The 57,671-nt window shown below is 59.4% G+C and carries 54 protein-coding genes and 4 pseudogenes (2 of these 58 cut by a window edge); 48 read left to right on the top strand and 10 right to left on the bottom strand.

Annotation, left to right across the window (positions count from 1 at the left end; translation table 11 throughout):
• From EV281_RS23520 to EV281_RS23500, 5 genes are all read left to right on the top strand, one after another.
• A protein-coding gene (locus tag EV281_RS23520; RefSeq protein ID WP_132656667.1) for a cache domain-containing protein crosses the window boundary here: on the top strand, window positions 1–650 show its 3' portion. Its footprint begins 736 nt before the window's first position; only the last 650 of its 1,386 coding nucleotides appear in the window; its start codon lies beyond the left edge, outside the window; it ends in the stop codon at window positions 648–650.
• Window positions 647–1,294: a response regulator transcription factor gene (locus tag EV281_RS23515; protein WP_132656666.1), complete on the top strand. Its 648-nt coding sequence runs from the start codon at window positions 647–649 to the stop codon at window positions 1,292–1,294. The genes EV281_RS23520 and EV281_RS23515 overlap by 4 nt, the downstream gene beginning before the upstream one ends.
• Before the next feature lie 121 nt (window positions 1,295–1,415).
• Entirely contained in the window at window positions 1,416–1,964 is a 549-nt protein-coding gene (locus tag EV281_RS23510) for a TRAP transporter small permease subunit (protein WP_132656665.1), read from the top strand.
• Between the two features lie 16 nt (window positions 1,965–1,980).
• The gene (locus EV281_RS23505; protein ID WP_132656664.1) at window positions 1,981–3,561 is read left to right on the top strand and encodes a TRAP transporter large permease subunit; all 1,581 of its coding nucleotides are present in this window, start codon (window positions 1,981–1,983) and stop codon (window positions 3,559–3,561) included.
• A 72-nt stretch (window positions 3,562–3,633) separates the two neighbouring features.
• The gene (locus EV281_RS23500) at window positions 3,634–4,749 is read left to right on the top strand and encodes a TRAP transporter substrate-binding protein (RefSeq protein WP_132656663.1); all 1,116 of its coding nucleotides are present in this window, start codon (window positions 3,634–3,636) and stop codon (window positions 4,747–4,749) included.
• Between the two features lie 51 nt (window positions 4,750–4,800).
• Here the strand turns inward: EV281_RS23500 and EV281_RS23495 are convergent, their stop codons facing one another.
• Window positions 4,801–5,028, bottom strand: coding sequence for a hypothetical protein (locus tag EV281_RS23495; RefSeq protein ID WP_348631033.1), 228 nt, complete (start codon window positions 5,026–5,028; stop codon window positions 4,801–4,803).
• 52 nt (window positions 5,029–5,080) lie between these two features.
• Here EV281_RS23495 and EV281_RS23490 point away from each other — a divergent pair, with 52 nt between their 5' ends.
• Entirely contained in the window at window positions 5,081–5,608 is a 528-nt protein-coding gene (locus EV281_RS23490) for a cupin domain-containing protein (protein WP_132656847.1), read from the top strand.
• Between the two features lie 47 nt (window positions 5,609–5,655).
• Here the strand turns inward: EV281_RS23490 and EV281_RS31790 are convergent.
• Window positions 5,656–5,987: pseudogene (locus tag EV281_RS31790) on the bottom strand (hypothetical protein); the annotation flags it as partial.
• A gap of 31 nt (window positions 5,988–6,018) precedes the next feature.
• Window positions 6,019–6,342 (bottom strand): annotated as a pseudogene (locus EV281_RS32070) (DUF2231 domain-containing protein); the annotation flags it as partial.
• 611 nt (window positions 6,343–6,953) lie between these two features.
• Here EV281_RS32070 and EV281_RS31780 point away from each other — a divergent pair.
• Window positions 6,954–7,160, top strand: coding sequence for a hypothetical protein (locus EV281_RS31780; RefSeq protein ID WP_132656662.1), 207 nt, complete (start codon window positions 6,954–6,956; stop codon window positions 7,158–7,160).
• A 281-nt stretch (window positions 7,161–7,441) separates the two neighbouring features.
• On the opposite strand, the gene ugpC is transcribed toward EV281_RS31780, so the two are convergent.
• A complete protein-coding gene (ugpC, locus tag EV281_RS23475) occupies window positions 7,442–8,515 on the bottom strand; it encodes a sn-glycerol-3-phosphate ABC transporter ATP-binding protein UgpC (RefSeq protein WP_132656661.1) in 1,074 nt (357 codons plus the stop codon).
• Window positions 8,516–8,616: 101 nt separating this feature from the next.
• Between ugpC and EV281_RS23470 the strand changes: the two genes are divergently transcribed.
• The 9 genes from EV281_RS23470 (at window position 8,617) to EV281_RS23425 (ending at window position 16,968) form a co-directional block, all read left to right on the top strand.
• Window positions 8,617–9,306 carry a GntR family transcriptional regulator gene (locus tag EV281_RS23470; RefSeq protein ID WP_132656660.1) on the top strand — a complete coding sequence of 230 codons (690 nt, stop codon included), beginning with the start codon at window positions 8,617–8,619 and terminating at the stop codon, window positions 9,304–9,306.
• Complete coding sequence (locus EV281_RS23465; protein WP_132656659.1) at window positions 9,303–10,289, top strand: alpha/beta hydrolase; 987 nt, start codon at window positions 9,303–9,305, stop codon at window positions 10,287–10,289. The genes EV281_RS23470 and EV281_RS23465 overlap by 4 nt, the downstream gene beginning before the upstream one ends.
• Before the next feature lie 19 nt (window positions 10,290–10,308).
• Window positions 10,309–11,511 carry a sugar ABC transporter substrate-binding protein gene (locus tag EV281_RS23460; RefSeq protein ID WP_165911945.1) on the top strand — a complete coding sequence of 401 codons (1,203 nt, stop codon included), beginning with the start codon at window positions 10,309–10,311 and terminating at the stop codon, window positions 11,509–11,511.
• Window positions 11,512–11,613: 102 nt separating this feature from the next.
• Complete coding sequence (locus EV281_RS23455; protein WP_132656658.1) at window positions 11,614–12,537, top strand: sugar ABC transporter permease; 924 nt, start codon at window positions 11,614–11,616, stop codon at window positions 12,535–12,537.
• Window positions 12,534–13,367, top strand: a complete 834-nt coding sequence (locus tag EV281_RS23450; RefSeq protein WP_132656657.1) for a carbohydrate ABC transporter permease — start codon at window positions 12,534–12,536, stop codon at window positions 13,365–13,367. The genes EV281_RS23455 and EV281_RS23450 overlap by 4 nt, the downstream gene beginning before the upstream one ends.
• A gap of 22 nt (window positions 13,368–13,389) precedes the next feature.
• Window positions 13,390–14,271, top strand: a complete 882-nt coding sequence (locus EV281_RS23445) for a sugar phosphate isomerase/epimerase family protein (protein WP_132656845.1) — start codon at window positions 13,390–13,392, stop codon at window positions 14,269–14,271.
• Window positions 14,268–15,263 (top strand): Gfo/Idh/MocA family oxidoreductase, encoded by a 996-nt coding sequence (locus EV281_RS23440; protein WP_132656656.1) that lies wholly within the window; start codon window positions 14,268–14,270, stop codon window positions 15,261–15,263. Before EV281_RS23445 ends, EV281_RS23440 begins: the two co-directional genes overlap by 4 nt.
• Before the next feature lie 218 nt (window positions 15,264–15,481).
• Entirely contained in the window at window positions 15,482–15,973 is a 492-nt protein-coding gene (locus EV281_RS23435; protein ID WP_132656655.1) for a hypothetical protein, read from the top strand.
• Between the two features lie 698 nt (window positions 15,974–16,671).
• Window positions 16,672–16,968: a hypothetical protein gene (locus EV281_RS23425; RefSeq protein ID WP_132656654.1), complete on the top strand. Its 297-nt coding sequence runs from the start codon at window positions 16,672–16,674 to the stop codon at window positions 16,966–16,968.
• 474 nt (window positions 16,969–17,442) lie between these two features.
• Here EV281_RS23425 and EV281_RS23415 read toward each other — a convergent pair whose 3' ends face one another.
• From EV281_RS23415 to EV281_RS23395, 5 genes and pseudogenes are all read right to left on the bottom strand, one after another.
• Window positions 17,443–18,216, bottom strand: coding sequence for a slipin family protein (locus EV281_RS23415; protein WP_132656652.1), 774 nt, complete (start codon window positions 18,214–18,216; stop codon window positions 17,443–17,445).
• Between the two features lie 31 nt (window positions 18,217–18,247).
• A pseudogene (locus EV281_RS23410) lies at window positions 18,248–19,596 on the bottom strand (nodulation protein NfeD).
• Window positions 19,597–19,741: 145 nt separating this feature from the next.
• Window positions 19,742–20,164: pseudogene (locus tag EV281_RS23405) on the bottom strand (type II toxin-antitoxin system VapC family toxin).
• Window positions 20,161–20,415 carry a type II toxin-antitoxin system Phd/YefM family antitoxin gene (locus EV281_RS23400; protein ID WP_132656651.1) on the bottom strand — a complete coding sequence of 85 codons (255 nt, stop codon included), beginning with the start codon at window positions 20,413–20,415 and terminating at the stop codon, window positions 20,161–20,163. Before EV281_RS23400 ends, EV281_RS23405 begins: the two are co-directional and overlap by 4 nt.
• Window positions 20,416–20,569: 154 nt before the next feature.
• Window positions 20,570–21,037: an Lrp/AsnC family transcriptional regulator gene (locus EV281_RS23395; RefSeq protein ID WP_132656650.1), complete on the bottom strand. Its 468-nt coding sequence runs from the start codon at window positions 21,035–21,037 to the stop codon at window positions 20,570–20,572.
• Window positions 21,038–21,158: 121 nt separating this feature from the next.
• Between EV281_RS23395 and EV281_RS23390 the strand changes: the two genes are divergently transcribed.
• The 13 genes from EV281_RS23390 (at window position 21,159) to EV281_RS23330 (ending at window position 35,081) form a co-directional block, all read left to right on the top strand.
• Window positions 21,159–22,637, top strand: a complete 1,479-nt coding sequence (locus EV281_RS23390; protein ID WP_132656649.1) for an NAD-dependent succinate-semialdehyde dehydrogenase — start codon at window positions 21,159–21,161, stop codon at window positions 22,635–22,637.
• A 13-nt stretch (window positions 22,638–22,650) separates the two neighbouring features.
• Window positions 22,651–24,054, top strand: coding sequence for an aspartate aminotransferase family protein (locus tag EV281_RS23385; protein ID WP_132656648.1), 1,404 nt, complete (start codon window positions 22,651–22,653; stop codon window positions 24,052–24,054).
• A 179-nt stretch (window positions 24,055–24,233) separates the two neighbouring features.
• Window positions 24,234–25,682 (top strand): PLP-dependent aminotransferase family protein, encoded by a 1,449-nt coding sequence (locus tag EV281_RS23380; RefSeq protein WP_132656647.1) that lies wholly within the window; start codon window positions 24,234–24,236, stop codon window positions 25,680–25,682.
• Window positions 25,683–25,749: 67 nt separating this feature from the next.
• Window positions 25,750–26,769, top strand: coding sequence for a hydroxyectoine utilization dehydratase EutB (gene eutB / locus EV281_RS23375; protein ID WP_132656646.1), 1,020 nt, complete (start codon window positions 25,750–25,752; stop codon window positions 26,767–26,769).
• Entirely contained in the window at window positions 26,766–27,779 is a 1,014-nt protein-coding gene (eutC, locus tag EV281_RS23370) for an ectoine utilization protein EutC (protein WP_132656645.1), read from the top strand. Before eutB ends, eutC begins: the two co-directional genes overlap by 4 nt.
• A complete protein-coding gene (doeA, locus tag EV281_RS23365) occupies window positions 27,776–28,954 on the top strand; it encodes an ectoine hydrolase DoeA (RefSeq protein WP_132656644.1) in 1,179 nt (392 codons plus the stop codon). Before eutC ends, doeA begins: the two co-directional genes overlap by 4 nt.
• Window positions 28,955–28,959: 5 nt before the next feature.
• Entirely contained in the window at window positions 28,960–29,973 is a 1,014-nt protein-coding gene (gene doeB / locus EV281_RS23360) for a N(2)-acetyl-L-2,4-diaminobutanoate deacetylase DoeB (protein ID WP_132656643.1), read from the top strand.
• A 59-nt stretch (window positions 29,974–30,032) separates the two neighbouring features.
• Window positions 30,033–30,884 carry an ectoine/hydroxyectoine ABC transporter substrate-binding protein EhuB gene (ehuB, locus tag EV281_RS23355; RefSeq protein ID WP_132656642.1) on the top strand — a complete coding sequence of 284 codons (852 nt, stop codon included), beginning with the start codon at window positions 30,033–30,035 and terminating at the stop codon, window positions 30,882–30,884.
• Window positions 30,885–30,944: 60 nt separating this feature from the next.
• A complete protein-coding gene (gene ehuC, locus EV281_RS23350; RefSeq protein WP_132656641.1) occupies window positions 30,945–31,610 on the top strand; it encodes an ectoine/hydroxyectoine ABC transporter permease subunit EhuC in 666 nt (221 codons plus the stop codon).
• A gap of 10 nt (window positions 31,611–31,620) precedes the next feature.
• Entirely contained in the window at window positions 31,621–32,310 is a 690-nt protein-coding gene (ehuD, locus tag EV281_RS23345) for an ectoine/hydroxyectoine ABC transporter permease subunit EhuD (protein WP_132656640.1), read from the top strand.
• Window positions 32,307–33,086 (top strand): ectoine/hydroxyectoine ABC transporter ATP-binding protein EhuA, encoded by a 780-nt coding sequence (gene ehuA, locus EV281_RS23340; RefSeq protein WP_132656639.1) that lies wholly within the window; start codon window positions 32,307–32,309, stop codon window positions 33,084–33,086. Before ehuD ends, ehuA begins: the two co-directional genes overlap by 4 nt.
• 596 nt (window positions 33,087–33,682) lie before the next feature.
• A complete protein-coding gene (locus EV281_RS23335) occupies window positions 33,683–34,393 on the top strand; it encodes a GntR family transcriptional regulator (protein WP_132656844.1) in 711 nt (236 codons plus the stop codon).
• Between the two features lie 13 nt (window positions 34,394–34,406).
• Window positions 34,407–35,081, top strand: coding sequence for a GntR family transcriptional regulator (locus tag EV281_RS23330; protein ID WP_132656638.1), 675 nt, complete (start codon window positions 34,407–34,409; stop codon window positions 35,079–35,081).
• A gap of 49 nt (window positions 35,082–35,130) precedes the next feature.
• Here the strand turns inward: EV281_RS23330 and EV281_RS23325 are convergent, their stop codons facing one another.
• A complete protein-coding gene (locus EV281_RS23325; RefSeq protein WP_132656637.1) occupies window positions 35,131–37,020 on the bottom strand; it encodes a sugar phosphate isomerase/epimerase and 4-hydroxyphenylpyruvate domain-containing protein in 1,890 nt (629 codons plus the stop codon).
• Window positions 37,021–37,288: 268 nt separating this feature from the next.
• Between EV281_RS23325 and EV281_RS23320 the strand changes: the two genes are divergently transcribed.
• The 19 genes from EV281_RS23320 to EV281_RS23230 all read left to right on the top strand — a co-directional run.
• Complete coding sequence (locus tag EV281_RS23320; protein WP_132656636.1) at window positions 37,289–38,119, top strand: transporter substrate-binding domain-containing protein; 831 nt, start codon at window positions 37,289–37,291, stop codon at window positions 38,117–38,119.
• Window positions 38,120–38,338: 219 nt separating this feature from the next.
• Complete coding sequence (gene aroQ, locus EV281_RS23315; protein ID WP_132656635.1) at window positions 38,339–38,806, top strand: type II 3-dehydroquinate dehydratase; 468 nt, start codon at window positions 38,339–38,341, stop codon at window positions 38,804–38,806.
• Window positions 38,803–39,471, top strand: a complete 669-nt coding sequence (locus EV281_RS23310; protein ID WP_132656634.1) for an amino acid ABC transporter permease — start codon at window positions 38,803–38,805, stop codon at window positions 39,469–39,471. The genes aroQ and EV281_RS23310 overlap by 4 nt, the downstream gene beginning before the upstream one ends.
• 7 nt (window positions 39,472–39,478) lie before the next feature.
• Complete coding sequence (locus EV281_RS23305) at window positions 39,479–40,123, top strand: amino acid ABC transporter permease (protein ID WP_132656633.1); 645 nt, start codon at window positions 39,479–39,481, stop codon at window positions 40,121–40,123.
• 81 nt (window positions 40,124–40,204) lie between these two features.
• Complete coding sequence (locus EV281_RS23300) at window positions 40,205–40,933, top strand: amino acid ABC transporter ATP-binding protein (RefSeq protein WP_132656843.1); 729 nt, start codon at window positions 40,205–40,207, stop codon at window positions 40,931–40,933.
• A gap of 10 nt (window positions 40,934–40,943) precedes the next feature.
• Window positions 40,944–42,020, top strand: coding sequence for a Gfo/Idh/MocA family oxidoreductase (locus tag EV281_RS23295; RefSeq protein ID WP_132656632.1), 1,077 nt, complete (start codon window positions 40,944–40,946; stop codon window positions 42,018–42,020).
• Window positions 42,013–42,840, top strand: a complete 828-nt coding sequence (locus EV281_RS23290; RefSeq protein WP_132656631.1) for a shikimate dehydrogenase — start codon at window positions 42,013–42,015, stop codon at window positions 42,838–42,840. The genes EV281_RS23295 and EV281_RS23290 overlap by 8 nt, the downstream gene beginning before the upstream one ends.
• A gap of 564 nt (window positions 42,841–43,404) precedes the next feature.
• Complete coding sequence (locus tag EV281_RS23285) at window positions 43,405–44,328, top strand: ArsR family transcriptional regulator (protein WP_132656630.1); 924 nt, start codon at window positions 43,405–43,407, stop codon at window positions 44,326–44,328.
• A gap of 206 nt (window positions 44,329–44,534) precedes the next feature.
• A complete protein-coding gene (locus tag EV281_RS23280; RefSeq protein ID WP_132656629.1) occupies window positions 44,535–46,043 on the top strand; it encodes an alpha-N-arabinofuranosidase in 1,509 nt (502 codons plus the stop codon).
• A gap of 196 nt (window positions 46,044–46,239) precedes the next feature.
• A complete protein-coding gene (locus tag EV281_RS23275) occupies window positions 46,240–48,144 on the top strand; it encodes an ABC transporter substrate-binding protein (RefSeq protein WP_132656628.1) in 1,905 nt (634 codons plus the stop codon).
• A gap of 108 nt (window positions 48,145–48,252) precedes the next feature.
• A complete protein-coding gene (locus EV281_RS23270) occupies window positions 48,253–49,257 on the top strand; it encodes an ABC transporter permease (protein WP_132656627.1) in 1,005 nt (334 codons plus the stop codon).
• A 3-nt stretch (window positions 49,258–49,260) separates the two neighbouring features.
• Entirely contained in the window at window positions 49,261–50,118 is an 858-nt protein-coding gene (locus EV281_RS23265) for an ABC transporter permease (protein WP_132656626.1), read from the top strand.
• 1 nt (window position 50,119) lies between these two features.
• Entirely contained in the window at window positions 50,120–51,109 is a 990-nt protein-coding gene (locus EV281_RS23260) for an ABC transporter ATP-binding protein (protein ID WP_132656625.1), read from the top strand.
• Entirely contained in the window at window positions 51,106–51,918 is an 813-nt protein-coding gene (locus tag EV281_RS23255; protein ID WP_132656624.1) for an ABC transporter ATP-binding protein, read from the top strand. Before EV281_RS23260 ends, EV281_RS23255 begins: the two co-directional genes overlap by 4 nt.
• Window positions 51,919–52,086: 168 nt before the next feature.
• Entirely contained in the window at window positions 52,087–53,394 is a 1,308-nt protein-coding gene (locus EV281_RS23250) for an extracellular solute-binding protein (RefSeq protein ID WP_132656623.1), read from the top strand.
• Window positions 53,394–54,353: a sugar ABC transporter permease gene (locus tag EV281_RS23245; protein ID WP_132656622.1), complete on the top strand. Its 960-nt coding sequence runs from the start codon at window positions 53,394–53,396 to the stop codon at window positions 54,351–54,353. The genes EV281_RS23250 and EV281_RS23245 overlap by 1 nt, the downstream gene beginning before the upstream one ends.
• The gene (locus EV281_RS23240) at window positions 54,350–55,171 is read left to right on the top strand and encodes a carbohydrate ABC transporter permease (protein ID WP_132656621.1); all 822 of its coding nucleotides are present in this window, start codon (window positions 54,350–54,352) and stop codon (window positions 55,169–55,171) included. Before EV281_RS23245 ends, EV281_RS23240 begins: the two co-directional genes overlap by 4 nt.
• Before the next feature lie 4 nt (window positions 55,172–55,175).
• Window positions 55,176–57,227, top strand: a complete 2,052-nt coding sequence (locus tag EV281_RS23235; protein ID WP_132656620.1) for an alpha-L-fucosidase — start codon at window positions 55,176–55,178, stop codon at window positions 57,225–57,227.
• A gap of 140 nt (window positions 57,228–57,367) precedes the next feature.
• Window positions 57,368–57,671 carry the 5' portion of a LacI family DNA-binding transcriptional regulator gene (locus EV281_RS23230; protein WP_132656619.1) on the top strand. 731 nt of this gene lie beyond the right edge of the window, so the window shows 304 of its 1,035 coding nt (coding positions 1–304); its start codon is at window positions 57,368–57,370; the stop codon falls past the right edge of the window.

The following is a 57,671-nucleotide window of genomic DNA, read 5'->3' as shown; positions in this document are numbered from 1 at the left end:
CACAAGAGGAAGAGCGGGCAAGGCTTGCCCGAGAACTGCACGATAGCGTCTCACAAAACCTGGTCGGGGTCCGCTATGTGTTTGATCTCGCCTCTCGAAAGGTGAGGGCAAACACCGCCGACGCTGGCGCCGCGATCGACCGGGGAATCGACGCATTAAATGGAGCGATCAAGGAGGTCAGGGATCTGTCGCATGAATTGAGACCTCGTGTTCTCGATGATCTCGGGCTGAGCGCCGCTTTGACGTCTCTTGGAAATCACTTCGAAGAGCGGACAGGGATTGCGGTATCTGTCGAATCCTCGACACTCGACACGCTCAAACCCGAAGCCAACACTGCACTCTATCGGATCGCACAGGAGGCACTTTCAAATGTTGAACGACATGCCGGTGCCTCTCAGGTGGCAATCAGGATCTGGAGTACCAAGGGCCGCGTGCGCATGTCGATCGCGGATAACGGGGTTGGCTTCAGCAAAAAAGCGGCCGATGGAGGCCAGACCTATTCTGGTGGACTGGGGCTAAGAAACATGCAGGAACGGATGGCGCATTTCCGGGGGATTTTGATCGTCCAGACCAACGAACAAGGCACCGCGCTGACTGCGATGTTCCCGAGATCTGCGAACGTGAGGCCGCCGGCGTCGAAGGCAGCATGAACATAAAACGAGAAATCTCCGTCGTCCTTGTCGACAACCATCCGCTGGTCCTCGAAGGCCTGCGCGCGATCCTCGAAACCTATGAACATATCAAAGTCGTCGGCACCGCAAGCGCTGTTCGATCGGGACTGGACATTGTGGCAGGGCTGGCCCCCGACATCGTTCTCCTTGACATCAACATGCCGCAGATCAGCGGCATAGACGCCATTGAACTCTTCAAAAGGGAAGCTCCATCCACAAGGGTCTTGATGCTGTCGATGCATGACAGCCGCGAATATATTTCCGCATCGGTCCTGAGGGGAGCGTCCGGCTACATCCTAAAGGATGTTCCTAACGAAGAGATCGTGAGAGCGATCGAAACTGTCGCGGCAAGTGGAACCTATTTTTCCACCGGCGTGTCTGAGGTTCTCCTTCAACAAAAGCGAAAGGCGGAGAGTAGTGCCTTCCCGCTCACGGTGCGCGAGCGCGAGGTCCTCGCGCATCTTGCCATGGGGCGCAGCAATAAGGAGATTGCGGCATTGCTCGACCTGTCCGTCGCGACGGTCGAAACGCACCGCAAAACGATCAAGCGCAAGCTTGGCGTTTCCACCACAGCCGATCTGACACGCATTGCGATCGAGCATGGCCTGATCTCGGCGCTCTGACCGCCCTACCCACTACTGGGTAGCGACCATCAGATTACGGTTTGCGAATGTTGCGCCCGTGTATCGCAGTCCGTAGGTGTCCTTTGGGGGGCCGCCGCGCGCGCCGCCTCGGGAGGATTTCATGGCTGGACTTTTGACGCTGTCGCGCACGATAGACGCGATCAACACTTTCTTAGGCAAAGCAGTTTCCTGGCTCCTGCTGCTTGCCATTCTGATCAGCGCCATCAATGCGACGACGCGCAAACTGTTCAATCTCAGCTCAAATGCCTGGCTGGAGGCGCAATGGTATCTCTTCTCTGCCGCATTTCTGGTTGCGGCGGCCTGGACGCTGATGAGCAGCGAGCATGTTAAAGTCGATCTTGTCTATGGTCACCTGTCGCGCCGGGTCCAGCTTTGGATCGAGGTTCTCGGCACGATCTTCTTCCTCTTTCCGTTCTGCCTCATCACCATCTACCTTTCCTGGACGACCGTCGTCGAAAAGTTCTCGACCGGTGAAATCTCGAACAATACCGGCGGTCTTATCCTCTGGCCGGTCTGGGCGATGATCCCGCTCGGCTTCGGGCTGCTCGCGCTTCAAGGCGTCTCCGAACTCATCAAGCGGATCGCGATCCTTCGTGGCGATTTGCCCGATGCGATCGCTCTTGCCGACGCCGAAGCACAGACCCTCTAAGGCCGGGAACATCATCATGTTTGCATTCTTTGCGGAAAATCTTGCGCCGATCATGTTCCTGTCGCTGATCGTCGTGCTCCTGCTTGGGTATCCGGTCGCTTTCGCGCTCGCCTTCGTCGGCTTTATCTTCGGCTTCATCGGCATCGAAATGGGACTGCTGCCCGTCAATCTTTTCGGCGCAATTCCGGATCGCATCTTTGGGCAAATGTCGAACGAGACGCTGCTTGCGATCCCGTTTTTCACCTTCATGGGCCTGATCCTCGAACGAAGCGGCATGGCCGAGGACCTGCTCGACACGATCGGGCAGCTATTCGGACCAGTTCGCGGCGGTCTTGCCTTCGCAGTGATCTTCGTGGGCGCAATTCTCGCCGCTACGACGGGGGTCGTTGCCGCATCGGTCATCTCGATGGGCTTGATTTCGCTCCCGATCATGCTGCGCTACGGCTATGACAGGCGCGTCGCCGCAGGCACGATCGCAGCCTCAGGCACCCTGGCACAGATCATTCCTCCAAGCCTCGTCCTGATCATCCTTGCCGACCAGCTCGGCCGGTCGGTCGGCGACATGTACAAAGGGGCGCTTGTCCCCGGCCTGCTGCTCGTTGCCGCCTACGCCCTCTACATCATCACGATGTCGATCATTCGCCCGCCAAGCGTTCCGGCATTGCCGGCGGCGGCGCGCTCGCTCAAGGGTTGGAAGCTGGTGCAGCGCGTAATCATCTCGCTCGTCCCGCCGCTGGTTCTGATCTTCCTCGTCCTCGGCACGATCTTCATCGGTCTTGCGACGCCAACGGAAGGCGGCGCCATGGGCGCTGTCGGCGCACTGGCACTCGCTGCCATCAATCGCCGTCTCGATCTGGCGATGATCAAGTCGGCTCTCTATGCGACCGCGAAACTATCATCCTTCGTCATCTTCATTCTGCTCGGCGCGCGCGTGTTCTCGCTGACCTTCTACGGCGTCAACGGCCATGTCTGGGTGGAACATCTGATGACATCCATCCCAGGTGGCGAAGTCGGCTTCCTGATCGTCGCAAACCTGCTCGTGTTTTTCCTGGCTTTCTTCCTCGATTATTTCGAGCTCGCCTTCATCATCATTCCGCTGCTTGCTCCCGTGGCCGACAGCCTTGGCATCGATCTCATCTGGTTCGGCGTCATGCTGGCGATCAACATGCAGACATCGTTCATGCATCCGCCCTTCGGTTTCTCGCTCTTTTATCTGCGATCGGTCGCACCTACACGAGCCTATAAGGACAGGGTCACCGGCACAACGATCCAGCCGGTCACTTCTGGGCAGATCTACATGGGTGCCCTGCCCTATCTCGGCATCCAGCTCGCCACAGTGATCGTTGTCATCGCCTTCCCGCAACTCGTGACGCACTACAAGTCGGGCCGTGTGGCCGTCGATCCGTCGACGATCGAGCTCAACGTACCGATGCCGGGCGAAGATGGCGCAAACCCATTCGGTACGCCGGCAGCCCCGTTCGGAGCCGAGCCGACCGGAGGAGAGACCGCGCCGCCTGCCTTCGACGCGCCTGCACCCGATTTCGGATCCCCGACTCCAAGCTTCGGCGCGCCGGAGCAGAATGGAACAAATCCCTGACTTTCGCAGCCGACGAATCCAGATCGCTGCCGTGATCCACACGGCAGTGCCAAACCATAGAGGAGGAAAATCATGACGAAAGATATAGGCCGCAGAGGTTTCTTGACGAAAGGCACACTGGCGGGTGCTGCCACTGTCGCAGGCGCTTCGCTTGCCGCCCCGGCAATCGCTCAGAGTGCACCGACGTTGCGTTGGCGCTTGACGTCCGGCTTCCCAAACAACCTCGACACGATCTACGGCGGCGCGGTGGTGATGGCCGATGCGCTGAACAAGATCACTGATGGTAAGTTCCAGATCCAGGTTTTCCAGGCAGGCGAGCTTGTGCCGGGGGCGCAGGCCCTCGATGCCGTCAAGTCCAATACCGTCGAACTCGCTCATACCTGCGGATACTATTTCACGGGGAAAGATCCGACATTTGCCATCGGGTCAACCATCCCCTTCGGCCTGAATGGTCGTCAGCAGAACGCCTGGCTCTACCACGGCGGCGGAAACGAAGCCTACAACGAGTTCCTGTCGGACTATGGCGTAGTCGGTATCCCGGGCGGCGCGACCGGTGCCCAGATGGGTGGCTGGTTCCGTAACGAGATCAAGTCGGTCACGGACCTGAAAGGTGTCAAGATGCGTATCGCAGGCGTTGCCGGCGAAGTCATGTCGCGCCTTGGCGTCGTTCCGCAGCAGCTTCCTGGCGGGGACATCTATCCGGCGCTCGAGCGCGGCACGATCGACGCTGCCGAATGGATTGGTCCCTACGACGACGAAAAGCTCGGCTTCTACCAGATCGCTCGGAACTATTACTACCCGGCCTATTGGGAAGGCGGTCTAACCATCCATTTCTTCATCAACAAGGCGCAGTACGAAGGATTGCCTGATACTTACAAGGCGGCCCTCGATACGGCTTGCAAGGCCGCAAATGTTAACATGCAGGCACTTTATGATGTGAAGAACACGGCAGCGATCCGCTCGCTTGTCGGCAAGGGGGTGAAGCTGCGCCCCCTGCCCCGCGACGTCATGGACGCTGCCTACAAGGCCTCCTTCGAGCTCTATGGCGAGTACAGCCAGAAGCATCCGGCCTGGGCAAAGATCTATCCGGCATGGAAGAAATTTCGCGACGAGAGCTTCGAATGGTTCCGCGTTGCCGAGTACAGCTACGACAGTTACATGTACGCCGCTCAGGCCGCGAAAAAGTAACGGCATCGAGAGCCGGGCCTCAACCCGGCTCTCTTGCGCGAAAAGCTCACTCTAGAATGGACCGGCATCGATACTCGCCGCGGTCGTTGGCCCACTGCCGCCCCCGAGCACGTCGGCGATCTGATCGCGCAGCCATGCACTTCCCGGATCGCGATCGAAGCGACGGAGCCAATACATGGTCACGTTCATTTTCGGCGAGTCCATCGGCGGCATGAACACATCGAGCTTTAGCCGACCAGACAACATGCGAGCGAAATGAACCGGTATACTGCCAAGCATTTCGCTCGCTTCAACGGCAAGTGCGACCGCCTGGAAATGCGGCACCGTGACCATGACACGACGGGACAGACCGAAGCGTGCAAGTGCTGGATCGATCGTACCGGTCTTGCTCCCATCGGCTGATGGGCATGATCTCGCAAACTTCGCGCACCGTCACCTGGACACGAGCTACACTATCAATGTCGGAAGGTTTGAAAGTGGGGGAATCGTCGGGGTTTTTGAAAGCACTGTACCTGCAGGTGGTGGGCCGCAGGTTCACATTCATCACAATGAGGATGAAGTGATCCATGTGATCGAGGGCGATTATGAATTCTGGTTGAATGGTGAGATTGTCCCGATCGCGTCCGGCAGACCGATCTTCCTGCCGCGGGGCGTGCCGCATACTTTCCGGGTGGCCGGTACATCTCGCGGACGCAACCTCACTATTCTGACGCCTGGCGGCATGGAAGAATTTTTCGTCGAGGCGGCCGCGCAGGCGTTGCGCATGCCGGATCATATGGATCGACTGCTGCAGCTTGCGGAACGATATGGCATCGAATTTCGCGGACCGGCGAACTGGAAGTCCGACGAGGTGCTATAGCAGCCCGAAAAAGCCGGGCGGTTTAATCGGCGCAAGCTCGGGATTTTTCAGGAACTTTCCGCCGTTCTCTCGCCGGAAGAATTGTCCGTCCGCTTGCGCGGTTTGGCGCGTCGCCTCGATTTGGCATCGCGCCGGGCAATGCGCAGCTCATCGAGCGTCGGTCTCCACCAGCCTCGCGCGCGTTCGGCTTGTTCCGGTGGCGTTCGGGTAGGCCAGGTCGCCACCAATTCTTCCAGCGAGCCCAACCGCCAGAATGCCCAGAGGTATTCTTCGCCCTCCGCCGCGGCAAAATAGAACGCACCGACGGTCGCTGGGTCCGCCAGCTCGCCCGCCGTGCCCGTGAAGAAGACGACGCCGACGTGATGCCGATAGACCATTCCCCATCCTTTCCAACCGGTGAACATGAGGATGAGGACAACGGCCAGCGACAGGACGAGGCCAATCGGGACTACCGCCGCCTCTGCGTGGACATATCGCGAGTACCAGTTGTAAAGCTCGATCACGACGACGAAGACGTTGCCGCCGGCATGAAGCCATAGGTCCTGAAGGCTGCGGATTTGGACGTCGCCCAATACGTCGGCGAGGCCGGCAAGCGCGGCGAGCGCGGCCATCACCAGACCGGCTCCGAGCAACCAGAGTGAGCCGGTAGCCCAGGCTGTATTGCCGGTTCGCCAGAAGATGAGGTCGCAGACGAAAGTCGCGACGAAAAAAGCGATCGGGAACGGTACAAACATTGCATGGATCGGATGACCGGCAATACTGGCCGTACTGTGAGGATTGTGAGTGATCATATCCTGGGCCATTGTGATGTCTCCCGCAGGCGCACCGAGCGCTGCCATCAGACCACGTCCAACATGTGACAGGCCCGGCAGCAAAAAAGCCGTTACCCCCGAACTCCGGCTGCACTGGAATGTTCCGTAACTCGGCGGGTACCAGGTTTGGCCTCGCCGCACTGGAAGTTGCTCTGATCGATCTTGAGATGAAAGCCGATCCGCCACTGCCGATAATCCGGTTAGCATTGCTATTTCCCCTCTGTCTTCTCGGCGAACCGTTTTCGCGAGAGGGACTGGCAATGCACAGACAACCTTCCACCACGCGGAACTTTTGCGTCCGTCACTGGTTCGAAACCCAGTTCCGAAGCTGGACCAGCGGTAAGCCGTGATCGGAGAAGCAGAGAGGCGCACACGGCTGGAGGCTCATGAGAGCAACCACAGCCCGGACGATCAATAGTTCCCAAAAAGAGACTGATCATGGCTACGCCAGAAACGACGACCAATGCACGAGGCGGTGACAGTCGTCGTTTCAAAAATCGCCAACCGCTCAGGGAAACCCAGGAGAACCCGTCATGACCTCTTCAAAACACAGCAAGACGAGCAAACCGTCCGATCTCGATTTGACCGACGATCCGGGTATCAAGAGATCGCGTGGAATCCAGTCGCCTCCCGACGATAAAGAACTCCAAGGTGACAATACCGTCGAAGGAGATGTGTCGAACGATACAACGCCTCAAGGAGGCATAGATCCCCGCCAACGTGGAAGGACGAACAAATAATGTCCTGGGCGTAGACTTGGTGACCTAGCGGAAGCTTCCTGGCAACTATGGGCTTTCCACCTGCCCAGCCGCACGGGCGACCGGGCGATATTGACGATGTCGTCACGTGAGCCCGTCGGATCACCGCTCGTTTGGTCCCTAGGCCTTCGGGGCCTCGCCCGCCTCTGATGCCGACCCGCCACCTGCGACAACGGGAGCGCGTCGACTGCGCCGAACGACAGGGCTCTCGTCTGCTTGCAAGCGTCGCTTGTCTAACCTTTGAACGCCAGGTAGCCGGCGACTCAATCGAGGCGCCGTTCAGTCTCCCGCGAGAAAAGGTGGATATGGGCCATGTCACCTCTGACATGAATGGTTTCGCCGATAGCAATTGTCGTCTCGCGCGGAAATTCCACGCTCAGCATGCGGCTGTGACCGACTTCGACATAGCCATAGGTCTGGCTGCCGAGGCGCTCCGCTACCACGAGTTCACCGCTAAACCATGCTTCCTCCGCGTTACACCGTATAAAATCTTCCGGCCTGATCCCCAGAACGATCTCGCCTTTCGGCAGCGCCGCATATCCTGCGTTCTCAAGAGCGATGGTCTTGCCGAAGACCGCGACCATGCCGTTTGGCGACAACACCTCTGCCGGAACGGTGTTCATGGTCGGGCTCCCAATGAAACGAGCGACGAAGAGGCTGGCCGGGCGGTGATAGAGTTCGAGTGGCGCGCCGATCTGTTCGACCACGCCGCCGTTCATGACGACGATGCGGTCAGCCAGCGTCATTGCCTCGACCTGGTCATGGGTGACGTAGACGGTCGTTGCCTTCATGCGATTGTGCAGCTTGGCGATCTCCAGCCGCATTTCGACGCGCAAGGCGGCGTCGAGATTGGAGAGCGGCTCATCGAAAAGAAAGGCGGCTGGCTCGCGCACGATGGCGCGCCCCATGGCGACGCGCTGGCGCTGTCCGCCGGAAAGCTGCGCGGGCCGACGATCGAGGAAAGCTTCGATCTTCAGAATATCGGCGGCACGAGAGACACGATTTTCGATGCCCGCGGCATCGGCGCCGCGCATCTTAAGGCCGAAGGCCATGTTCTCATGGACGCTCATGTGCGGATAGAGCGCGTAGTCCTGGAACACCATGGCAATGTCGCGCTCGGCCGGCGGCAGATCGTTCATGATCCGGCCACCGATATCAAGCGTGCCGGCGCTGATCTCCTCAAGCCCTGCGATCATGCGCAGTAGGGTCGATTTCCCGCAGCCCGAAGGTCCAACGAGAACCAGGAATTCCCCACTCGCAATGTCAATGTCGACATCATGGATGACCTGCAGCGAACCATAGGATTTCCTGATCTTCTTCAAACTTATTGCCGTCACGCCGTATCCTCCCTGATGTCAATTAGGCACTTGACCTTAATTATCGATATCAATATCAATAATGATAGCGCATGCAAACGGAAATATATGAAGCGAGATCGATGTCTTATTTTCCCGCCAGACAAGCAGGCAGGCAGGCCGCCGCAAAACCGGCAAAGTCCACCGGTGCGTTCAACGCGCTGAAGCGAGACATATTGCTCGGGGCATTGCCCGCCGGCACCGCACTGACGGAGCTCGATCTTGCTGCCCATTTCGGCTGCAGCCAGGGCACCGTGCGCGAGGCTCTGCTGCAGTTGCAGGAAGAAGGTCTTGTTCTGCGCCAGGGCCATCGCGGCACCCAGGTTTCCGCATGCACTGCCGATGAGGCAATCGAGATGTTCCGTGTTCGCCAGCAGATCGAATGCAACGGCATCACGCGCGTTCTCAAAGCCCCAAGCCGGACCTTACTGAGCGATCTGCGCCAGCTTTTGGAAGAGATGATGGACGCGGCCCGTCAAGGCGACGAGCTTGAGCTTGCTTCCTGCGACCGTGATTTTCATCGTCGGATTTTCCAAGATGCCGGCTTACCGGCGCTGGACCCCATTCTGCATCGCTGTCTGGTCCACAATCACCGCTTCAAGATTTCGCGCAGTACGACGCCGCGCGATCTCGTGGCCACGGCCCAGCGGCATGCCTCGATCATAGAGGCAATTGAAAGCGGCGACGCTGCCAGATCGGTCGCGGCGCTCCATCATCATATCGCGACCATCGTCGATCTAGGTCCCGATGTCTTTCCGGACGCCACACAATGAGTGCGCCAGGTGCCGACATCAGCCTTCTTTCACCTGAGATGGCCGCACTCCTCGCTCGCGTCGCCGCCGAGGACGGACCGCTGCCCGATGTGACGACCTTGCTTCCGACCGAAGGCCGAGTGCAATCGGAAAAAACAAACCGTCGCTGGAACCTCGACCTGCCGCCGATGGAATCGGCGCGGGAAATCTGGATCGAACCGGACGCGACACTCGGCTCCGCGCGCATCAGAATTCGCCTGTTGGTTCCGCGCGCGAAAATACCCGGCACTCTTCTCTTCGTTCATGGCGGTGGCTTCGCCTTCTGCTCGCCGGAGACCCATGAGCGCTGCGCTCGCGTGCTGGCACAGGAGACGGGCATGGCCGTGCTGGTGCCCGACTATCGCCTTGCTCCGGAGCATCCTTATCCTGCCGGCCTGATGGATGTCATCGCCTGCCTGCGCAAACTGCAGTCGTCTCCCGATATCTTCGGCGTCGAAGCAGGGCCGATCGTCATCGCGGGTGATTCAGCCGGCGCCAATCTGGCACTTGCGGCCATTCTCCACGAACAACAACAGGCCGATCGGCCCGTGCTTGCTGGCGCTCTATTGTTTTACGGCACATTCGCCCGCGATTTCACCACGCCCTCCTATCGTGCATTTGCCGAGGGACCAGGACTGACGCGCGGTAAGATGCAGCGCTACTGGCAATGGTATGTGGGCGATCGCGATGTCGGGCACGATCCACTCGCCTGCCCCCTGACCGCTTCAGACGACGCGCTTGCGGCTCTGCCGCCGCTGCACCTCATGGCAGCGGCTGTCGATCCGCTGCTCTCGGACACGCTGATCCTGCATCAGCGCCTGCAATCGCTCGGGCGCAGCGAGACGGTTACGGTCACGCCCGGTGTCACGCATGGATTTTTGCAGAACACAATCGATCTGGCCGCTGCGCGGGAGGCGCTTTCGGCCGCAGCTCAAAAGGCAAAGGAGATGACGGATCGCATGTGACCGTCAGGAGGAGGAGAGAATGAAGAAGTTTCTGAAGAGTCTGGCTCTCGGCGCCGCGCTGGCGTCGAGCCTGGCGGCAAGTGCCGCCTATGCCGAAACGGTGCATTTCTGGTATCACTTCGATAATCCGGAAAATCCGATGGGCGATCTCGTCGCAAAGTTCGAGAAGGCCAATCCCGGTATCACCATTGATGCCGAAAACGTGCCGTGGAACAGCTATTACGACAATCTCTACACCTCGATCGTCGGCGGCAACGCGCCTGACGCGGCCATGGTGAAGCTTTTCGCCCAGCCGCGCCTTGCCGAAATGGGCGCCCTCGAACCGATCGGCGACCGCATCGACGCCTGGCCGGGCAAGGCGGACCTGCTCGACAACCTGCTCGAAATCAACAAGGGACCGGATGGCAAACAATATTATCTGCCGATCCAGTATGTCGTGCTTTACCTCTATTATCGCACGGACCTGTTCCAGGCCGCCGGCCTGAAACCGCCGACTACATGTGAGGAGTTCCGCGACGCCGCCATCAAGCTGACCAAGGCACCTGATGTCTACGGCTTCGGCCTGCGCGGCGGCAAGGGCGGTTGGGATCAGTGGGGCGCCTTCGTGCTCTCACAAGGTGCCGAGCTGAAGCCGGGCGGCCTCACCAAGCCGGAGGCGGTTGCCGCCAACCAGTGGCTGGTCGATCTCTTCCAGAAGGATAAGGTCATTCCGCCCTCGGCGCCGAATGACGGCTTCCAGGAAATCATTGCCGCTTTCAAGGCGGGCAAGACTGCAATGACGATCCATCACATCGGCTCCTCGAACGATCTGGTCAAGGCGCTCGGCGACAAGGTTTCGGCTGTTCCAGTGCCGAAATGCGGCGGCGGCCAGTGGACCTCATATGGCGATGAGTCGCTGGCGATCTTCTCAGCCTCGCAGGTCAAGGACGCAGCCTGGAAGTGGATCTCCTTCCTCGCGGAAGGAGACAACAATGTCCAGTTCAACAAGGCGACCGGCCAGATGACGGTGACGAAGAGCGGTTCGGCGCATTGGACGCTGCATGAGCGCCGCTTCGTCGATGCAACGGTCCAGTCTCTGCCGTTCGCCCATGTGCTGCCGCAGAACACCGCGACCTCGGAATTCGTCAACACGGCATGGCAAACAGCCATGCAGCAGGCGCTGACCGGCCAGATCACCTCGGCGCAGATGATGGAGCAGCTGGAAGGGCTCTTCGCTCAGTAACGGCTGAAGATCTCTCGCGGACTTCCCTGCCAAACCCGTTCGCGCCCGCATCCGGCGCGAACAACTGCTCTTGAAATGCGATCATAGCTCAGGAAGACACCCATGTCCGTCAGCATGCTCAGTCCAGGCCGCAGCATGGCAAAGCCAAAGCTGCCGAACGGCCGGCTCCTGCCCTATCTGCTGCTTGCGCCATCTCTGGTCGTGACGCTGGTCATCGTCTTCTTTCCAATGGTGCAGGCCGTCGTCACCAGCTTCTATGACCTCGTGCTCTGGAAGCCCAATGCGACGAAATTCATTGGCTTCGGCAATTACATCAAGCTGCTTCACGACCCGGTCTTCTGGACGGCGCTTTGGAATACGATCATCTGGATCGGGCTCACGGTGCCGCTCCAGATGCTGCTTGGCCTGGTGACAGCGCTGCTTCTCCAGCGCGAATTTCCGTGGCGCGGTCTTGCCCGTGCTCTGATCATCATCCCCTGGGCGCTGCCGAGCGTCGTCATCGCCCTGATGTGGCGATGGATCTACGATCCGACGACGGGCGTGCTCAATGACATCCTGCTCTATCTCACCGTCGTGCACAGCGCGGTGCCATGGCTTGCGGACCCGCATTTGGCGCTCTACTCGATCATCGCGACACTGACCTGGCAGGGCTTTCCCTTCTTTGCGGTGATGATCCTTGCTGGGCTGCAGGGTATTCCCCGCAGCCAGTACGAGGCGGCATCGATCGATGGCGCTTCCGGCTGGCGGCAGTTCCTGCACATCACCCTGCCCGGCATCGCCCCGGTACTGGCAACGGCCGGTCTGCTGCGGGTTATCTGGGTGGCAAATTCGATGGACGTGATTTTCGTCATGACCGGAGGTGGTCCAGGCTATTCGACCCACACGCTGCCCCTCTATGCCTTCGTTCGGGCCCGCCAGAACGTCGATTTCGGTTACGGCACGACGATCGCGGTCACCTTTACCATCCTGCTCGGCGTGGTCGTCGCCTTCTATCTGGCCAGAACGATGCGGGAGGTCGAAAGATGAAAAAGCAAAGCACGCTTCGGCGTATCCTGACCACAGACCTACCTGTCTTCGTCATCCTCATCGTCGCGATGGCGCCGTTTGTCTGGATGATCCTGACCTCACTGACACCGACGGCCGTGCTTAGCGCTACCGGCGTTTCGCTGACACCGGCCGGCTGGAGCTTCGACAATTATACGAGGCTGTTTGCCCAGACATCCTTTCTCGGCAACATGCTCGACAGTCTCATCATTGCGGCAGGCACTGTCGTGGTCGGCCTCGTCGTGTCGGTGACGGCCGCCTATGCGTTCTCCCGGTTCCGCTTCGCCGGCCGCAAGCTGCTGATGCTGCAGTTTCTTTTGATCAACATGTTTCCGGTCGTGCTGCTCATCCTGCCGCTCTTCGTCATGATGCGCAAGGCCGGCATCCTCGATACCCATATCGGACTAATCCTGGCCAATTCCACGGTCGCCATCCCCTTCGCCGTCTGGATGCTGACGAGCTATATTTCGGCGATCCCGAAAAGCCTCGACGAGGCGGCGATGATGGATGGCTGTTCGCGGCTGGCTGCGCTGTGGCGCGTCGTCCTGCCGCTCACCGTGCCCGGTATCGTTTCTACCGGCATCTATATCTTCATTACCGCCTGGAACGAATATCTCTACGCCCTGACCCTTGGCGGACGCAACGTTCGGCCGGTCACAGTCGCGATCCAGACGTTGATCGGCGAATACCAGATCGAATGGGGCCTGCTTGCTGCAGGCGCAGTCGTCGGGGCTCTGCCGGCCACCGTACTTTTCCTTCTCGTCCAACGCCGGCTGATCGGCGGCCTCACCCAAGGCGCGGTGAAGGGCTGATGTCACAGAAAGAGGAATGATCATGAACCCCGTCGGGTTGATATCGATGCAATATGCAAGGCCCTTTACGGCCGAGCACTTTCCGCTGTTTCGCCGCATGCGTGATCTCGGTTATGACTTCGTCGAGCTGCTGGTGCCCGAGCCGGGCGAACTTGATCTAGCAGAAACACGAAGAGCGCTCGACGATGCCGGCCTCGGCGTCGTGCTTGCGGCCCGCGTCAATCTCCAGCGCAATCTGTCTTCCGCCGAAACAGAGGCCTATCGCGCCGGCATCGACTATCTGAACTACGCTGCCGACTGTGCTGCGGCGCTCGGCGCAAAGATCGTCGGCGGTCCATTGACGGGAAATCCGCTGGTCTTTGCCGGCCGGCCGCCGCAGCCGGTGGCGGAGGACGAACGCCTCGCGCGCAAGGAACGCTGCATCAATGGCCTGAAAGAAGCCGGCGACCACGCGCAGAAAGTGGGCGTACTTCTCGCCGTCGAGCCGCTCAACCGGTTCGAAAGCGACGTGCTCTGCACGACACAACAGGCGATGGAGCTGCTCGATGCCGTCGATCACCCAGCCGTCCAGCTGATGCTCGATACATTCCACATGCATATGGAGGAAGCGTCGATTGCCGAAGCGATAAGGCTTGGCGGCAAGCGTGTTGTGCATTTCCAGGCCAACGAAAACCATCGCGGCTTTCCTGGTACCGGCTCAACCGACTGGGTCGATGTCTGCCGCGCGCTGCACGAAATCCGCTATCAGGGTCCGGTTTCTCTGGAGCCGTTCCGGCGCAATGACGATCGCTTCGGCGTGCCCTTCGCGCAGTGGCGCCCGCCGCATGAAGACGAGAGCGAGAGACTGGCGGCGAGCGCCTCCTTCATCAAATCCCATCTCACACTAACGGAATATCGCCGATGACATTAAAGATTGGTTGGATCGGGTGCGGCATCCATGCGACCCAGATGCTTCTCCCGCAGCTCGTTCGGCACGATGTCGAGATCGTCGCCCTTTGCGACATTGATGCGAAGCGCCTGGCCTCGGCCGGCCGTCAGTTCGGCGTCAAGACGCTCACGACCGACGCCGACGCGCTGATCAAGACCCCCGGTATCGATGCAGTGGGGATGGCTGTCGGTCCGGATCAGCATCTGGCCTTCGGCAAGGCGGCACTCGAGCGCGGCCTTCCGGTCTTCATGGAAAAGCCGCCATCCGGCAGTGCGGCGGGCGCGCGCGAATTGCAAGCTGCATCCGAGAAATCCGGCAAGCCGCTGCTTCTAGGCTTCATGAAGCGTTATTCCGTGGGCAACAAGATCGCCGCCAATATCGTCCGCTCCGGTCGTTTCGGCGATGTGCTCGGCCTCACCGGCTATTATATGACGGCGCCTGGCTATTTCGTCGGCAATGTCGATTATACCGGCTTCTTCCTGCATCATTGCGTGCACTACATGGATCTTGTCTCGTTCCTCGTCTCGCCTGTTAAAAAGCTGACGGCAAGAAAGGTGGAGAAGGAACCTGGCAAAATCCTCTTCCATATCAATTTCGATTTCGAATGTGGCGCCATCGGCACCATCGCCATGGGCACGATCCAGTCACGTGGGGCGCCGGTCGAGCGCATTGAGCTCATGGGAGACCATCAGCGCATCGAAGTCGACAACGTCATCGATATCAAATGGAACCGCAACCCGCCCTTCAAGGTCGACGACCCCACAGCCACGCTGACGGACACAATAGACAGCCTCACCTGGAAGCCGAATTTCACCGCCGCCGCCAACGAGGACCCCAAGGGCTATTACTCGCTGCTGTCGGATGTCGTCCCTGCTCTGGCAGGTGCGGCAACCGCAGCACCCAACATCCATGATGGCGTGACCGCCATGGAACGCCTCGAAACACTGCGACGAGAACTGGAACTCTGACTGACCGCAAGAGCATCGCCGTCCTCCCGGCAGACCGATGGCTGGACGTAGTGAGACCGTGCTCTACGTCCATAAGTCCGATCTCGCAGATTGCATTGTCCTGCCCCGTTGTGGCAGTACCCGCACACATCGATGGCTGGAAGGCGCTTTTCTCGGGCGTCAAAGCCGAGGGACTGCCGTTGCGGCGCAAACGCTCGTGCCCTTGTTATGGACAGGATATGACTGCCTCGTTTTATGCCGACTATATTCAAGACCTGAAGGCAGCGCTGGACGATCTCTTCGAGCACCCAGTTCGCTATCGAACGTTCGACCTGCACATTGAGCTTGCGATGGGGACAGCTCTCCTCGTCTACGAAACAAAAAGGCAGAAGGGGCAAACGGATGCCATCGCCTATGCCCGGACGCCGAAGGGAAATGTCCAGGTATCGCCAGAACTCGCCCATCAGCGGATCTCATCCTTCCTGGCGATGCGGAACCATATTGCTTTGACCGGCGATCCCATGATCAGCCTCAATGAAGAATATCCGCATGCGGTCATCCGCTTCGAGCATCGCGCCAAGGGCGTACCGTTCAAAAGCTCGATGAAGATGATCTTCGTTGGGGTCAATGATGCGGAGGATGCCGGCCGCTACGTTGAAATGGCGCGGGAACCTGCCGCCATCGTCACCGCGCGACCGCACCGCTCCAAAAAGCTCTGGGAGTGGAAGTGAATAAGCTGCATCCTTCGCAGGAACGATTGTTGCAAGAGCAGGCGTCTCGGGTGCCAACCGTCCCTCGGTCTTGATATGTTGTGATGGTCTGCTCCTGGAGCTTCGCGCAGACATCGCTCGTAGATGGGCAATCATTCCCGTTCCGATCCAGCGGCCACACGTCTCGACTGTGTCCCAGGAACTATCGATGCGAGCCATCGTTAGACCTGCACAGGAACGAGGTAACGTCATGAACATATCCATTGCACTGCCGGCGGCTGTTTTCGGATTATTTGCCACCTGCGCCTTCGCACAGGCTCCCGCTGACGCGCCGCAGCCTGCCCCTCCTGCGGCTGACTCCGGCCCAGAACCCCCACCTCCTCCGCAGGAACAGCCACGCAAGAACGAAGCGCGCGCGGACCATTATTGGCACTCGCAGCCAAGGGAGCGTGGCGCCCGCTTCCGCATCGAAAGCGGTCGGACGAGAATTGACCTGAGATGCGCCGACGGAGAATCAACGAAGGAATGCGCCGATACGGTTCTTCAGCTGCTCGAGCATTTGCAGACACCTACGTCCGGCAACAGTGATCGGAACGGTTATGACCGAGGCGATCGCTGGGAGCGTGACTAGGGCTGAAGCTGTCGCCGGCATGAACGGAGCTTTCAGCCCCCATTCACGCCGACAGGCGCTAGATCCTCCTGCAAACCGGAGAACCGAAATGCGGAAAATTCTCATCACCACGGCCCTTCTCATGGCCGGAATGGCGGCTGAAGCAGCCAATGCAACCCCTGTGGGCCGCCTCACGGCGCCAGCAGCCTCCAGTGTCATGACCGTCGATTATGCGTGCGGTCGCGGTTACCATCTCAGCCCACGTGGCTTTTGCCGGCCCAATCGGTGGGCACCGCCGCCGCCACGTTATTACGCACCACGCTATTATGGCTGGGAACGTCCGTATCGCGACTGGGGCGAATACCGGTACCGCGAGCGCTGGGATCGCGATCGCGATTGGCGGTAATCGCCCGGACCTGCCGTTACCGGCCTGCGCATGACAATACGCAACCGCGCTTGGTGGCGGCTTTGCGCCCTTCGTACCGTCGGCAGGCGCCGAGCCGGTGCCCGCTTCATCGATGGCTGCGTGGGCGACGGCTCACGCCCACAAGGAATCGAATTACTGATCGACCGCAGCAAGCCTTCGTTGAGCGCCAGAGCAGCATCGCGCTCTAAGCACCAGGAAGCTTTCATGCTAGATTGGCGTTCCACACCACCTCGAGCGAAACAGCCATGGCAGCAGGAAACAAATCGTCACAGGCGGGGGCCTCACGGAAACGTCGCCCTAAATTCAATCCCAAGCGCGACCCGAAACCACAGATCCTCGCCGAGGCCAATCGCACTGTCTTGTGGATGGCGTCCGTGGTCGTGATTGCATTTCTGGTCGTAGTAGCCGTCCAGGCATTGTGGTAGCCGCGCTGTTGCAGGACTCCACATACGGTTATTCGCGGGGTCCTTCCGCCTGACGCGGGATCAGGTTGCCGATTTCCATCGGGAACGGGAATATGATCGTTGAGCTCTTTTCGCTCGCGAGAACGTTCAACGTGCTCAGATAGCGAAGCTGCATGGCCTGCGGCTTGCGGGCCAGGATTTCCGCCGCCTCGAGAAGCTTTGCAGCCGCCTGCTGCTCGCCCTCTGCATTGATAACCTTCGCCCGCCGCTCCCGCTCGGCCTCCGCCTGACGGGCAATGGCGCGGATCATCGATTCGTTGATGTCGACATGTTTGATCTCGACATTGGCGACTTTAATGCCCCACGCATCCGTCTGTGCGTCGAGGATCGCCTGGATATCGCTGTTGAGCTTGTCGCGTTCTGCAAGCATCTCGTCGAGATCATGCTTGCCAAGCACCGAACGCAGCGTCGTCTGTGCGAGCTGGCTGGTGGCGGCCATGAAGTTTTCCACCTGGATGGTCGACTTTTCAGGATCGATGACCCTGAAATAGATCACCGCGTTGACGCGTACTGAAACGTTGTCTCTGGAAATAACATCTTGGCTTGGAACGTCGAGTACTCTGGTGCGCAGGTCCACTCGTATCATCTGCTGAACGTACGGAAAGAGCAAAATCAGACCCGGTCCTTTGACGCCGGTGAAGCGGCCGAGTGTGAAAACGACGCCCCGCTCATATTCGCGCAGGATCTTGGTCGCCGATGCGATGATGAGCAGCAAAATGAGGATGACGACGCCATAAAAGGTGAACCCCACGAACATGCTCATGATTTCCTCCTGCCTCTGAATATTCCCTGCCCTAGCTTTCCTGCCGCTGGCGTGCGACTTCGAGCGTCAGGCCTTTGCGGCCGGTAATCTTGATTTCGTCGCCGCTAGACAGCGGTTCATCGGCAATCGCTCTCCAGCGTTCACCATGTGCGATCACGTAGCCCGTCATATCTTCCCAGCTCTGAACCTGCCCGAAAGACCGATCATCTGCTCGGCTCCCGTAGCCATGTCGCGCCGGCGCGATGTGAAGGCAAGAAGTGCGATCAGAAGGCTGAGCGCCGAGATTACAATGGCGATGGCGCCCAGCATCGGCCATGAGACCCCAAAGCCCGGTATGTTGGTGTTGAACAGAATCGCCGCACCCAGCACCAGAGCCAGTCCGCCGCCTATGCCCAGCGCGCCGAAAGATGGCGAGTGCACTTCTGCGACGGTCAGGCCCACGCCCAAAACAATCAAGCCGACGCCGGCATAGCTGACTGGCAATAGGGCGAGTGCATAGAGGCCAAGCAGCAAGCAGACGGCACCGATCGTTCCAGGCAGGAATGTTCCTGGCGCGAGAAATTCAAAGATCAGTCCATAGATGCCGATCATCATCAGAATGAGAGCGATGTTCGGATCGGTGATCACCGAGAGCAGACGGACCCGCCAATCCGGCTCGAATTCCTCTATGGCAAGGCCTGTCGTGTCGAGCAGTACGTCGGCCTGGCCAATTTTCACCACGCGCCCTTGCGCCTGGGCCAGAAGCTCGGCGGGGCTGGCAACCATGAAATCGATGACGTGTTCGCGCAGGGCCGCGGTCGCCGAAAGGCTGGCCGCCTCGCGCACCGCGCGCTCCGCCCAGTCGGCATTGCGGCCCCGCAGCTCTGCAAGTCCGCGGATATAGGCCACGGCGTCGTTGACTGCCTTGGCTTCCTCCGGACCGCGCGGTGCCTGCCGCTTGTTGCCTTCCGGATTGCTCTGATCGTCTCCGGTGCCATTGTCCGGCAGTCGGCCGAGTGCAATCGGCGTTGCAGCGCCGAGATTGGTGCCGGGCGCCATTGCCGCTATATGGCTTGCATAGAGGATATAGGTTCCAGCGCTGGCGGCCCGCGCTCCAGGGGGCGCGACGAAACCCGCGACCGGTACCGGCGACGCAAGGATTGCGCGGATGATCTCACGCATCGACGTGTCGAGACCGCCCGGCGTGTCCATCCGCAGAACAACAAGCACCGCCCCGCGATCGGCGGCACTCTGGAGACCGCGCTTGATATAGTCAGCGGTCGCCGGACCGACTGCACCATTCAGCTGAAGGACAATCGCAACACGATTGGACTCCGTCTGCGCCGCAATGGCACCAAATGCCGGCATCAGGCCCAGCACCAGGGCAAGAACTCGCGATATTCTTCGCCAGGGCCTCGAATGCCATGCCAATTTCCGCCGATTATCCATAGGCAGATATATATAGCGGCACGATCAAACGATAAGACGGCTCGACTGGATTGAAATCAATGGCATGAGGATCTTCCGGATTGCATCTCGCGCCTCTTCAGTCCTGCCATGGGTCGATTATGATCACGTTTGTACCGTCGAAATCCTGAACGTTCCGTGTGACCACAGCCAAATCATGAACGAGCGCGGTGGCCGCGATCAAAGCATCGGCCTCGTTGCGGCGGTCTGTAACATGTAGCTGGGCGCAACGCGTTGCTATCGCGTCATCGATGGGCAGAATTCGCTCAGCGAATTCAGGGCGAACCCGGCTGTCCATCCATCGCCGCAAGCGAAAACCTTGGGCCGCGTCCTAACGCTGGATCCCTAATATCCCACGCTCAAGTTCCAGGATCGTAATCACGGAAATGAACAAATCGCTGGAATCTTGCACACCGACCCACTTCGTCACATTCGGATCGGCCTTACCGTCGCCAACTTTGCGCAACTCCGAAATGACATTTGTATCCAAGAGATACTTCAAGACAGATCGACTCCGCGGGCCGCAATCTCGGCCCGAGGTAGATCTAAATCGATAGACGACAAACCAGGCATTGAAAGAGCGTCAACCAAGTTGCGGCGCTTGCCAGTCAGGCGCTCGAACTCGCTGTAGGTCATCAGCACATGCGACGGTTTCCCGCGATCCGTGATAACGACAGGTCCTTTTTCAGCAGCCTTCTTTGCCTTGCTGACGTCTTGGTTCAACTCGCGGCTAGACAAACTCGTGATGCCCATAGAACGCCTCGATGTAGGAACATACCTACATATAAGGTATCACTTGCCGTGGAGCAATGGTCGCCGTGGCGGACAGGAAACGAACCCGTGGACCACATCATACGATCGGCAAATTTAAACGCCGAGGTTGCTGCAAAAGATATTTGAAGCAGAGTCAATCATCTATCGGAAAAACGAAGCCAGCTTTCACTCGATCCATTACCACCATGGTTTTGAAACCTTTAATATCATGGTTCTCATAGAAGAACCGACGTGTGAAGGCTTCGTAATCCTCCATGTCCTTCGCCGTAATAACTAGGATGAAATCGGCGTCGCCCGTCACGTAATAGCCGATCATCACCTCCTTCGTAGCGCGGATCGCCGACTTGAATCGATCAACGATGTCTGCCCGTTCGCGCTCCAGAGAGACAAGAACAATCATCGTGATGCCGCGCCCGACAGCCTTAGGCGAGACGATCGACACGTCTGCCTCGATCACCCCCTCCTCACGCAATCGCTTCAGCCGTCGCTGACAAGCAGTTGGTGAGAGATTGACGATCTGTGCCAGCTCTTCAGAGGTTAGACGATTGTTCTTCTGGACGGCGTCAAGCAGCGCCCGATCGGCTCTGTCAAGAGTAGTCATGCAGAAATCCTGCGTTCAGCACCCAAATTAAGCTCAATTTCTGCACGGCGGATCAAATCAATGCAGCCAATCGATCATGGCGCGCGGCTAGTCTCCTTGTAAACCCCATTTGGAGCCTCGCATGAAAGGTATCGCCAGCACTGCGCTGAAAAACCTGCAACGACCCGATTTGATCGAGCGCCGCGCCTTTCTGCATGGCACATGGGCTGTGCGCGAAGAGACACTCAGCGTCATCGATCCGGCAACCGGTGAGCACCTCGTCGATGTCGCAGCCTGCTCGCTCGAAGATGCCGATGCCGCCGTCGATGCGGCGAAGAATGCGTTTCTCGATTGGCGTGACAGGCTCCCCGTCGAACGTGGCCAGGTCCTGCGTGCGTGGGGCAAGCTGATGCGCGAAAACGCGCAAGACCTCTCTGTGATCATGACCGCTGAACAAGGAAAACCGCTCGCAGAATCGCTTGGCGAAATTTCTTATGCCGCAAACTTCCTCGACTGGTTCGCGGCCGAGGCCGAGCGTGCCTATGGCGAAACGATACCGAGCCACCTGCCGGGCAGCCGACTGTCGGTACAGATGCAGCCGCTTGGCGTGACTGTTGCGATCACCCCGTGGAACTTTCCCTCGGCGATGATTACTCGCAAGGCGGGTGCCGCGCTCGCAGCCGGCTGCACGATGATTGTCAAGCCTGCCCCGGAAACGCCTTTATCTGCGCTCGCTCTGGCAAAGCTTGCTGAGGAGGCCGGAATGCCGGCCGGCGTATTCCAAGTCCTCACCGGGGAAGCTGCCCCGCTTGCGCGCCGCCTGCTCGAACACACGGATGTGCGTGCCTTTTCCTTCACCGGCTCTACCGAGGTCGGGCGCATTCTGCTTACCCAATCGGCGGCGACCGTGAAGAAGGCTTCGCTAGAACTTGGCGGCCACGCACCCTTCATCCTCTTCGACGACGCCGAGCTTTCCAAAGCCGTGAGGGGCTGTATTGGCGCAAAATTCGCCACGTCGGGACAGGATTGCCTTGCCGCCAACAGGATTTACGTCCAGCGCGGCCATTACGAACGGTTCCTAGATGCCTTCGCCAAAGCCACTCGAGAACTCAACCTCGGTCATGGCCTCGAAGCTGGCACCGATATCGGGCCGATGACGCGCCCTTCGGTTGCCGAAAAATGCCGCCAGCAGATTGCGCAGGCGCTCTCCGCCGGTGCGCGTCTCATCTGCGGCGGACAGGATAGTCCGCTTGGCGGCAATTTCGTCACGCCAACCGTGCTCGCCGATGTCACCGACGACATGCTGATTGCCCACGAAGAGACCTTCGGCCCTGTCGCTGCGATCCTGCCGTTCGATGACGAGCAGGAGGTGCTCGCCCGTGCCAATGCCACGGAAATGGGGCTGGCAGCCTACGTCTACACCAATGATCTTAGTCGCGCGATGCGCCTCACCGACCGGCTCGAATACGGCATGATCGCTGTCAACACACCAAAATTCACCGGCGCCCCGATACCCTTTGGGGGCTGGAAGCAATCCGGTCTTGGTCGCGAAGGTTCGCGCCACGGCCTCCTGGAATATCTCGAAGCTAAATATGTCTGCTTCGGCAACCTTGCTGCATGAAAGGATCCGCGCCATGACCGTCAACCCTCATCAGATCGCCGAGATGGACCGCAATTCGGTCCTGCATCCCTTCACCCAGCTCAAGGATTTTGCCAGCGGCAAGATGGGCGATCCGACGATCGTCGAAACGGGCAAGGGCATCCGCATTCAGGATGCGCACGGCAAGCAGCTGATCGACGGTTTCGCCGGCCTCTATTGCGTCAATATCGGCTACGGCCGCACCGAGGTCGCCGAGGCCATTTCGCGCCAAGCCTACCGCCTCGCCTACTACCATACCTATGCCGCCCACACGACCGATGAGCTCGCGATCCTATCCGATCGGCTGGTGAAAATGGCACCCGGCAAGATGAGCAAGATCTTCTACGGCATGTCGGGCTCCGACGCCAACGAAACGCAGGCCAAGCTCGTCTGGTATTACAGCAACCTGCGCGGCAAGCCGAACAAGAAGAAGATCATCTCCCGTGAACGCGGCTACCATGGTTGCAGCGTCGTCTCCGGCTCCATGACCGGAATGAGCTTTTACCATGACCATATGGACCTGCCGCGTGCGGGCATTATCCACACTGGCGCACCGCATTTTTATTGGGGCGCGGAAGCCGGCGAAACGGAACTCGAATTTTCCAAGCGCCGGGCTGAGGAACTCGAAGCCCTGATCCTGCGTGAAGACCCGGACACGATTGGTGCCTTCATCGGTGAGCCGGTGCTCGGCACCGGCGGCATCACCCCGCCGCCGCAAGGCTATTGGGAAGAGGTGCAAAAGATCCTCAAGAAATACGATATCCTGCTGATCGCCGACGAGGTCATCACGGGATTTGGACGCACCGGTTCGATGTTCGGATCGCAACATTACGGCATCGAACCCGACCTGATCACCGTCGCCAAGGGCCTGACCTCGGCCTATTTTCCACTGTCGGGCGCAATCGTTAGCGAAAAGGTCTACAAGGTGATGGAAGAAGGGGCCGATCGCGTCGGCTCTTTCTCCCACGGCTATACCTATTCCGGCCATCCGATTGGCGCTGCGGCGGCGAACGCCGTTCTCGACATCGTCGAGAAGGAGGATCTGCCGGGGAATGCGCGGACGGTCGGCAATTATTTCCAGGCGCAGCTGAAGGCCAAGTTCGCTCAGCTTCCCATCGTCGGAGAGGTGAGAGGCGTCGGCCTGATGGGCGCCATCGAATTTGTGGCCGATCGGGAAAAGAAGACGCGCTTTGCGCCCGCCATGACTGTCGGTGCACGAATCTCGAAGGCCGCGCGCAGCCGCGGGCTGATTGCCCGCGCCATGCCCCATGGCGATATCCTGGGTTTTGCGCCACCACTCGTCACAACGAAGGAGGAGGTCGATGAGATCGTTGCCATTGCCGAATCCGCCGTCCGCTCCGTCATGGACGAATTGATCAAAGCCGGCGAGAAGATCTGATTCAGGCATGTCCGCCGGGCGGGATAACTCTCGCCCGACACCGCCGCTTTTCGAGCAAAATCGCTGTGATGATGGTTAATTCTGAAGCAATCACGGCTCTAACTGCATAACGCTTCATCTTTTCAGACGAAGCGTGCATAATGTCATGAAATGGTCGTCCTCAAAAACGAGACAATTTCATGCGACGTCAAGCCAATCCCCTGAACCTTTATCCCACGATGGCGACGAAGCCGGTGGCTTGGCGACCGAGCCTTGCCAAGCAAAAGGGGGAAACGAAGCATGCAGCTCTCACCGAGCGCATTATCGCCGATATCGAGGCCGGCGTGCTCAAACCGATGGATCGCATGCCGACGCATCGCGATCTGGCGCGCGAACTCGGCCTTTCTGTCCAGACCGTCAGCCTCTCCTACAAGGAGGCCGAACGGCTCGGCTATCTGAGCGGTGAGATCGGTCGCGGCACTTTCGTGAAAACACGCGTGACGGATCGGGCCGGGCGCATGATGCTTGATCATAGTGCCAATGAGGTGCTCGATCTTTCGATCATTCGCGGCGTCTATCTCGATGCGCATGAGACCGCATCGCGCGAGATCCTTCGTGAGCTCGCCGATGGCGATAATGCAAGCTTCATGCGCCCGTGCCGCCCGGTCGCGGGCCTTGATCGCCATCGAGAGACGGCGCGCATCTGGTTGCGCACGCTCGGCGTTACTGCCGGGATAGAGCGCATCCTCGTCACCAACGGTGCTGCTCATGCCATTTTTCTCGCTTTAAGCTGCGTTATCCGCTCCGGAGACGTCGTCCTGTGTGAGAATCTCACCGATCACGGTATCATCGGACTTTCGAACGTCCTTGGCTTCAGCCTGAAGGGCCTGCCGACAGACAATGAAGGCATTTTGCCCGATGCGCTGGAGGCCGTTTGTGCCGCAGGCGGCGTCCGAGCACTGGTGCTTATCCCGACCCTCAACAATCCGACGGGTCATGTCATGGGCGCGACCCGCAGGAGCGAGATAGCCGCGATCGCGGCGCGATATGGCGTCTTCGTCATCGAGGATGAGGTCTATCGCCCTATGATAGAGGAGGACCTGCCGTCGCTCACTGAGATGCTGCCCGATCTCGGCTTCTTCGTCACGAGCTTCACCAAGGCAGTGCTGACAGGATTGCGCGTTGGCTATCTCGTCGTTCCACCAGCCTATTCCATTCGCGCCGCCTCGATCCTGCGTGTGTCGAGCTGGAGCGGCACCTATCTGACCGGCGAAATCGCCACGCGCTGGGTCGAGAGTGGCACGGCTCAGCGGCTGGTCGAAATCCAGCGTGAGGAAGCACGAGCGCGCCAAAACATCGTCAGTGAAATCCTCGGCGACCATATCGCCTCCAGCCATCCGCTCTCGCTCTGCGCCTGGCTCAAGGTTCCACCGCACTGGACTGAGGATGGCCTGGTCCGTTCGCTAACCAACCTGAATGTCGCGGTCACGCCCTCCGAACCCTTCATTGCAGGCCCCGGCCATGGCGGTGGCATTCGTATCTGTTTGGGCGGACGCATGAACCATGCAAGCCTGGCCAAGGCACTGACGATCGTGCGGCAGGCCTTCGAGCAATTGCCACCGGTCTATGACATCGGCGCCATCGGATAGGCCTTACCAGGGCAATCATTGAATCATTACAATATAATAATTGACATGATTTTAGTTCGCTCTCAACATGACAATCATGAAGAGCGAAATCCAGTCCAGATCGACCGAAGAAAGGGTGCTGCCAGTCACGCTGGCAGATATCAAGCGGGCTGCCGCTCGCATCGTCGGCCGAGTGACACACACGCCTCTCGTTTATTCCAGCAATCTTTCTGAACGCACCAGCCAGCCTGTCTATCTCAAGCTCGAGACACGCCAGCCCATCGGCGCCTTCAAGCTGCGCGGTGCAATGAACGCTATCCTCTCGCTGGATGACGCGGCGCGCAAGCGTGGTCTCGTTACCGCCTCGACAGGCAATCACGGTCGCGCGGTGGCTTATGCCGCACGCGAGCTGGGCGTCCCGGCCACCATCTGCATGTCATCGCTCGTTCCGGCCAACAAGGTCGAGGCGATCCGCATGCTCGGAGCCGAAATCCGCATTGTCGGCAGATCGCAGGACGACGCCCAAGCGGAAGTAGAACGCCTGACCGAGAGCCGTGGACTCACGCCGATCCCGCCTTTCGACGATGCGAACGTTGTTGCCGGTCAAGGCACGATCGGCCTCGAAATCGTAGAGGACCTGCCCGACCTCACGACGGTGCTCGTGCCTCTTTCCGGTGGTGGCTTGGCTGGCGGCATTGCGGTTGCCGTCAAGGCCCTGAAGCCCGAGGTTCGCGTCATCGGTCTTTCGATGGAGCGTGGGGCAGCCATGCATGCGGCGATTGCTGCCGGCAAGCCAGTTGCGGTCCGTGAGGAGGAAACGTTGGCGGATTCGCTGGGCGGTGGCATAGGTGTTTCAAACCATGTGACCTTCACGCTTTGCCGCAATCTCCTCGACGACATCGTCCTTCTCACCGAAAACCAGATTGCTGAAGGCATCCGCCATGCCGCGCGACAGGAACACGTAACGGCCGAGGGTGCCGGTGCAGTCGGCATTGCCGCTATCCTCGCTGGCAAAGTCGAACTTTCCGGTCCCACCGCCGTCGTCATCTCGGGCGGCAACATTGACCCGATCCTGCATCAAAGAATCGTCGCGGAGGCCACCACATGAGCCGCATCAGCATTCTGATGGAAAAAGACCTTCGCGCTATCGTCAAACTCGATGCCTCCGCGGTCGATTGTGTCGAACAGGCCTTTGCTGCGCTCGCGACGAAAGCCGTTGCCATGCCGCCGATCCTGCGCCTCGATATTCCGGAATTTCGTGGCGAGGTGGACGTCAAGACGGCCTACGTGCCAGGCTTCGACGGTTTTGCAATCAAGGTCAGCCCCGGATTCTTCGACAACCCCAAGATCGGTCTGCCAAGCCTCAACGGGCTGATGATCCTGCTGAGCGCGAAGACCGGGCTGGTCGAAGCCCTTCTTCTCGACAACGGCTATCTTACGGATGTGCGCACGGCAGCGGCGGGTGCAGTCGCCGCGCGCCACCTGTCCTGCAAAGGCGCCAGCGTTGCCACGATCTTTGGAGCAGGCATGCAGGCGCGGCTGCAGCTTGAGGCTCTCATGTTGGTACGGCCGATCAAATCGGCCCGGATCTGGGCGCGTGACCACGCGAAGGCCAAGACGCTTGCTTCAGATTTGGGTCGCGACCACGCAATCGAGGTCGCCGCCATCGCCGATCCGCGTGAAGCGGTCCACGGCGCGGATATCGTCGTCACGACGACGCCGGCAGAAAAGCCGATTCTGATGGCCGAATGGCTCGAGCCCGGACAGCATCTGACCGCGATGGGGTCGGATGCTGAGCACAAGAACGAGATCGATCCGGCCGTCTTTGATCGCACTATCTACGTTGCAGATCGGCTCTCGCAGACCCGCATTCTCGGCGAGCTGCACCATGCCATCAACTCCGGCGCAGTCACGCGGGACCAGCAGTTTGCCGAACTCGGAGATGTCATCGCCGGCAGGGCAATTGGCCGGCTGAGGGCAGACGATATAACCTTCGCCGACCTCACGGGTACCGGTGTGCAGGACACCGCCATCGCCAATCTGGCACTTGCCCGCGCAAATGACGCAGGAAGCGGTCAGACGATCGAAAACGACATCAAAATAGGAGATGCAGCGTGAGCGTGACGCTGAACTTTACGCGCGAGGAATATGCCGCGCGCCTTTCCAAAACCCGTCATGCTATGGAAAAGGCCGGGATCGATCTCCTGATCGTCACCGATCCGTCCAACATGCACTGGATCACCGGCTACGATGGCTGGTCCTTCTATGTGCATCAATGCGTTCTGGTGCCGCCGAGCGGCGAGCCGATCTGGTACGGTCGCAAGCAGGATGCCAATGGCGCGAAACGCACCGCCTATTTGAACCATGACAATATCATCGGCTACCCCGATCACTACGTCCAGTCGACCGAGCGCCATCCTATGGATCTGCTGGCGCAGATCATCGATGAGCGCAAATGGTCGAGCCTCACGGTCGGCGTCGAGATGGACAACTATTATTTCTCGGCAGCCGCCTTCGCGTCTCTGCAAAAGCATCTGCCCAATGCCCGCTTCAAGGATGCGGCGGGCCTGGTCAACTGGCAGCGCGCGGTCAAGAGCACGACGGAACTCGACTATATGCGCAAGGCGGGCAAGATCGTCGAACTGATGCACAAGCGCATTGTCGACGTCGTCGAGCCCGGGATGCGCAAATGCGACCTCGTCGCCGAGATCTACGATGCCGGCATCCGCGGCACATCGGAATTCGGCGGCGATTATCCGGCAATCGTGCCGCTGCTGCCGTCGGGCGCAGACGCTTCCGCGCCGCATCTGACCTGGGATGACAAGCCGATGCGTTTGGGCGAAGGGACGTTCTTCGAGATCGCCGGCGCCTACAAGCGCTATCACTGCCCACTGTCGCGCACCGTCTTTCTCGGCAAGCCGACTCAAGCCTTTCTCGATGCGGAAAAGGCGACACTCGAGGGCATGGAAGCGGGCCTAGCCGCTGCAAGGCCCGGCAATAGCTGCGAGGACATCGCCAACGCCTTCTTCGACGTGCTGAAGAAATACGGGATCATCAAGGACAACCGCACCGGCTATCCGATCGGTCTTTCCTATCCGCCGGATTGGGGCGAGCGTACGATGAGCCTGCGTCCCGGCGACCGCACCGAGCTGAAGCCTGGCATGACCTTCCATTTCATGACGGGTCTCTGGCTGGAGGATATGGGACTGGAAATCACCGAAAGCATCGCGATTACCGAAACAGGCGTGGAATGCCTGTCGAACGTACCGCGTCAGCTATTCGTGAAGGGATGAGTGCCATGTTGACCGGCACGCCCCGCCCTTCGCCGATCACCCCTTCCGTCGATTTCGATGCGAAGGGCATTCAGCACGGGCATCTGAGACTGCCTTATAGCCGTGATGATAGCGCCTGGGGTTCGGTGATGATTCCGATCTGTATCATCGCCAATGGCGAAGGCCCAACCGCTCTTTTGACTGGCGCCAACCATGGCGACGAGTACGAAGGCCCGGCGGCTCTCTTCGAACTGGCACAGACGCTGGATCCGTCGCAGGTAAGCGGGCGCATCATTATTGTCCCGGCGCTCAACTATCCGGCCTTTCGTGCGGGCACGCGCACCTCTCCGATCGACCGCGGAAACCTGAATCGCAGCTTTCCAGGTCGCCCGGACGGTTCGGTGACGGAAAAGATCGCGGATTATGTCACCCGCCACCTGATACCGCTCGCCGATATCGTCCTCGACTTCCATTCGGGCGGCAAGACGCTCGATTTTCTGCCCTATGCGGCGGCACACGAACTGCCGGACAAGGATCAGGAGGCGCGCTGCTTTGACGCCGTCGCGGCGTTTGCTGCGCCCTACTCGATGAAGATGCTGGAGATCGACGCTGTTGGCATGCTGGATACCACGGTCGAGGAAATGGGCAAGGTCTTCGTCACCACTGAGCTCGGCGGTGCTGGCACTGCCACCGCAAAATCGATCGAGATCGCGCGAAAGGGCAGCCTCAACCTCCTGCGTCACGCTGGAATCCTGAAGGGCGCGCCAGACGCCAAGCCAACCCGCTGGTTGGATATGCCATCGAGCGATTGCTTCGCCTTTGCTGAGGACGACGGGCTCATCGCCTTTGCCCGCGATCTGGGCGAGCCGGTCAAAAGGAACGAAATCGTCGCCCGCGTGTATTCCGTCGGCAAGACCGGTGTTGCGCCAATCGAATACCGCGCCGCCATGGATGGCGTGCTTGCGGCACGCCACGTGCCCGGCCTGATCAAGGCCGGCGACTGCCTTTCCGTTATCGCAACGATCACGGAGAAAACCTGACCAGACGAACGCCGTGAGATCCGAAAACGGACCACAAACTTAACCAGAGGAGAATTCGAATGCGCATCTCAAAAACCATCTGCCTCTCCGCACTTGCGCTCGGCATCGGCGTCACGTCGGCCAGTGCACTGACCGTCGAAGAAGCCAAGAAGCAAGGATTCATCCGCGCCGCGACGGCCAACGAGGTACCCTATTCCTATATGCAGCCAGACGGCACCTCTGCGGGTATCGGCCCCGACGTTGCCAATGCCGTTCTGAAATCCATGGGCATCGAGGAAATTAACTGGACGGTGACACCTTTCGGCACGCTCATCCCCGGTCTTAAGGCGCGTCGCTTCGACTTTGCTGCAGCAGAGCAGAACATATCCCCCGAACGTTGCAAGCAGGTCGCCTTTACCGAACCCAACTCGTCCTACGGTGAGGGGCTTCTGGTCAAGAAGGGCAATCCCAAGGGCCTGACAACCTATGCCGACATTGCAAAAGACCCGTCCTTGAAAGTCGCGGTGGTTTCGGGTGCAAACAACGTCGACTTCCTGCGTGCCGTCGGCGTCAAGGACGAGCAGATCGTCTTCATTCCGGCGAATGCTGATGCGATCCCGACAGTACAGAGCCGCGTCGATGCCTACGCGGCCACCGAGTTGACGGTCTCCGCGCTCGCCAAGGATCAGAAAGATGTCGAGCAGGTCGCGCCATTCAAGGACCCGATCGTCAAGGGCGCGCCGGTCCGCAACTATGGCGGCTTTGCCTTCCGTCCAGAAGACAAGGAATTGCGCGACGCGTTCAACACCGCGCTCGTCGCGTTCCGAAAGACGGAAGACTACAAGAAGATCCTCATGAAGTATGGTCTGTCCGAACAGAGCATCGCGGCAGCAGCTCAGAAGAACGTCGCCGATCTCTGCGCCGGAAAGTAACGATAAGGGCGCCCAGTCCCGGACTGGGCGTCACCTGCTTTCATTCGGAGAGATTGCCAGATGAGCTGGACAGCCTATCTGCCGATGCTTTGGCAAGGCGCTATCGTGACGATGACGATCACTCTGGCAGCGATTGTCTGCGGCGCGGTGCTCGCCTTCGTCTTCGGCATCCTGCGCGTCGAGGGAGGACCGATCCTGTCGGCCGTCGCGCTGTGTTATACGGAAGTATTTCGCGGGACTTCGCTGTTCGTTCAGCTGTTCTGGTTCTATTACGCGCTGCCGCTGGTCGGCCTGAGTTTCGATCCGATCACCACCGGCATCCTGGTATTGGCCGCTCATGTCGGCGGCTATGGCGCCGAAATCGTCCGCGGAGCCCTCCTGTCGGTCTCCGTGCAGCAGCTGGAAGCTGCCCGCGCATTGAACTTCAACCGTATCCAGACCCTCTTTCGCATTTCGCTGCCGCAGGCAGTCGTCGAAATGATGCCGGCCTTCGGCAACCTCGCCATCGAAACGCTGAAGCTGTCCTCACTGGTGTCGTTGATCTCGATTGCCGATCTTACCTTCGCGGCTCAATCCATCCGCAACATCACGTTGGATAGCGCAAGCATCTATTCGGTCACGCTCGTGTGCTACTTCGCCATGTCGCTTGTCCTGATGGTGGCCGTTCGCGTGATCGAGCACTTCGTACGACGCGGCGACGTCTTCCCCCGCGGCGGTCATTCGTGAGGACAGTTCGATGTATGGTTACGAATGGGACACAACAACCTGGGTTACTTACACGACCTCGATCTTGCCGATCATACTGATTGGTTTGACGGTCACGCTAAAGGCGGCAGCTGCTGGCTTTGGGATCGCGCTCGTGCTTGGCCTGGTGTTCGCGCTGCTGCGCCGCAGCCGTATTGTGGCGATCTCCTGGACAGCCGCCTTCGTTGTCGAGTTCCTGCGCGATACGCCGCTTCTGGTACAGTTGTTCTTCCTCTATTACGTGCTGCCAGATTTCGGGATCGTGCTACCCGCCTTTCTCACCGGTGCACTGGCCCTCGGTCTTCAATATGCAGCTTATACGTCCGAGGTCTATCGCGGCGGCATCGAAGCTATTCATCGCGGCCAATGGGAAGCAGCAACGGCGCTCAATCTGACCCGCATGCAAACCTATCGTGACGTGATCATTCCTCAGGCCATCCCGCGCATTGTGCCGGCGATGGGGAATTACCTCGTGGCCATGATCAAGGAAACGCCGGTGCTCTCTGTGGTCACTGTTCTGGAGATGATGGGGCTAGCCAACATGATCGGCGAACGCACCTTCGAATACCTCGTGCCGCTGACGCTTGTCGGCCTGATTTTCCTTCTGCTGACGCTGATCTGCTCGGCAGGCCTCCACCGCTTGCAGAAAGCGCTTCCAAAAGCAGGAATACCCTTGCGATGACCAACGACAACGTCCAGCCCATCATCGAGTTTTCCGATGTCACCAAGCGCTTCGGCATCCTGACAGTGCTTGATCACTTCAATTTTAGCGTTGCGAAGGGCGAGAAGGTCACGCTTATCGGCCCGTCTGGCTCCGGCAAATCAACGGTTCTGCGCATTCTCATGACACTCGAACCGTTTCAGGAAGGCAAGTTGACAATCGCCGGCACTTCCTATCACCAGCCGGACGGCAGAGGCCCGTTCCAGGCATCGGAAAAACACCTGCGCCAAATCCGCAATCATGTCGGCATGGTCTTCCAGAGCTTCAATCTTTTTCCTCACATGACGGTGCTTCGCAACGTTGTCGAAGCGCCGGTACGGGTGCTGGGGATGCCGAGGGCGGAAGCGGAAGCGCGAGCGATTGAACTGCTGCAGATGGTCGGACTGGCAGACAAGAAGGATCACTATCCGGTGCAGCTTTCCGGCGGCCAGCAGCAGCGTGTGGCAATTGCCCGTGCGCTCGCGATGCGTCCGCGTGTTCTGCTTTTCGATGAACCTACGTCGGCCCTGGATCCCCAGCTGGTGGGCGAAGTGCTTTCCGTTATCCGCGGGCTGGCCCATGAACATGACCTGACGATGCTGCTCGTCACCCATGAGATGCGTTTTGCCCGCGAAGTCTCGGATCGCGTCTGCTTCTTCGACAAGGGCCGCATCTGTGAACAGGGTGCTCCGGAACAGATATTCGGCGCGCCGGAAGCGGAGAGGACGCGTGAATTTCTGTCATCGGTCCTTGGATAACCAGAAAATCCAGCAGCCAGAGATGGAAGCGGCAGCCTGACAACAAGGCGACGACACGCCTTGATGAGATTCAAACAGCGAACACCGTTTGGATTCTTTAGGCATCTGATTGTGCTTCGAGGTACCCTGTCGACGAGCCATATCACGGACTTGATCGAATACGAATCTCAGGCCCCGCACTAGTGAAAACATATTCGGATCTGGTTGATATCGAATTTCAAAGAGAGCGCTGATTTTATCGCTTTCGCCAACAGGCCGTTACGCTATGCATGTCGCGCGGCAGTTTGAGCTTCTCGCGCGCCAATCGCCAAATGGCGGGGAAATCGTCGCGCTCACATCCGGCCCAGATAAACAGAACCGCCCCTTCCTGTGACGACAAATATTGCGTCAATGCGCGCTCAGCAGCCCAGCGCCGCCGAGTGTCTGGCGATCGCGATAAAGATGGGTAAGCAAGTGCCGGGCAGCCAGTCAGAGATTTCGTTCCGGGAACTATAGCTATAAGCCAATGGACTATTTTTTGTGTCCATCGCGCCGCGTTGCATCCCCTACGCGCTGACGATATATGTATGATAAAATGAAAAATGTCGGAGATCACCTTGCTGCAGAAGGCTGTGAGCGAAACCGTCGCGGAGAGCAGCTATCGGCAAATCCGCGCCGATATCATCTTCGGGCGGCTGACGCCCGGACAGAAGCTTAAATTGGAAAATCTGAAAGGAGCTTATGGCACCAGCGTCAGCACGCTCCGCGAGATCCTTAATCGGCTAAGCTCGGAGGGCCTTGTGCTTGCCGAAGGCCAGCGTGGATTCGAGGTGGCCGGGGTTTCGGTTGCCGACCTCAAGGAGATTGCCGCACTTCGCCTGCTGCTCGAAGAGCACGCTCTGGAGCAATCCTTCGAACAGGGCGACGTTGATTGGGAAGCGCAGCTCGTCTCGGCCCATTACAAGCTGGCGCGTATGGAAAAGGTAATGGCCTCGGGCGACACCAGCCAGGCCGAAGACTGGAAACGTTACGACTGGGAGTTCCACCAGGCCCTGATTGCCGCTTGCGGCTCGCGGCTCTTAATGGAGACGCATTCGGCCATTTTTGACAAGTATTTACGCTATCAGATGGTGGCGCTCTCCTACCGCGGCGGTGTTGCCGAACTGGAGCATAAGCAGTTGCTCGAAGCGGCCCTGCGGCGTGACAGCAGTGCCGCTAAGCAGATCCTGCAGCGCCATATCCAAGGTGGCGTCGAGCACGCGCTCGACAGAGGTTTGCTCTCCTCATCGACCAAGCGGGAGAAAATAGATAATGGCCGCACTGCATAAGGCAGAAAAACCGATGCTCAAAATCACGGCCGAAACCTCGGAAACCATCAGCGATGTCGTCTTCCGGCAGATCCGGCAGGATATCATTTCAGGGGCGCTGGCTCCGGGCGCCAAGATCAAGCTCGAGCAAGCCAAGGAGCATTATTCGATCAGTGTCTCCTCGCTGCGCGAGATCCTGAGCCGCCTTGCGATGGAAAATCTCGTGCTTGCCGAAGGCCAGCGCGGCTTCGAGGTGAGCCCGGCCTCGCGCAAGGAGCTGGAGGAACTCGCGGATCTCAGGACCGTGCTTGAAACTCACGCGATCGGCCTCTCCTTTGCCGCCGGAAATCTGGAATGGGAAGGCCGCATCGTCGCCGCCCATCACAAGCTGGCGACGGCCGAACGCAAGCTGCTTACCGGTGATACCTCGCGCACCATCGACTGGGTGCGTTACGACTGGGAATTCCATCAGGCTATCGTCTCGGCCTGCAATTCGGCGACGCTGATGGCGACGCTCTCATCCATCTTCGATCGGTTTCTGCGCTATCACATGCTGGCGCAGAGCTTTCGCGGCAGGGCTGTCGTTGATGATCACAAGCTGCTGTTCGAGCTGGCTTTGAAGCGAGATGTCGAGGGTGCGCGGGCGGTGATCGTCAGGCATATCCAGAGCGGCGCGGAACACGTGCTGAGGAGCGGGCGGATTGGCTGAGAGGCGGCAGGTCTCGCGGATGGACGGGCCTGCCAAGCGTGCCCGCAGATCAACCCGCATCCCTTGGAATTCCCTCCGGCCGCATCTGCTTCTTGAGCGCCGCAATCCTGAAAATCGCATTCGGCGCGCCATAACCACGATAGGACCGCCGCTCCACCACTTCGAAGAAGAACCCCTCCCCATAGGTCCCGCTATAAAGCTGGAAATATTCCCCCTCCCCATCTCGATCGTAGAGGACGTTTTCCGCCTTCAGCCGCTCCGTCAGCTCCGGATCCAGACCGAAGCGGGCTTCGACATCGTCGTAATAGTTCGGCGAGATCGGCAATGGCTTGAAGCCCCTGGCGCGCAACCGTTCGGCGGTTGCGAAAATATCGTCTGTCGAGAAGGCCAGATGCTGGATGCCGGAGCCGAATTTTTCGGCGATGAAATGGCCGGCGAGCGTGCGGCGGTTTTCCGCGCCGTTCATGGTGATGCGCAAGCTGCCGGACTGGTTTTCGATCACCTGGCTGCGCACCACGCCGGCGGGATCGATAATATCGACCATAGGCGTTTTGTGGGTTTCGAAGATCGAGGTGTAGAAAAGCAGCCAGGTCAGCATCTCGTCATAAGCCACCGTCTGAGCGATGTGATCGATCTGCAGGAGACCGGCGTCTGAGTCCTTGCCCCTTTCCGCGACAGGCTCGAAATCGATCTCGGAGAAACGGCCGAGCGGGCTCTTCTCGTCGATGAGATAGATCAGCCCGCCACCCACACTGCGGATCGCCGGCAACTGCAATTCGCCCTCGATTACGGCCTGGGTGAAGGGCTCGGCATCGAGCGCCAGCGCCCGCGCATAGGCTTGCGCCGCATCATCGACGACGAGCGCCATCGCATAGGCGAATGTGCCATGCACGGCATAGGCGGCATTCGCGAAACCTGCGGGATCGACATTGATGATGATCCTGATATCCCCCTGCTGGAAGAGCGTCACCTTCTTGGAGCGATGCACGGCGGCTTTGCGGAAACCGAGCGCTTCGAGGATGCCGACGAGTTCCACCGCCTCCTCGTCATCGGTCGCAAATTCGATGAAGCCGACGCCCTTGACGGCGGCTCGCTCAGGCATGTCGATGCCGACAGGCGTCTCCACCTTGCGGCGGATCTGGTCGGCCAGATAGATCAGCGAGCGATGGCCATCTGCGGCAATCGCCCTTGTCGAACCGCCGCGGAACTGGTCGTTGAATATCTCCAGCGAGAAGAAACCGTCGTAACCTGTCGAAGCGACGGCCTCGGTAAACTCTGTAACGAGCAGATCGCCCTCACCGGGCATGTTGCGGAAATGTCGGGACCAGTAGAGCAGGTCCATATCGATCAGCGGTGCATCGGCCAGCTGCACGATGAAGATCTTTTCCTTCGGGATCGAACGGATGGAATTGATATCGATCCTGCGCGACAGCGAATGGAAACTGTCGAGGATCAGCCCGACGTTCGGATGGTCTGCGCGGCGCACGATCTCCCAGGCATCGCGGTGATCGTTGACGAAGCGGCCCCAGGCAAGCGCCTCGTACCCCACCTTCAGCCCGCGCTTGGCCGCCCGCTCCCCAAGCTCGCGAAAATCGGCCGCCGCCCGGTCGATGCCGCCAAGGGCCGCCTGCGAGACATTGGAGCAGACGAGCACCATGTCGGTTCCGAGCTCCTGCATGATGTCGAACTTGCGCTCGGCCCGGTCGAAAGTGCGGCTGCGCAAACTTTCCGGCATGCCCTCGAAATCGCGGAAGGGTTGGAAGAGCGTAATGGTGAGCCCGAGATCGCGCGCCATCCTGCCGACATCGGCAGGGCTGCCATCAAAGGCCAGAAAATCGTTCTCGAAAATCTCCACGCCGTCAAAGCCGGCCCGCGCTATCGCTTCGAGTTTTTCCGGCAACTCGCCTGAGAGCGTCACCGTCGCAATCGAGGTCTTCATGAACCTTAGCCCTTCTGTTGGTGCTGGTGCCGATGAGCCTGCCGTGCGCCAAACGCATCGAGCCGCCGATCTCGCTCTTGGCATTATGGCAAACATCGTTTGGATTTCAATCCAATTGATCAAATGAAAAATCTCATATGATTTCAGAAAACTATGTTGATTTATTTGCGCCCCTCTGGCAAACATTGTTGTGAACAGTCGGGAGAGGATGACTGTGAGGCTGCCCGCGACATTGCTCAGGCAGCCAGCCAAAAGGAGGAGAATTCCAATGCTGAAGTCGTTGCTGACGCGGCGTGGCGCCATGCTGGGTGCCGCCGCTCTCGTGGCCGCCGTAGGTCTCGCAAACCCGGCCGCCGCTGTGACCCCCGAGGAAATCAAGGCCCGCGGCAAGCTGATCGTCGGCATCCAGGGCGACAACCCGCCATGGGGCTTCGTCACCAGCGCCGGCAAGCAGGATGGCTTTGACGCCGATATGGCGACAGCCTATGCCAAGGAACTCGGCGTCGAGGTCGAATTCGTGCCGCTCGAGGTCAACAACCGCATTCCGGCGCTGACCTCGGGCCGCGTCGACGTGCTCTTCGCCACTATGGCCATGCTGCCGGATCGCGCCAAGGCCGTGCAATTCAGCCAGCCTTACAATGCCAATGCCATCGTCCTGATCGGCCCGAAAAACAAATCGATCAAGACCAACGAAGATATGGCGAACCTGACCATATCGGTCGCCAAGGGTGCCGCACAGGATACGCAAGTCACAAAGAATGCCCCGCCAACCGCCACCATCCGCCGCTTCGATGGCGACGCGGCAAGCGTCCAGGCGCTGGTCTCCGGCCAGGTCGATGCGCTCGGCGGCAACATCTTCTACATGGACCGCGTGGAAAAGGCCCGCCCCGGCGAATTCGAAAACAAGCTGGAATTCCAGAAGCTCTATAACGGCGCCTGCACGCGTTTGGGCGAAAAGGAACTCAACGCCTCGATCAATGCCTTCATCGACAAGATCAAGGCCAATGGCGAGCTGAAGAAGATCTACGACAAGTGGATGAAGGTGCCGGTTCCGGAATTCCCGAAGAGCCTCGACGGCATTCCGTTTACGGCTGGCTGATTGGCAGGGAGCGGGACGAAGCCCGCCTCCTCGCTTCCGTCATCCTCGGGCTTGTCCGAGGATCTGCAGACGCGCCCCATGCACAGCCGAAGTGAGGGGCAAGACCGCTCCATCGTGCCCGGGCCTGTCCCGAGTTCCCGCCGCCGCCTGATTAAATCCTCGGGACAAGCCCGAGGATGACGTCCAGAAGGCGAAACACTGCCCCGTTTGAGGTGCGACATGACCAGAACCATCTTCGTCCTCAACGGACCGAACCTCAATCTGCTAGGCGAGCGCGAGCCGCATATCTACGGCTCCACCACGCTTGCCGATATCAGGCAGATGTGCCTCGCCAAGGCAAAGACGCTCGGCTTCGAGATCGATTTCCGCCAGACGAATTTCGAGGGCGAGCTGGTGGAGAGCATCCATCAGGCCCGCAAAGAGGCCTGCGGCATCATCATCAATCCCGCCGCCTATACCTTCACCTCGATTGCCCTGCTCGATGCGTTGAAAACCTTCACTCCGCCAAAAATCGAGCTGCATATTTCCAATGTCCATGCCCGCGAGGAGATCTACCATAAGTCCCTCGTCTCGCGCGTCGCCACCGCCATCATGATCGGTTTTGGCGCGCGTGGTTACGAGCTCGCGATCGAGGCGATGTCTGGAATGGTTGGGGCAGGCATGGCGGGAGCGGCAAAGACAGCATGAACTATCAACTGGATTTCACGCCCGTCATCGATGGCCTGCCGAGCCTGCTGCTCGGCTGTCTCGGCACTTTCCTGCTCGCCGTTTGCGGCATGGTGCTGGCCGTCATCATCGGCATCGGTGGCGTGGCGCTGAGGGATTCGCATATCAAGCCGGTGCGCTGGCTGATCATCGCCTTTGTCGAACTCATCCGCAACACGCCCTTCCTGGTGCAGATCTTCTTTCTCTTCTTCGCCCTGCCGCTGATCGGCATCCGCCTCGACCCGACGCCGACGGCGATCATCGCGCTCGGGATCAATGGCGGCGCCTATGCGATCGAGATCATCAGGGGCGGCGTGCAATCCATTCCCGGAGGACAGATGGAAGCGGGCCTGGCGCTCGGCCTGCACAAGGTACAGGTCTTTCGGCTGATCATCCTGAAGCCGGCGCTCAGAGCCATCTACCCGTCGCTGACCAGCCAGTTCGTGCTGCTCACGCTCTCCACCAGCATCTGCTCGGCCATCTCGGCTTATGAGCTGACCTCTGTAGCGCAGCGCATCGAATCCGACAGTTTCCGCAGCTTCGAGGTCTATTTCACCATCACGATCTTCTACCTCGTCATTTCCTGGCTGATGATGCACCTTTTCGCGCTCTTCTCGGCCCGCTATTTCACCTATCCGGTCAAGTGAGGGCACCATGGGCAGCGACGAATACGTCTTCCTTCTGATCGGCCTGAAATGGACCGTGCTTCTGTCTGCCGTCGGCTTCGTCTGCGGCTGCATCGCCGGTCTCGCCGTGGCGCTGGCGCGCACCTCGGGCACACCGCTTCTGGAGCGGGTGATGGCAACCTATATCGCCGTCTTCCAGGGCACGCCGCTCCTGATGCAGCTCTTCGTCACCTATTATGGTCTGGCCCTGATCGGCCTGAGGCTCGACGCCTGGGAGGCGGTCGCGATCGGCCTGACGCTGCATGCCAGCGCCTATCTCGGCGAGATCTGGCGCGGCGCGATCGAAGCCGTGCCGCGCGGCCAGACGGAGGCGGCAAAGGCGCTCAGCCTCAAATATGTCTCGCGCATGAAGGATGTGATTTTGCCGCAGGCGATCCGCATCTCCCTGCCCGCCACGATCGGCTTCCTGGTGCAACTCATCAAGGGCACGTCGCTGGCCTCGATCGTCGGCTTTACGGAGCTGACGCGCGCCGGCAACATCATCTCCAACCAGATCTTCCAGCCGCTGACCGTCTTCGGCATCGTCGGCGCCCTTTATTTCCTGATGTGCTGCCCGCTGACCATTCTCGGCGCCCGCCTGGAGCGACGCTTCAACGCCGCTCATGCGCGCTGACGCAGCCTGAAAATCAATGGAAACGAAACAATGACAGCAGCCCTGCCCCTTCACCCAAATCAGGTCACGATTGACGAAACCATGATCACCATGAGCCATGTGGAGAAATGGTACGGCGCCTTCCAGGCCCTGCACGATATCAATATCGAGGTGCGCAGGGGCGAGCGCATCGTGCTCTGCGGCCCCTCCGGCAGCGGAAAATCGACGCTGATCCGCTGCATCAACCATCTGGAAACCTATGAGAAGGGCGAGATTCGCGTCGGCGGCATCCTGCTTGGCAACCAGGCCAAGGCGATCGATGCGATCAGGCGCGAGGTCGGCATGGTCTTCCAGCAATTCAACCTCTTCCCGCATCTGACCGTGCTGCAGAACTGCATGCTGGCCCCGATGCGCGCGCTTGGCGTGACCAGAGCCGAAGCCGAGGAACGTGCCCGCACGCTTCTGGCGCGCGTCAAGATTGCCGAACAGGCGGAGAAATTCCCTGTTCAGCTCTCTGGCGGCCAGCAGCAGCGCGTCGCGATCGCGCGTGCGCTTTGCATGCGCCCCAAGGTGATGCTCTTCGACGAGCCGACCTCGGCACTTGACCCGGAGATGGTCAAGGAAGTGCTGGATACGATGATCAGCCTTGCCGAGGAAGGCATGACAATGATCTGCGTGACCCATGAAATGGGCTTTGCCCGCCAGGTCGCCAACCGGGTGATCTTCATGGCAAGCGGCGCGATCGTGGAAGAAGCGCCGCCGGCGGAATTCTTCACCAATCCCCGCCACGAGCGCACCCGCAAATTCCTCGGCGAAATCTTGCGCAATTAAGGACGCAACCATGCCCGCCCCCTCGTGCACACGCCCTCTTGAGATCGCCGTCATGGGCGTCGGGCTGATCGGCCGGCGCCATATCGAGGGCGTGCTGGCAGAGCCGCGCGCCGCGCTTGCCGCTGTCATCGACCCCTCGCCCGCCGCCCGCGACGAGGCGCGCGCTAATGGCTTCACCTGGTTTGCAAGCCTTACCGAAGCGCTGGCGGACCGCCGTCCCGACGGCGTCATCGTCGCCACACCGAACCAGCTTCACGTCGCCAACGCCAGTGACGCCGTGACATCAGGCATCCCCGTCCTCATCGAAAAGCCCATCGCCGACGATTCCGTAGCAGCCGCCGGCCTCGTGGCAGCCGCCGAGCGCGCCGGCGTGCCTGTTCTCGTCGGGCATCACCGTCGCCACAACCCCCTCATCCGCGAGGCCAGGCGCATCATCGACAGCGGCCGCCTGGGAAAGATCCGCGCCGTTCATGGCAGCTTCTGGGTCGCCAAGCCCGACGATTACTTCAATGTGCAATGGCGCCGCGAACCCGGCGCCGGGCCGACATTCATCAACCTCATCCATGATGTCGATCTCTTCCGCTACCTGCTCGGTGAAGTGGAAAGCGTGCATGCGATGGACTCCAATGCCGCGAGAGGCCATGCGGTGGAGGATACAGCCGTCGTGCTGCTGCGCTTCGAAAGCGGTGTCCTGGCGACGCTAACGGCATCAGATGCCGTGCCCTCGCCCTGGAGTTGGGAAATGACCTCGGGCGAAAACCCCGCTTATCCGCAGCAAGACCAGTTCTGCTACCAGATCGGCGGCACCGAAGCCTCGCTCGCCATCCCGCAGCTTGCCCTCTGGCGCAATGCGCTGCGGCCCGACTGGCGCGAGCCGCTGATCGAAGAGCGCCTGACGGTGGCCGAAGCCGACCCGCTGACCCTGCAGCTCCAGCATTTCTGCGACATTATCGAAGGAAAGGCCAAACCGCTCGTCAGCGGCCAGGAAGGGCTTGCGACACTTGAGGTCATTGAGGCGATCAAGCAATCCGCCCGAACCGGAAAGACCGTCTTCCCTGGGAAGATGCGGGATAATACCGATGATTAGCGGCACCACAAGGCTGATCGCCCATCTCGGCTACCCGACGGAAAGCTTCAAGGCGCCGCTGATCTATAATCCCTATTTTGCGGAACAGCGCATCGACGCCGTCGTCGTTCCCATGGGCTGCAGGCCTGCCGATTACCCGGATTTCCTGAGGCTGATCTTCCGCCTCTCGAATATCCACGGGGCGCTGATCACCATGCCCCACAAGATCACCACGATGGGTCTCCTGGACGAAATCTCCACCAATGCCCGCGTGGCCGGCTCCTGCAACGCCGTCAAGCTCGGGCCTGACGGCAAGCTGATCGGCGACATGTTCGACGGCGAAGGTTTCGTGCGCGGCCTTAAGCGCAAGGGCCAGGCAATCGCGGGCGCAAGCGCCCTCATGATCGGCGCCGGCGGTGTCGGCTCGGCCATCGCCGCTTCGCTTGCCAGCGGTGGCCTCACCCGCCTTGCCCTGCACGACGACAACAAGGCAGCACTGGATGGCCTGAAATCCCGCCTTAACACCTACTATCCGGCAATGCAGGTGACGACAGACGGGAACGACCCCGATGGTTTCGACATCGTCATCAATGCCACGCCGCTCGGCATGCATAAGGACGACCCTCTGCCGCTGGATGTGGCGCGGCTTTCGCCGGATACATTCGTCGGCGAAGTGGTCATGAAGGAGGAGATTACGCCGTTTCTGGCCGCAGCGCGGGAGAGAGGATGCCGGTATCAAGTGGGGACGGATATGCTGTTTGAGCAGATACCGGCTTATCTGGAGTTTTTCGGCTTTGCGACAACCACGGCGGAGCATTTGAGGCTGATTGCGAATCTTTAGTCGCGGGCCTTGACCTTCACACCACTGGTGACCGGATCGAGGCCGTCTCAGCGGCTTCCAACGATTGAATGACATTACACGCCCTGTCGGCTGCAGCTTGCCCTCGGCGCTGGCAATGGTTTCGAACCTGCTGGAATAACTCCAGACGATCGCCAAGATCACGAAAACGGATATGAACCGGATCAGCGCCGCCCCTCAGGCGAGGCCTCGCCAGTCTCATCCATATCTTTCGCCGGATATCCTGGTCATCGGCAGCGGGCTCGGCGATATGCCCGCTCGCCAGGCATTTTACTGACCGAACCCGTCCTTGCGTTCCGCCGAGACGCGACAGCCCCGGAAACACCGCCGCGCCGACTGCACATAATGTTGCAACGGTTGCGATCTGTCCCGGACTCGTGACGGTCCTGCCCCAAACGCATTTGGTCCCAAAGGCCACAGCAGGATCAGAAAGCCACCGAACAGATTGCAGAGATCTAAATCACGAAATCCGTTCCTTACTGGAAGACAGGCTTGCTGTATCAACATCGTCGATATAAAGCTTTCGTCATATCAGATGGGGACATTATGGAACGCTCGTTTTTAACGATCGATGCAGGCGTCAACGACACCGTCATAAAAGCCCTCTCCGCACCGGGGCGCCTGCAACTCCTCAAACTCCTGTGCTCCAAAGGCCCGATGAACGTCAACGACATGGCGCGGGCGCTGTCGCTTCCACAATCGACCGTCGCGACCGGGATTCAAATCCTGGAAGAGGTGGGCTTGGTCGAATCCCGCCTCGCCAAAGGCCGCAAGGGCAACCAGAAGATCTGTTCCGCTGTCTACGACGAGATCCTCATCAGCTTCGAAGACAAGTCAGTCAGCAAGACGGACGACGTCATCGAAGTCGAAATGCCCGTCGGGCTCTATACGAGCTGCGACATCCACGCGCCTTGTGGCCTGTGTTCAAACGACAGTGTGATCGGGCTGCTCGACGTTCCCGACTATTTCCTGGATCCACAGCGCATGCAGGCCGGCCTCGTCTGGTTCGGCAGGGGCTTTGTCGAGTACAAGTTTCCAAATAACGCCAAGGTCTTGAACAAGGAAGTGCGCGCCATCGAATTTTCGATGGAACTCTCGTCGGAAGTGCCCGGAACCAACCCGGACTGGCCCTCCGATATCACGCTTTGGGTCAATGGAATGGCGGTTGGGACGTGGATGTCGCCGGGCGATTACGGCGACAAGCGAGGGGCTTATACGCCCGGCTGGTGGAAGCTCGAAGGGTCCCAATACGGCAAGCTGAAGACCTGGCGCATATCGACGCGCGGCACATTCATCGACGGGGTGGCGACTTCCAATGTCACGGTCGCGGACCTTGCCCTGGCGCAACATTCTTCCATCCGGCTTCGCGTCGGTATTGCGGAGAATGCTAGCCACACCGGCGGCGTAAACATCTTCGGACGCGGCTTCGGCAATTACGGCAGAGATATCGTGATGCGACTATACGTTTGAAAGACAATATCGAAAATCCTGATTTCAATGACGCGATTAATTTTTCCGGTGCGACCTGTTATCATGACTTACCAGATTGTATTTTAACGATTATTCCGAAAATCCGCGCTTCAGAGCCCAACGAGCCTGCGCAATTGACTCGCTTCCACCCAGCTATCAAGATGACCGCATAAGAACGGAGAAATTGATATTTAGGGGAGGCCTCGGTGAAAACGAGCCTTATCGTTCATCGCGATTTTAGACTCGCGAGCATTGATCCCAGACTCTACAGTTCTTTTCTCGAACATCTTGGCAGAGCCGTTTACGGCGGCATCTATGAGCCTGGACATCCGACTGCCGATGCGGATGGTTTCCGGCAGGACGTCATCGACCTCGTGCGGCAGCTCGACACGCCCTACTGTCGTTATCCCGGCGGCAATTTCGTTTCAGCCTACGATTGGGAGGATGGCATCGGGCCGCGTTCCGAGCGGCCGGTCCGCCTCGATCTTGCCTGGCGCACGCGTGAAAGCAACCAGATCGGCGTCAACGAATTTGTCGACTGGTGCAAGAAAGCAGGCACCAAGCCGATGCTTGCGGTCAATCTGGGATCCCGCGGGCTGGAAGCGGCGCGCAGCTTTCTCGAATATTGCAATCATCCCGGAGGTACCCATTGGTCGGACTTGCGTCGCAAGCACGGTTGGGAAACGCCGCACAATGTCAAGTTGTGGTGCCTCGGCAATGAAATGGACGGCCCCTGGCAGGTCGGCCATAAGTCGGCGCAGGAATATGGTCGATTGGCCGATGAGACGGCAAAGGCGATGCGCGGCTTCGACAGGTCGCTCGAACTCGTGGTCTGCGGTTCCTCGCATCCCGACATGAAAACCTATCCAGACTGGGAAGCACAGGTTCTCGACGAATGTTATGACAGTGCAGACTATATTTCCCTGCATATGTATTTCGCGAACCGCGAAAAGAACACGCTCAATTACCTGGCGCGCACCACAAAGCTTGACCGTTACATCACCACCATCGGCGGCGTGATCGACTATATCAAGGCAAAGAAGCGATCCAAGAAGACGATTGGCATTTCCTTTGACGAATGGAATGTCTGGTATCATTCCAACCAGCAGGACAAGGACATTCTTGCGAAGAACGAATGGCCCGATGCGCCGCACCTTCTCGAAGACGTCTACAATTTCGAGGACGTGCTGCAGGTCGGCGGCATTCTCAACACCTTCATTCGCCGCTCAGATCGTGTGCGCATCGCCTGCATCGCCCAGCTCGTCAACGTCATCGCGCCGATCATGACCGAAAACGGCGGTCCGGCGTGGCGCCAGACGATCTACTACCCCTTCTATTTCGCATCGAAGTATGGCCGCGGTTCGGCCCTGCAGCTCATTGCCGACGCGCCGACCTATGATTGCGAGGAGGCGGATGATGTGCCTTATCTCGACGCATCCGCGGTTCTTTCCGACGACGGCAAGACGCTGACCTTCTTTGTCGTCAACCGCCATCCGCAAAATACGCTTGACCTCGATGCCCGGCTCGACGGCTTTGCCGGTGCTCGTGTCCTGGAACACGTGGAGATGGCGCATCCGGACCTCGAGGCCGTCAACACGGCGCGGCAACCGGAAACCGTCGTCCCTGCGAAGGTCGACAACGCAGGAATCGAGGATGGCAGATTGCGCGCAAGGCTGAAACCGCAGTCCTACGGCGTCATCCGGCTGTCGGTCTGAAGAATTTCCGGCCATCACCCTCGTGCTGGCCTGAAGACTATCCGCTCGCTGCGAGGAGGCAGTCGAGCCGGAGGAATGGATCGCAGAAGCATCGGACCTGACACGTACAAGTCCCAAGCCTGCTGCGGACCAAAAACCGCGACGTCCCACGCGTCCATTGCGGCCGCTCTCTCGTCGCATTCAAAGGGAGGAGAAAATGCAGCATTGGAAGAAGCTTGCATTCGGCGTCGCCCTGGCGACGCTCGGCCTGATGGCCGCGGCCAAGGCAGATGATTATAAATCCTTGCCTCGCAAGGACACGCTCATCGTCGAAAATCCGGAAGGCACGATCAAGAACCCCGGCTGGTTCAATATTTGGGTCAACGGCGGCGGCGGTGTTTCAACCGGCCTGCAGCAGTTGACCATGGACACGCTCTGGTACATCGATCCCGAACAAGGTCTCGGCGGCTCGACCTGGGACAATTCCCTTGCCGCCGACAAGCCGCAATATAATGCCGACTTTACCGAGATGACGGTGAAGCTACGCCCGGGGCTCTACTGGAGCGATGGCGTGGAATTTACAGCCGATGACGTCGTCTATACGGTCAAGACGCAAATGGACCATCCCGGCATGGTCTGGAGCGCCGCCTTCTCGGTGCAGGTCGCAAGCGTCGAAGCAACGGATCGCAATACGGTCGTCTTCAAGCTGAAAAAGCCCAATTCGCGTTTCCATGCGATCTTCACGGTACGCTGGAACGGTGCTTGGATCATGCCGAAACACGTTTTCGAGAAGGTTGCCGATCCCGTTCGCTATGATTTTGCCAATCCCGTTTCCCTCGGAGCCTACAAGCTGAAGGCCTATGATCCGCAAGGCAAATGGTATACGTGGGAGAAGCGCGACGACTGGCAGCGGACCTCGCTTGCCCGCTTCGGCGAACCCGCTCCGAAATATGTCACCTATGTCGACCCCGGCCCGCCGGATAAGCGCACCATCGCCCAGCTCGAGCACAATCTCGATATCATCCACGACAATACGCCTGAGGGCATGTTCACGCTCAAGGAAAAATCCAAGTCGGTCGATACGTGGTTCCCGGGTTTCCCCTACGCTCATCCGGACCCGACGCTTCCGGCTGTCATCTTCAATACGCAGGATCCGACCTTCCAGAACCCGGATGTCAGATGGGCTCTGGCTCTCCTGATAGACATCAAGGCCGTGGACATGGCGAGCTATCGTGGTGCCGCGACGCTGTCAGCACTGGGTGTTCCGCCGACCGCCGTCGCGATGACGGCTTATCAGGCCCCCATGCAGGATTGGCTGAAGAACTTCGAAATCGACACCGGCAAGCGCAAGATCAAGCCCTATGATCCAACGATCGGCCAGCAGATCGCCGATATCTTGGGCAAACAGGCAAAATACAAGGATCAGATCCCGAAGGATCCTGCCGCGATCAACGCGGCCTTCGGTTACGGCTGGTGGAAGCCGGATCCACAGGCTGCTGCGGAACTTTTGGAAAAGGCCGGCTTCAAGAAGACCGGCGGCAAATGGATGACGCCTGATGGTCAGCCGTTCAGAATCCGCATGACCGTGGAGGGCGACACGCGCTCCGTCTTCACCCGCGCGGGAACGCTGATCGCGCAGCAATGGGCTTCCTTCGGCATCGACGCCAAAGCCGTGCCGACGACGAGCCTGTGGCAGGTTGCGCTGCAGCCCGGCGATTTCCAGGTGGCGATTGCCTGGAGCGTCGAAACCTGGGGCGGCGATCCCGACCTGTCCTTCTTCCTCGACAGCTGGCACTCGCAGTTCGTGGCAAAGAAGGGTGAGGTTCAGCCGCCGCGCAACTGGCAGCGCTGGAGCAATCCGGAGCTCGACAAGATCATCGAAAGCATCCGCGGCATCAGCGCCGACGATCCCAAGGGCATCGAGCTCGGCAAGGATTATCTGAGGCTGGTCGCCCGCGAAATGCCGACGATCCCGCTGATGTCCTACAACGTCTTCACCTCGATGGACACGACCTATTGGACCGGCTACCCGACGATATCAGACCCTTATACCGATCCGGTGCCGAACTGGGCCAATTCTAGGCTGATGATGGTCAAGCTGAAACCGGCACAATCGCAATAATCCTCCCGCCGCCGGCGCGGCATGCCGCGCCGGCTTCCTTGTCGACGGACATCTGCCCGTCGATCTTTTTCCAGTCGATGCGGGGAACGAGAGAGGAACCACCACCCTATGACGTCCTATCTGATCTTCGTGCTGAAGCGGTTCGGTCAGTTTCTGCTCGTCGTCTTTATTGGAGTGAGCATCACATTCTTCGTTACCCACCTGACCCCGATCGATCCGGTCGAAGAAAGCATAGGCGCCATAACCCAGATGGGTCAGTCCGATCCGAATGCGATCGAGCTCATGCGGCAGTCGCTTCGCGAACTTTACGGACTGGAGGGCTCGATCTGGCAACAATATCTGCATTTCTGGCTGCGGTTGATGACCGGTGATCTCGGTCCTTCGCTATCGGCTTTTCCCACACCGGTTTCCACCATCATTCTGCGGTCTCTGCCCTGGACCATCGGGCTGATGACTGTCTCTACCCTAATCACCTTCGTGCTCGGAAACGCGATCGGCGCACTCGCCGGCTATTACAGGAAGAACATGGTGTTGAAAGGCGTCAGCCTGGTCTTCATCGCGCTCCTTCCCATTCCCTATTATATTCTGGCCTTCGTGCTTCTCATCCTGTTCGGCTATCTCTGGCCGGTGCTGCCGATCAATGGCGGCTACGAGATGAACGCCAATCTGGACCTCTCCTTTTCGTTGATCGTCGATATCCTGGAACATTCCATCCTGCCGGCCCTGTCGCTGATCCTGGTCGGAGCCGGCAGCTGGTTGATAGGGATGCGCGCGCTCGTTTCCAACATCATCACCGATGATTACGTCGTCTTCGCCGAACTCGGCGGCGTTCCGAAGCGGAAAATTCTGCGCTCCTACATCGCTCGCAATGCGATGGTACCGCAATTTACCGGGCTTGCCATGTCGCTCGGGGCGATCTTCAACGGCACCGTCATCACGGAGATCGTCTTCGGTTATCCCGGCATCGGCAACCTGCTGATTTCGGCGGTGCATGCCGGCGACTACAGCCTGGTCCTCGGCCTCAGCGCCTTGTCGATCGTCGGCGTCGCCGCCGCCGTGTTCATCATCGACATTCTGAGCCCGCTGATCGATCCGCGCATCAAGGTGGAGTAGGCCATGTTTACCATCATCCGCGACCTCGCGCGCCAGAACCAGGAATTTCTCTGCGGCCTGCTGCTCTTTGCCGTCATCGTCGGGTTGATCGTCGTGTCCTATTTCTCGCCCTACGGCGCCACGGACCTCTATCTTCTGCCGCCCGACATGCCGCCCGATAGCCAATATTGGCTCGGCACGACATCGCGCGGTCAGGACGTTTTCTGGCAACTGACCATTGCCCTTCGCAATACCTTGTACTTCGGCATCGGCGTCGCCTTTCTGTCGCGCATCATCTCGCTGGTCGTCGGCCTCGTTGCCGGTTATGCCGGCGGTGCGGTCGACCGGGTGCTGATGGCGATCAACGACAGCGTCATGGTCATCCCGCAATTTCCGCTGTTGATCCTGTTTTATTTCGTGCTGAAGGACAGCATGACCTGGACCATACTGATCGTCATCATGGCCGCACTCGGCTGGTCCTACGATGCGCGCCTTATCCGCTCGGTGGCGATCGGCCTGAAGACCAGGCCCTTCACCGTCCAGAGCGTCTATTCCGGCATGAGCATGCGCAAGATCCTGGTCGAAGAGCACCTGCCCTATGTGCTGCCCATCGTCTTCGCCACCACGATGAACAACATGATCTGGTCGATCGGCATGGAAATCACGCTGTCGGTGCTGGGCTTTACCGATATCGAGACGCCGACCATGGGCATGATGATCTACTGGGCCAACGCGCATTCGGCGCTGATTGCCGGCACCTGGTGGTGGGTGGCAGCGCCAGTCGCGGTGATCGTCATTCTCTTCCTGGCGCTCTTCCTGCTGTCGATGTCGATGAACGAGTACAATGATCCGCGCAGCCGGCTGAACCGGATGGGAAGCTAGCATGGACCCTTTGGTCGAAATCCAGAATCTCAAAGCCTACTACCGCGCCTTCCTCTACGGCATCGATCGCGAAGTGCGGGCCGTCGACGACATCACTCTGACGATCGGCCGCGGCGAGGTCTATGGCGTCGCCGGAGAATCGAGCAGCGGCAAGACGACCCTGATCAAGACCGTCGCCGGCGCGATCCGGCCGCCGCTCAGGGTCGTATCAGGAAAGGTGACGTTCCATTTCGCGGGCGGCACCCAGGATATTTACGCGATGAAGCCCGAAGAGCGCATGGCGCTGCGCTGGCGGCATCTGTCCTATATCATGCAGGGGTCGATGAATGTGCTCAACCCGGTGCGCCGGATCCGCTATTCCTTCACCGACTTCGCATTCCGCCACATGCAGGTCGGCATGCAAGAGTTCTTCGAAAGGGTCGCCGCCCATTTGCAACGGCTAAAGCTCGATCCGCATCTGCTCGACGCCTATCCCCACGAGCTCTCCGGCGGCATGCGCCAGCGCATGACCATTGCGCTCGCCACGATCCTGACGCCGGAATTCATCATCGCCGACGAACCGACGACCGCCCTCGATGTGATCGTCCAGCGCGACGTGTTGTCGATGGTCCGCGAAATTCAACGCGAAATGGGCTCGTCCTTCCTGTTCGTTACCCATGATATGGGCGTTCACGCAACGGTGTCCGACCGCATCGGCATCGTCTATGCCGGCCGTCTCGTCGAGGAAGCGCCCACCCGCGAACTCTTCAGCATGCCGCTTCATCCCTATACGCAGCACCTCGTCGCCAGTCTGCCGCGTATCGGCGACGCGACGGCCCGCCCTTCGCTGGAGGGACGCCCCCCGAACCTTGCCATGCCGCCGGAAGGCTGCCGGTTTCATCCGCGCTGTCCAAAACGGATGGAGATCTGTTCACAGAAGGTGCCGCCCTTGATCACTGTTGGGCCGCAGCGGCGGGTCGCATGTTTTGCAGTTACGGGAGATCAGGTTTGAGTGCTTTGCTGAATCTCTCGCATGTCACAAAAATCTATCGGCAGGGCGGCATGCTCGGCCGGCGTCGGATCACGGCTGTCAAGGATGTCAGCTTCGCACTTGGCGAGGAACCGGAGATCCTGTCGATCGTCGGAGAATCCGGATCGGGCAAGTCGACCATCGCTGCAATGATCCTCGGCCAGACGGCGCCGACGCAAGGAGAGCTCGAATTCTGCGGCAGGGCGGTTTCCATTCACGGCAGATCCGAACGCAGGGCTTTCATGAATAAGGTGCAGCCAGTTCTCCAGAACCCTTTCGAAGCCTTCAATCCGATGAAGCGAGTGGATCGCTACCTGTTTGAGACGGCCCGCAATTTGTCGGCGTCGGGAAAACAGCCGGAGCGGCGGCAGGTGGAACGCGTCGCGGATGCCGCATTGATGCATGTCGGCCTGACCCTTGAAGAGGTGAAGGGCCGATTTCCCCACGAGTTGTCCGGCGGTCAGCTTCAGCGCGTCGCCATCGCCCGTGCGCTCATTCCGCAACCCCGCCTGCTGGTCGCCGATGAACCGGTATCCATGGTCGATGCGTCGCTGCGCATGGCAATCGTCAACCTGTTCGGCCGCCTGAAAAGCGAACTTGGGCTTTCGATCATCTACATCACTCACGACCTTGCCACCGCTTATTATATCAGTGACCGGATCATCATCATGCGCAAAGGCGAAATCGCCGAACAAGGAGAGGCGCGCAAGGTCCTCGACAATCCGCAGCATCCCTATTCCCGCGCGCTGAAAGACGCCGTGCTGAGCGCCGATTTTGCGGCCATGTCCTAAAGACCAGCAAGCGCTAAGTTCCGCCGAAGCAAGTCTCTCATTAAAACAATGACATAAACAAAAATTGATTTTTATCGATAAAAACACTTGTCCCACACAAGATAGATGATAACGTTTCAATTAAATTGAATGCCGGATGGCGACAGTCAACGTTTGGGAGGACGTGACATGACCAACAGCAGTAGATTTATGCCCGAAATCCGTCGTCGTACTCTTCTTGCAGGAGCGGGAAGCACAGCCCTGCTGGCTCTGTCGGGCGCAGCAAGGGGGCAGGATACCGTGAGCGGCGAGCTTGTCGTCTTGAATTGGCTCGGCGGCTCCGAGCTCGACATGATGCATTCGATCCAGAAGGCTTTTCTGGCGAAATATCCTGATGTGACGATCCGCGAAGTCGTGGTCACGGGTCAGGGCGACATGCGTGGCGGCATCCGCACCGCACTGATGGGCGGCGAAGTCGTCGACGTGCTGATCAATACCTGGCCGGCCTTCCGCAAGGAACTGGCCGATGCCGGCATGCTGCGGTCGGTCGACGATCAATGGAAAGCTTTCGGCTGGGACAAGCTGATCAGCCAGTCCTGGAAGGATCTCGGCGCCATCGACGGCAAGACTTACGGCCTGACTTACACGTTCGGCGACCGATCCGGCATCTGGTACAAGAAGGAGCATCTCGAGAAAGCCGGCATTACCGAGCCGCCGAAAACATGGGATGAATTCGTCGCGTCCTTTGCAAAATTGACCCAGGCCGGTTATGCGGCGCCCGTCGCCATTCCCGGCAAATACTGGGCGCATGCCGAATGGTTCGAAACCTTGCTGCTGCGAACGGCAGGTGTCGAAACGGCGACGAAGCTCGCCGCCCACGAGATCCCCTGGACCGATCCGGCCGTGAAGACGGCGCTCACCAAATACGCCCAGATGCTGACATCCGGCTGCTGCGGCGCACCGAATACGATGCTTGCCAACGACTGGGACGGCGAGGCCGACCAGATCTTCCAGGCCAATACCAAGAACTACCTGTTGATCGGCATGTGGATGAACAACCGCGCCAAGAACGATTATAAGCTGACGGAGGGCAAGGACTACGGCCTCTTCCAGTTTCCGTCGCTCGGCATGGGCCATGATGATACGTCTAGCGTCGATGCCAAGGAACTGCTTGTCACGACGAACGGTCCCAATCCAAAGGCAGCCGACGCCTTCCTCGATTTCTGGACGAGCGCGGATGCCGCCAACATTCTCGCCAAGGCCGGTTATGCTTCGCCAAGCAGCAATGTCGACGCCTCGCTCTACGGCGAAGCACAGAAGGTAGCGACGCAGGCGGTTGCAAGCTCCAAGCTGCAATTTGTGCTCGGCGACCTCCTGCCAGGGGACCTCGTCGACGAATATCGTGTCCAGCTACAGAAGTTCCTGCAGGATCCGTCCGATGCCAATATCGACACGGTTCTTTCAGCCATCGAGACCAAGGCCAAGGGTTCCTACTGATGGCTGACACTTCCGCTTCCCCAATGCGGGAAGCGGCGGGCGTGGTGCAGGGTTCTCCGCTAGCGGCTGGCATCAAAGGCCGTCGGCGTCTGCTTAGGGACACGCCCGCCGCACTGATCCTGATTGCGCCGGTTATCGTGTTGTTTGCGATCGCCGTCATCTATCCGCTGGCCGAGACGATCCGGCTGAGCTTCTGGGACATCCAGGGGCTCAGAAAACCGGCTTTCATCGGCTTCGGCAATTATGCGCGGCTCTTTGCCGATGCAGCCTTCCGCAACACGCTGCTGACGACCCTGATCTTCACCATCGGCACGACTGTGATCTCGGTTGCGATCGGCTGGGCTCTGGCGATGCTGTGCGCTTTCGCGCCACAGCAGACGCTGCCCTTTCGCGTGATGATCTTTGCAGCCTTCGGCATTTCGGAAGCGGTATCAGGTTATATGTGGATCGGCATCTACCGGTCGGATTCCGGCGGGTTGCTCAATTCGCTGATCCAGCTTCTGGGCTTTCCAGATTTCGCCCATGCCTGGCTGGGTGATGCAAACACGGCTCTCTGGGCGCTGATCGTTGCGGCTTCCTGGAGCGGCGTCGGCCTGCCCCTGATGCTGATCTTTGCCGCCATCCAGGCGATCCCGAAATCCGTGCTCGAAGCTGCCTATATGGATGGCGCAAAACCGGTCTCGACCATGCGGCATATCATGATGCCGCTGTCGATGCCGGGCGTACGCGTCGCCGTCTTCATCAACCTTCTGACGGCTCTGCGTGCCTTCGACATCATCTATATTCTTACGGGCGGCGGACCGGTGCGCTCGACCGAGACCGTCGGCTATTTCATGTACCGGGAATCCATGACCCAGTTCAAACTGGGCTACGGTGCGGCTGCGACCGTCATCCTGCTGCTCGCCGTGCTCATCGTCTCGATCCCGGCAATCATCCAGCGAACGGCAGGTGCGAAATGATCGGCAAGGCCCCCCGCTGGATCATCGTCGTCGTCGGCATCGTCGCCTTCATCTGGGTCATCCCGATCATCGGTATTATCGTCACGTCGCTGCGCCCGCCCGAAGGCGTCTCGCTCGGCTGGTGGCGCTTCGACCGTTTCGATTTTACGCTCGATGCGTGGCGCCGCGTCTGGGACAAATACCCGCTCGCGGAATCCATGTGGGTGACGATGAAGACGGCGGGTATTGCGACAGCGCTCACCATGCTGCTGACCCCGGCCGCAGCTTACGCCTTCCATTTCCTGGCATTCCCCTTCCGGCGACTGCTCTTGATCATTATCATCAACGCATTCGTGCTGCCGCAGCAGGTCGTCATCATTCCGCTCTTCACGCTCTGGCGCGACATGGGACTGATCGACAACATCCTCTCGGTGCTCATTCCCTATGTCGGTCTCTCGTTCGCCTGGTCGATCTTCCTCGTCAAAAATTTCTTCGAGGATTTCCCTAGGGAATTGGTGGAGGCCGCCAAGATCGACGGCTGCGGTCCGCTCGCGACCTTCCGCCATGTAGTGCTGCCAAACAGCCTGCCGCCGATCTTCGCTGTCGGCATCCTGCAGTTCCTGTGGACATGGAATGCGCTGTTGCTGCCCATGCTCTTCCTGCGCAGCGATGTGCCCCTTCCGGTGCTGCTTGCCCGCATTTCCGGCAGCTACGAGATCAACTGGGATCTGAGGTCGGTGGCCGCCATCATCACCACCATCGTTCCCCTGCTCGTCTTCCTCGTTTTCCAACGTCAGTTCGCCGCCGGCTCGCAGACGCGCACCGGCGCAAAGGAATAGGATCATGCCCAAGACCACGAACAAGCCGCTGCGCTACCGCCAGATCCATCTTGATTTCCATACGTCGGAACATATTCCCGGCATCGGCGCCGATTTCGATCCGGAGGCCTTCGTTTCGACGCTGAAGGCAGCCCATGTCGATTCCATCACCATCTTCGCCAAGTGCCATCACGGCTGGTCCTACTATCCGACCAAAGTCGGCAAGCCGCATCCGCAGCTTGCCCGCCCGGACCTGCTCGGCGACATGGTGAAGGCGCTGGCCGCCGCCGATATCGAAAGCCCGATCTACATCTCGGTGCAGTGGGATGAACTGACGGCGCGAGAACATCCGGAATGGCGCGCCATGAGCGCCTCGAACCGCTACCATCATGACCGGCCGGCCGATCCTTCCGCCGGCAAGCAGCTCAGCCCCGCCTGGCACACGCTCTGCCTGAACCACGCGGGTCTCAGGCACTACATCCTCGAACAGGCACGCGAAGTGGCGCGGAACTATCCGACGCAGGGTCTCTTCTTCGACATCATCCTGACGCCGGATTGCGTCTGCCCGGCCTGCGTCGAACGCATGCTGTGCGAAGGGCTCGACCCCGAAAATCCCGCGGACCGGCTGAAGAACGACGAGGCCGTCAACGAGCAGTTTCGCCGCGAAACCAGTGAAGCGCTGTTTGCGGAATTTCCGAACCTGCGCGTCTTCTATAATTGCGGCCATATTCACAAGCAGGGACCGGACCGCTTCTCGACCTATTCGCATCTCGAGCTCGAAAGCCTGCCGACCGGCGGCTGGGGATACGATCACTTCCCTTCGAGCGCGCGTTATGCAGCCACGCTCGGCATGGATTTTCTCGCCCATACCGGCAAGTTCCACACGTCCTGGGGCGAATTCGGAGGGTTCAAACATCCCGATGCGCTGGAATACGAATGCGCCCAGATGATCGCTCTTGGCTCCAAATGCCTTGTCGGCGACCAGCTGCATCCGAATGGCGCGATCAACCCTGACACCTATGCCTCGATCGCACCGGCCTACCATCGGGTCGAGAAGATGGAACCTTTCCTGGAGGGCGCAAAGCAGATTTCCGAAATCGCTATCCTTTCGGCCGAACACATGAATCCGAAAGGCGCCCGCAACCATCCGAGCGATGATGGCGCCGCCCAAATGCTGCAGGAATTGAAGCGTCCCTTCGACGTCGTCGATCTTTCCGGCCGCTTCGAACAATACCGGCTTCTGATCCTGCCAGATGAAATCCCTGTCGATGCCGCGCTCGCAGCAAGGCTGAAATCCTATCTCGCCGGCGGCGGAAAGCTTCTGGCATCCTGGCATTCGGGCCTTGGCGCGGACCGCAAATTTGCCGTGGATTTCGGTCTCGAACGGGAGGCCGCCCCGATCGCCTTCAAGCCGAGCTATATCAAGGCCGGCAAGGATCTTGATCCGTCCATGCCGGAAACGGCCTTTGTGCTCTACGACGATGCAGAAACCGTCCGCTCAGTCGGTGCGATGGTACTGGCAGGTATCTATCCCTCTTATTTCAACCGTTCCTACAAGCACTTCTGTTCGCATCAGCACGCGCCCGACGACCCGAATGCCGATATGCTGGGCGCGGCCGTCTCCGAACACAAGGGGGCGGCCTACATTGCCTATCCAATCTTCCGCCTATACCGGGCGATGGGCCAGCCACTCTATAAATATGTCGTTCGCGGCCTTCTCAACCGCCTTGTTCCCAATCCAGCCATGGTCACCGACCTGCCCTCATCGGGCCGGGCAACACTGACACGCCAGATCGAGCATAACCGCCATATCCTGCATCTGCTCTACGGCCCACCGCAGATCCGGGGCAAGGACGTGCGCGGCGACGACGGCTCGTCCCGCGTGATGGAGATGATCGAGGACATTCCCGCGATCGGCCCGGTCAACGCGACTGTGCGGCTGCCCGCAAAACCGAAGCGTGTTTTCGACGCCATGACGGGCGAGGATATTGCCTGGAATGCCGACGATGATGGCGCCATCAGCATCACGGTTCCACGCTTGCGCATCCATAGCGCTGTGGTGTTCGAAGGCGCGTAATGCAGATTGGGGTCAGGCAACGGTCGAACTTTGCTCTTGCCGGCTACAATACTGGTGAGCGGCGGAGTGCTGGGCTATACGACGGAAAGGCGCCGGATCCGGCGCCATTTCCCACGAATGCGTGCAGGAGCCCGCTCGATATGCGACAAACGGACCAGACGGCCGGAAGGCGGCGCGGAGCCACAATCATCGATGTTGCCAGAGTGGCAAACGTCGCTGTCGGCACCGTATCCCGCTATCTCAATGGCCAGACGATCCGCCGGTCGAACCGGGAGCAGATCGAGCGAGCGATCCAGGATCTCGGTTACAGGCGCAATGCCGCGGCCGCCTCGATCCGCACAGACCTTACCCATATGATCGGCTTCCTGGTGCCGACCTTTGACGAATTCCATGCCCGGATGCTGGAACATCTCGCCCACTCGGTGCGCCAGACTGGCCGGGCGC

Source organism: Rhizobium sp. BK418, from assembly GCF_004341105.1.
Classification (GTDB): domain Bacteria; phylum Pseudomonadota; class Alphaproteobacteria; order Rhizobiales; family Rhizobiaceae; genus Rhizobium.
The sequence above is the reverse complement of the archived record's forward strand: the minus strand, read 5'-3'. Positions and strand labels throughout refer to the sequence as shown.

Bases quoted from the DNA above. Each gene is read 5' to 3' on its own strand.
- EV281_RS23515 (WP_132656666.1), top strand. From the start codon at position 647: ATGAACATAAAACGAGAAATCTCCGTCGTCCTTGTCGACAACCATCCG.
- EV281_RS23510 (WP_132656665.1), top strand. From the start codon at position 1,416: ATGGCTGGACTTTTGACGCTGTCGCGCACGATAGACGCGATCAACACT.
- EV281_RS23505 (WP_132656664.1), top strand. From the start codon at position 1,981: ATGTTTGCATTCTTTGCGGAAAATCTTGCGCCGATCATGTTCCTGTCG.
- EV281_RS23500 (WP_132656663.1), top strand. From the start codon at position 3,634: ATGACGAAAGATATAGGCCGCAGAGGTTTCTTGACGAAAGGCACACTG.
- EV281_RS23495 (WP_348631033.1), bottom strand. From the start codon at position 5,028: ATGCTTGGCAGTATACCGGTTCATTTCGCTCGCATGTTGTCTGGTCGG.
- EV281_RS23490 (WP_132656847.1), top strand. From the start codon at position 5,081: ATGACACGACGGGACAGACCGAAGCGTGCAAGTGCTGGATCGATCGTA.
- EV281_RS31780 (WP_132656662.1), top strand. From the start codon at position 6,954: ATGACCTCTTCAAAACACAGCAAGACGAGCAAACCGTCCGATCTCGAT.
- EV281_RS23470 (WP_132656660.1), top strand. From the start codon at position 8,617: ATGTCTTATTTTCCCGCCAGACAAGCAGGCAGGCAGGCCGCCGCAAAA.
- EV281_RS23465 (WP_132656659.1), top strand. From the start codon at position 9,303: ATGAGTGCGCCAGGTGCCGACATCAGCCTTCTTTCACCTGAGATGGCC.
- EV281_RS23460 (WP_165911945.1), top strand. From the start codon at position 10,309: ATGAAGAAGTTTCTGAAGAGTCTGGCTCTCGGCGCCGCGCTGGCGTCG.
- EV281_RS23455 (WP_132656658.1), top strand. From the start codon at position 11,614: ATGTCCGTCAGCATGCTCAGTCCAGGCCGCAGCATGGCAAAGCCAAAG.
- EV281_RS23450 (WP_132656657.1), top strand. From the start codon at position 12,534: ATGAAAAAGCAAAGCACGCTTCGGCGTATCCTGACCACAGACCTACCT.
- EV281_RS23445 (WP_132656845.1), top strand. From the start codon at position 13,390: ATGAACCCCGTCGGGTTGATATCGATGCAATATGCAAGGCCCTTTACG.
- EV281_RS23440 (WP_132656656.1), top strand. From the start codon at position 14,268: ATGACATTAAAGATTGGTTGGATCGGGTGCGGCATCCATGCGACCCAG.
- EV281_RS23435 (WP_132656655.1), top strand. From the start codon at position 15,482: ATGACTGCCTCGTTTTATGCCGACTATATTCAAGACCTGAAGGCAGCG.
- EV281_RS23425 (WP_132656654.1), top strand. From the start codon at position 16,672: ATGCGGAAAATTCTCATCACCACGGCCCTTCTCATGGCCGGAATGGCG.
- EV281_RS23415 (WP_132656652.1), bottom strand. From the start codon at position 18,216: ATGAGCATGTTCGTGGGGTTCACCTTTTATGGCGTCGTCATCCTCATT.
- EV281_RS23400 (WP_132656651.1), bottom strand. From the start codon at position 20,415: ATGGGCATCACGAGTTTGTCTAGCCGCGAGTTGAACCAAGACGTCAGC.
- EV281_RS23395 (WP_132656650.1), bottom strand. From the start codon at position 21,037: ATGACTACTCTTGACAGAGCCGATCGGGCGCTGCTTGACGCCGTCCAG.
- EV281_RS23390 (WP_132656649.1), top strand. From the start codon at position 21,159: ATGAAAGGTATCGCCAGCACTGCGCTGAAAAACCTGCAACGACCCGAT.
- EV281_RS23385 (WP_132656648.1), top strand. From the start codon at position 22,651: ATGACCGTCAACCCTCATCAGATCGCCGAGATGGACCGCAATTCGGTC.
- EV281_RS23380 (WP_132656647.1), top strand. From the start codon at position 24,234: ATGCGACGTCAAGCCAATCCCCTGAACCTTTATCCCACGATGGCGACG.
- eutB (WP_132656646.1), top strand. From the start codon at position 25,750: ATGACAATCATGAAGAGCGAAATCCAGTCCAGATCGACCGAAGAAAGG.
- eutC (WP_132656645.1), top strand. From the start codon at position 26,766: ATGAGCCGCATCAGCATTCTGATGGAAAAAGACCTTCGCGCTATCGTC.
- doeB (WP_132656643.1), top strand. From the start codon at position 28,960: ATGTTGACCGGCACGCCCCGCCCTTCGCCGATCACCCCTTCCGTCGAT.
- ehuB (WP_132656642.1), top strand. From the start codon at position 30,033: ATGCGCATCTCAAAAACCATCTGCCTCTCCGCACTTGCGCTCGGCATC.
- ehuC (WP_132656641.1), top strand. From the start codon at position 30,945: ATGAGCTGGACAGCCTATCTGCCGATGCTTTGGCAAGGCGCTATCGTG.
- ehuD (WP_132656640.1), top strand. From the start codon at position 31,621: ATGTATGGTTACGAATGGGACACAACAACCTGGGTTACTTACACGACC.
- ehuA (WP_132656639.1), top strand. From the start codon at position 32,307: ATGACCAACGACAACGTCCAGCCCATCATCGAGTTTTCCGATGTCACC.
- EV281_RS23330 (WP_132656638.1), top strand. From the start codon at position 34,407: ATGCTCAAAATCACGGCCGAAACCTCGGAAACCATCAGCGATGTCGTC.
- EV281_RS23325 (WP_132656637.1), bottom strand. From the start codon at position 37,020: ATGAAGACCTCGATTGCGACGGTGACGCTCTCAGGCGAGTTGCCGGAA.
- EV281_RS23320 (WP_132656636.1), top strand. From the start codon at position 37,289: ATGCTGAAGTCGTTGCTGACGCGGCGTGGCGCCATGCTGGGTGCCGCC.
- aroQ (WP_132656635.1), top strand. From the start codon at position 38,339: ATGACCAGAACCATCTTCGTCCTCAACGGACCGAACCTCAATCTGCTA.
- EV281_RS23310 (WP_132656634.1), top strand. From the start codon at position 38,803: ATGAACTATCAACTGGATTTCACGCCCGTCATCGATGGCCTGCCGAGC.
- EV281_RS23305 (WP_132656633.1), top strand. From the start codon at position 39,479: ATGGGCAGCGACGAATACGTCTTCCTTCTGATCGGCCTGAAATGGACC.
- EV281_RS23300 (WP_132656843.1), top strand. From the start codon at position 40,205: ATGATCACCATGAGCCATGTGGAGAAATGGTACGGCGCCTTCCAGGCC.
- EV281_RS23295 (WP_132656632.1), top strand. From the start codon at position 40,944: ATGCCCGCCCCCTCGTGCACACGCCCTCTTGAGATCGCCGTCATGGGC.
- EV281_RS23290 (WP_132656631.1), top strand. From the start codon at position 42,013: ATGATTAGCGGCACCACAAGGCTGATCGCCCATCTCGGCTACCCGACG.
- EV281_RS23285 (WP_132656630.1), top strand. From the start codon at position 43,405: ATGGAACGCTCGTTTTTAACGATCGATGCAGGCGTCAACGACACCGTC.
- EV281_RS23275 (WP_132656628.1), top strand. From the start codon at position 46,240: ATGCAGCATTGGAAGAAGCTTGCATTCGGCGTCGCCCTGGCGACGCTC.
- EV281_RS23270 (WP_132656627.1), top strand. From the start codon at position 48,253: ATGACGTCCTATCTGATCTTCGTGCTGAAGCGGTTCGGTCAGTTTCTG.
- EV281_RS23265 (WP_132656626.1), top strand. From the start codon at position 49,261: ATGTTTACCATCATCCGCGACCTCGCGCGCCAGAACCAGGAATTTCTC.
- EV281_RS23260 (WP_132656625.1), top strand. From the start codon at position 50,120: ATGGACCCTTTGGTCGAAATCCAGAATCTCAAAGCCTACTACCGCGCC.
- EV281_RS23250 (WP_132656623.1), top strand. From the start codon at position 52,087: ATGACCAACAGCAGTAGATTTATGCCCGAAATCCGTCGTCGTACTCTT.
- EV281_RS23245 (WP_132656622.1), top strand. From the start codon at position 53,394: ATGGCTGACACTTCCGCTTCCCCAATGCGGGAAGCGGCGGGCGTGGTG.
- EV281_RS23240 (WP_132656621.1), top strand. From the start codon at position 54,350: ATGATCGGCAAGGCCCCCCGCTGGATCATCGTCGTCGTCGGCATCGTC.
- EV281_RS23235 (WP_132656620.1), top strand. From the start codon at position 55,176: ATGCCCAAGACCACGAACAAGCCGCTGCGCTACCGCCAGATCCATCTT.